This window comes from Burkholderia metallica (genome assembly GCF_001718555.1).
GTDB classification, from domain to species: domain Bacteria; phylum Pseudomonadota; class Gammaproteobacteria; order Burkholderiales; family Burkholderiaceae; genus Burkholderia; species Burkholderia metallica.
Genome location: NZ_CP013401.1, coordinates 1885336 through 1940251, shown reverse-complemented (window position 1 = coordinate 1940251; position 54916 = coordinate 1885336). Strand labels below are relative to the sequence as shown.

The 54916-nt window shown below is 69.2% G+C and carries 59 protein-coding genes (2 of these 59 running past the window's edge); 21 read left to right on the top strand and 38 right to left on the bottom strand.

What is annotated here, in order from left to right:
* The 5 genes from WJ16_RS08695 to WJ16_RS08675 all read left to right on the top strand — a co-directional run.
* Positions 1 to 704, top strand: the 3' portion of a protein-coding gene (locus WJ16_RS08695; RefSeq protein WP_069256718.1) for an HpcH/HpaI aldolase/citrate lyase family protein. Its footprint begins 199 nt before the window's first position; only the last 704 of its 903 coding nucleotides appear in the window; its start codon lies beyond the left edge, outside the window; its stop codon occupies positions 702 to 704.
* A gap of 8 nt (positions 705 to 712) precedes the next feature.
* Positions 713 to 1366: a pyridoxine/pyridoxamine 5'-phosphate oxidase gene (locus WJ16_RS08690; protein WP_167375368.1), complete on the top strand. Its 654-nt coding sequence runs from the start codon at positions 713 to 715 to the stop codon at positions 1364 to 1366.
* A gap of 71 nt (positions 1367 to 1437) precedes the next feature.
* On the top strand, positions 1438 to 2619 hold the full coding sequence (gene metC, locus WJ16_RS08685; RefSeq protein ID WP_069256716.1) for a cystathionine beta-lyase: 1182 nt from the start codon (positions 1438 to 1440) through the stop codon (positions 2617 to 2619).
* Positions 2613 to 3257 carry a glutathione S-transferase family protein gene (locus WJ16_RS08680; RefSeq protein ID WP_069256715.1) on the top strand — a complete coding sequence of 215 codons (645 nt, stop codon included), beginning with the start codon at positions 2613 to 2615 and terminating at the stop codon, positions 3255 to 3257. Before metC ends, WJ16_RS08680 begins: the two co-directional genes overlap by 7 nt.
* Before the next feature lie 55 nt (positions 3258 to 3312).
* Entirely contained in the window at positions 3313 to 4095 is a 783-nt protein-coding gene (locus tag WJ16_RS08675; RefSeq protein WP_069256714.1) for a glutamine amidotransferase, read from the top strand.
* Here WJ16_RS08675 and WJ16_RS08670 read toward each other — a convergent pair.
* The 5 genes from WJ16_RS08670 to WJ16_RS08650 all read right to left on the bottom strand — a co-directional run bounded on the left by WJ16_RS08670 (position 4018) and on the right by WJ16_RS08650 (position 9744).
* The gene (locus WJ16_RS08670; RefSeq protein WP_069256713.1) at positions 4018 to 4689 is read right to left on the bottom strand and encodes an autoinducer binding domain-containing protein; all 672 of its coding nucleotides are present in this window, start codon (positions 4687 to 4689) and stop codon (positions 4018 to 4020) included. The genes WJ16_RS08675 and WJ16_RS08670 overlap by 78 nt on opposite strands.
* Before the next feature lie 149 nt (positions 4690 to 4838).
* Positions 4839 to 5270: a hypothetical protein gene (locus tag WJ16_RS08665; RefSeq protein WP_084636036.1), complete on the bottom strand. Its 432-nt coding sequence runs from the start codon at positions 5268 to 5270 to the stop codon at positions 4839 to 4841.
* Positions 5271 to 5329: 59 nt separating this feature from the next.
* Positions 5330 to 6868 carry a DHA2 family efflux MFS transporter permease subunit gene (locus WJ16_RS08660; RefSeq protein ID WP_069256712.1) on the bottom strand — a complete coding sequence of 513 codons (1539 nt, stop codon included), beginning with the start codon at positions 6866 to 6868 and terminating at the stop codon, positions 5330 to 5332.
* On the bottom strand, positions 6865 to 8235 hold the full coding sequence (locus WJ16_RS08655) for an HlyD/EmrA/EmrK family protein (protein WP_084636017.1): 1371 nt from the start codon (positions 8233 to 8235) through the stop codon (positions 6865 to 6867). Before WJ16_RS08655 ends, WJ16_RS08660 begins: the two co-directional genes overlap by 4 nt.
* Positions 8236 to 8244: 9 nt before the next feature.
* Positions 8245 to 9744, bottom strand: coding sequence for an efflux transporter outer membrane subunit (locus WJ16_RS08650; RefSeq protein WP_069256711.1), 1500 nt, complete (start codon positions 9742 to 9744; stop codon positions 8245 to 8247).
* Positions 9745 to 9847: 103 nt separating this feature from the next.
* On the opposite strand from WJ16_RS08650, the gene WJ16_RS08645 reads away from it, so the two are divergent.
* On the top strand, positions 9848 to 10684 hold the full coding sequence (locus WJ16_RS08645; RefSeq protein ID WP_069256710.1) for an AraC family transcriptional regulator: 837 nt from the start codon (positions 9848 to 9850) through the stop codon (positions 10682 to 10684).
* A 119-nt stretch (positions 10685 to 10803) separates the two neighbouring features.
* Positions 10804 to 12171, top strand: a complete 1368-nt coding sequence (locus WJ16_RS08640) for a glutamate--cysteine ligase (RefSeq protein WP_069256709.1) — start codon at positions 10804 to 10806, stop codon at positions 12169 to 12171.
* A 19-nt stretch (positions 12172 to 12190) separates the two neighbouring features.
* Here WJ16_RS08640 and WJ16_RS08635 read toward each other — a convergent pair whose 3' ends face one another.
* A complete protein-coding gene (locus WJ16_RS08635) occupies positions 12191 to 13303 on the bottom strand; it encodes a 3-deoxy-7-phosphoheptulonate synthase (protein ID WP_069256708.1) in 1113 nt (370 codons plus the stop codon).
* A gap of 382 nt (positions 13304 to 13685) precedes the next feature.
* Between WJ16_RS08635 and WJ16_RS08630 the strand changes: the two genes are divergently transcribed.
* The 8 genes from WJ16_RS08630 to WJ16_RS08595 all read left to right on the top strand — a co-directional run bounded on the left by WJ16_RS08630 (position 13686) and on the right by WJ16_RS08595 (position 18584).
* On the top strand, positions 13686 to 14096 hold the full coding sequence (locus tag WJ16_RS08630; protein ID WP_060084907.1) for an acyl-CoA thioesterase: 411 nt from the start codon (positions 13686 to 13688) through the stop codon (positions 14094 to 14096).
* Positions 14097 to 14124: 28 nt separating this feature from the next.
* Entirely contained in the window at positions 14125 to 14772 is a 648-nt protein-coding gene (locus WJ16_RS08625) for a hypothetical protein (protein ID WP_069256707.1), read from the top strand.
* Positions 14769 to 15332: a shikimate kinase gene (locus WJ16_RS08620; protein WP_069256706.1), complete on the top strand. Its 564-nt coding sequence runs from the start codon at positions 14769 to 14771 to the stop codon at positions 15330 to 15332. Before WJ16_RS08625 ends, WJ16_RS08620 begins: the two co-directional genes overlap by 4 nt.
* 741 nt (positions 15333 to 16073) lie before the next feature.
* Positions 16074 to 16493: an organic hydroperoxide resistance protein gene (locus WJ16_RS08615; RefSeq protein WP_069258010.1), complete on the top strand. Its 420-nt coding sequence runs from the start codon at positions 16074 to 16076 to the stop codon at positions 16491 to 16493.
* A 70-nt stretch (positions 16494 to 16563) separates the two neighbouring features.
* Positions 16564 to 16899 (top strand): DUF4148 domain-containing protein, encoded by a 336-nt coding sequence (locus tag WJ16_RS08610; RefSeq protein ID WP_084636035.1) that lies wholly within the window; start codon positions 16564 to 16566, stop codon positions 16897 to 16899.
* 65 nt (positions 16900 to 16964) lie between these two features.
* Positions 16965 to 17291 (top strand): DUF4148 domain-containing protein, encoded by a 327-nt coding sequence (locus tag WJ16_RS08605; RefSeq protein ID WP_069258009.1) that lies wholly within the window; start codon positions 16965 to 16967, stop codon positions 17289 to 17291.
* Positions 17292 to 17533: 242 nt separating this feature from the next.
* Positions 17534 to 17707 carry a hypothetical protein gene (locus WJ16_RS34750; protein ID WP_157126745.1) on the top strand — a complete coding sequence of 58 codons (174 nt, stop codon included), beginning with the start codon at positions 17534 to 17536 and terminating at the stop codon, positions 17705 to 17707.
* Between the two features lie 160 nt (positions 17708 to 17867).
* The gene (locus WJ16_RS08595; RefSeq protein WP_069256703.1) at positions 17868 to 18584 is read left to right on the top strand and encodes a GNAT family N-acetyltransferase; all 717 of its coding nucleotides are present in this window, start codon (positions 17868 to 17870) and stop codon (positions 18582 to 18584) included.
* Positions 18585 to 18636: 52 nt separating this feature from the next.
* Here WJ16_RS08595 and WJ16_RS08590 read toward each other — a convergent pair whose 3' ends face one another.
* The 4 genes from WJ16_RS08590 to WJ16_RS08580 form a co-directional block, all read right to left on the bottom strand.
* Positions 18637 to 19092 carry a MarR family winged helix-turn-helix transcriptional regulator gene (locus tag WJ16_RS08590; RefSeq protein ID WP_069256702.1) on the bottom strand — a complete coding sequence of 152 codons (456 nt, stop codon included), beginning with the start codon at positions 19090 to 19092 and terminating at the stop codon, positions 18637 to 18639.
* A 124-nt stretch (positions 19093 to 19216) separates the two neighbouring features.
* A complete protein-coding gene (locus tag WJ16_RS35755) occupies positions 19217 to 19345 on the bottom strand; it encodes a hypothetical protein (protein ID WP_257785851.1) in 129 nt (42 codons plus the stop codon).
* On the bottom strand, positions 19342 to 19713 hold the full coding sequence (locus tag WJ16_RS08585; protein WP_069258008.1) for a GFA family protein: 372 nt from the start codon (positions 19711 to 19713) through the stop codon (positions 19342 to 19344). The genes WJ16_RS35755 and WJ16_RS08585 overlap by 4 nt, the downstream gene beginning before the upstream one ends.
* Before the next feature lie 194 nt (positions 19714 to 19907).
* Positions 19908 to 21008, bottom strand: coding sequence for an NAD(P)H-dependent flavin oxidoreductase (locus WJ16_RS08580; protein WP_069256701.1), 1101 nt, complete (start codon positions 21006 to 21008; stop codon positions 19908 to 19910).
* 732 nt (positions 21009 to 21740) lie between these two features.
* Here WJ16_RS08580 and WJ16_RS08575 point away from each other — a divergent pair.
* Positions 21741 to 23201 (top strand): MFS transporter, encoded by a 1461-nt coding sequence (locus WJ16_RS08575; RefSeq protein WP_069256700.1) that lies wholly within the window; start codon positions 21741 to 21743, stop codon positions 23199 to 23201.
* Between the two features lie 105 nt (positions 23202 to 23306).
* Here WJ16_RS08575 and WJ16_RS08570 read toward each other — a convergent pair whose 3' ends face one another.
* From WJ16_RS08570 to WJ16_RS08525, 10 genes are all read right to left on the bottom strand, one after another.
* Positions 23307 to 24068, bottom strand: coding sequence for an O-methyltransferase (locus WJ16_RS08570; protein WP_069256699.1), 762 nt, complete (start codon positions 24066 to 24068; stop codon positions 23307 to 23309).
* A gap of 105 nt (positions 24069 to 24173) precedes the next feature.
* Positions 24174 to 24470, bottom strand: a complete 297-nt coding sequence (locus WJ16_RS08565) for a 4Fe-4S dicluster domain-containing protein (protein WP_069258007.1) — start codon at positions 24468 to 24470, stop codon at positions 24174 to 24176.
* 2 nt (positions 24471 to 24472) lie between these two features.
* Positions 24473 to 24781: a hypothetical protein gene (locus tag WJ16_RS08560; RefSeq protein ID WP_069256698.1), complete on the bottom strand. Its 309-nt coding sequence runs from the start codon at positions 24779 to 24781 to the stop codon at positions 24473 to 24475.
* Positions 24782 to 24793: 12 nt separating this feature from the next.
* Entirely contained in the window at positions 24794 to 25378 is a 585-nt protein-coding gene (locus tag WJ16_RS08555) for an RNA polymerase sigma factor (RefSeq protein WP_076605900.1), read from the bottom strand.
* 471 nt (positions 25379 to 25849) lie between these two features.
* Positions 25850 to 26167, bottom strand: coding sequence for a hypothetical protein (locus WJ16_RS08550; RefSeq protein ID WP_069256696.1), 318 nt, complete (start codon positions 26165 to 26167; stop codon positions 25850 to 25852).
* Positions 26168 to 27061: a LysR family transcriptional regulator gene (locus tag WJ16_RS08545; protein ID WP_069256695.1), complete on the bottom strand. Its 894-nt coding sequence runs from the start codon at positions 27059 to 27061 to the stop codon at positions 26168 to 26170.
* Positions 27062 to 27160: 99 nt separating this feature from the next.
* Complete coding sequence (locus WJ16_RS08540) at positions 27161 to 27988, bottom strand: alpha/beta hydrolase (protein WP_069256694.1); 828 nt, start codon at positions 27986 to 27988, stop codon at positions 27161 to 27163.
* A 243-nt stretch (positions 27989 to 28231) separates the two neighbouring features.
* Entirely contained in the window at positions 28232 to 28615 is a 384-nt protein-coding gene (locus WJ16_RS08535) for a VOC family protein (RefSeq protein WP_069256693.1), read from the bottom strand.
* A gap of 22 nt (positions 28616 to 28637) precedes the next feature.
* A complete protein-coding gene (locus tag WJ16_RS08530; protein WP_069256692.1) occupies positions 28638 to 29600 on the bottom strand; it encodes a hydroxymethylglutaryl-CoA lyase in 963 nt (320 codons plus the stop codon).
* A gap of 22 nt (positions 29601 to 29622) precedes the next feature.
* Positions 29623 to 30813, bottom strand: coding sequence for a CaiB/BaiF CoA transferase family protein (locus WJ16_RS08525; protein ID WP_069258006.1), 1191 nt, complete (start codon positions 30811 to 30813; stop codon positions 29623 to 29625).
* Positions 30814 to 31064: 251 nt separating this feature from the next.
* Here WJ16_RS08525 and WJ16_RS08520 point away from each other — a divergent pair, with 251 nt between their 5' ends.
* Entirely contained in the window at positions 31065 to 32042 is a 978-nt protein-coding gene (locus WJ16_RS08520; RefSeq protein ID WP_069256691.1) for an NAD(P)-dependent oxidoreductase, read from the top strand.
* Positions 32043 to 32326: 284 nt separating this feature from the next.
* Here the strand turns inward: WJ16_RS08520 and WJ16_RS08515 are convergent, their stop codons facing one another.
* The 12 genes from WJ16_RS08515 to WJ16_RS08460 form a co-directional block, all read right to left on the bottom strand.
* On the bottom strand, positions 32327 to 32539 hold the full coding sequence (locus tag WJ16_RS08515; RefSeq protein WP_069256690.1) for a hypothetical protein: 213 nt from the start codon (positions 32537 to 32539) through the stop codon (positions 32327 to 32329).
* A 253-nt stretch (positions 32540 to 32792) separates the two neighbouring features.
* Positions 32793 to 33230: a hypothetical protein gene (locus tag WJ16_RS08510; RefSeq protein ID WP_069256689.1), complete on the bottom strand. Its 438-nt coding sequence runs from the start codon at positions 33228 to 33230 to the stop codon at positions 32793 to 32795.
* A 112-nt stretch (positions 33231 to 33342) separates the two neighbouring features.
* Positions 33343 to 34266, bottom strand: a complete 924-nt coding sequence (locus tag WJ16_RS08505; RefSeq protein WP_069256688.1) for an ABC transporter permease — start codon at positions 34264 to 34266, stop codon at positions 33343 to 33345.
* Entirely contained in the window at positions 34266 to 35135 is an 870-nt protein-coding gene (locus tag WJ16_RS08500; protein ID WP_069256687.1) for an ABC transporter permease, read from the bottom strand. The genes WJ16_RS08505 and WJ16_RS08500 overlap by 1 nt, the downstream gene beginning before the upstream one ends.
* A 37-nt stretch (positions 35136 to 35172) precedes the next feature.
* Complete coding sequence (locus WJ16_RS08495; protein WP_069256686.1) at positions 35173 to 36252, bottom strand: ABC transporter ATP-binding protein; 1080 nt, start codon at positions 36250 to 36252, stop codon at positions 35173 to 35175.
* 49 nt (positions 36253 to 36301) lie between these two features.
* Positions 36302 to 37468 carry an extracellular solute-binding protein gene (locus WJ16_RS08490; protein ID WP_069256685.1) on the bottom strand — a complete coding sequence of 389 codons (1167 nt, stop codon included), beginning with the start codon at positions 37466 to 37468 and terminating at the stop codon, positions 36302 to 36304.
* A 312-nt stretch (positions 37469 to 37780) separates the two neighbouring features.
* A complete protein-coding gene (locus WJ16_RS08485) occupies positions 37781 to 38356 on the bottom strand; it encodes an RBBP9/YdeN family alpha/beta hydrolase (protein WP_069256684.1) in 576 nt (191 codons plus the stop codon).
* A 16-nt stretch (positions 38357 to 38372) separates the two neighbouring features.
* Positions 38373 to 39701 carry an MFS transporter gene (locus WJ16_RS08480; protein ID WP_069256683.1) on the bottom strand — a complete coding sequence of 443 codons (1329 nt, stop codon included), beginning with the start codon at positions 39699 to 39701 and terminating at the stop codon, positions 38373 to 38375.
* A 161-nt stretch (positions 39702 to 39862) separates the two neighbouring features.
* Positions 39863 to 40918 (bottom strand): beta-keto acid cleavage family enzyme, encoded by a 1056-nt coding sequence (locus WJ16_RS08475; protein WP_069256682.1) that lies wholly within the window; start codon positions 40916 to 40918, stop codon positions 39863 to 39865.
* A gap of 117 nt (positions 40919 to 41035) precedes the next feature.
* The gene (locus tag WJ16_RS08470) at positions 41036 to 41884 is read right to left on the bottom strand and encodes a TauD/TfdA dioxygenase family protein (protein WP_069256681.1); all 849 of its coding nucleotides are present in this window, start codon (positions 41882 to 41884) and stop codon (positions 41036 to 41038) included.
* A gap of 10 nt (positions 41885 to 41894) precedes the next feature.
* A complete protein-coding gene (locus tag WJ16_RS08465) occupies positions 41895 to 42875 on the bottom strand; it encodes a quinone oxidoreductase family protein (RefSeq protein WP_069256680.1) in 981 nt (326 codons plus the stop codon).
* Between the two features lie 18 nt (positions 42876 to 42893).
* Entirely contained in the window at positions 42894 to 43862 is a 969-nt protein-coding gene (locus WJ16_RS08460) for a universal stress protein (protein WP_069256679.1), read from the bottom strand.
* Between the two features lie 240 nt (positions 43863 to 44102).
* Between WJ16_RS08460 and WJ16_RS08455 the strand changes: the two genes are divergently transcribed.
* The 3 genes from WJ16_RS08455 to WJ16_RS08445 all read left to right on the top strand — a co-directional run bounded on the left by WJ16_RS08455 (position 44103) and on the right by WJ16_RS08445 (position 49077).
* Positions 44103 to 46805: a winged helix-turn-helix domain-containing protein gene (locus WJ16_RS08455; RefSeq protein WP_069256678.1), complete on the top strand. Its 2703-nt coding sequence runs from the start codon at positions 44103 to 44105 to the stop codon at positions 46803 to 46805.
* A gap of 265 nt (positions 46806 to 47070) precedes the next feature.
* Complete coding sequence (locus WJ16_RS08450) at positions 47071 to 48195, top strand: porin (RefSeq protein WP_069256677.1); 1125 nt, start codon at positions 47071 to 47073, stop codon at positions 48193 to 48195.
* A gap of 177 nt (positions 48196 to 48372) precedes the next feature.
* Positions 48373 to 49077, top strand: coding sequence for a glutathione binding-like protein (locus WJ16_RS08445; RefSeq protein ID WP_069256676.1), 705 nt, complete (start codon positions 48373 to 48375; stop codon positions 49075 to 49077).
* Positions 49078 to 49311: 234 nt separating this feature from the next.
* Here the strand turns inward: WJ16_RS08445 and WJ16_RS08440 are convergent, their stop codons facing one another.
* Positions 49312 to 49854, bottom strand: a complete 543-nt coding sequence (locus WJ16_RS08440; protein ID WP_069256675.1) for a MarR family winged helix-turn-helix transcriptional regulator — start codon at positions 49852 to 49854, stop codon at positions 49312 to 49314.
* 129 nt (positions 49855 to 49983) lie between these two features.
* Here WJ16_RS08440 and WJ16_RS08435 point away from each other — a divergent pair, with 129 nt between their 5' ends.
* A complete protein-coding gene (locus WJ16_RS08435) occupies positions 49984 to 51162 on the top strand; it encodes an MFS transporter (protein WP_069256674.1) in 1179 nt (392 codons plus the stop codon).
* 22 nt (positions 51163 to 51184) lie between these two features.
* On the opposite strand, the gene WJ16_RS08430 is transcribed toward WJ16_RS08435, so the two are convergent.
* The 5 genes from WJ16_RS08430 to WJ16_RS08410 form a co-directional block, all read right to left on the bottom strand.
* Positions 51185 to 52054, bottom strand: a complete 870-nt coding sequence (locus WJ16_RS08430) for a hypothetical protein (protein WP_069256673.1) — start codon at positions 52052 to 52054, stop codon at positions 51185 to 51187.
* Positions 52055 to 52147: 93 nt separating this feature from the next.
* On the bottom strand, positions 52148 to 52876 hold the full coding sequence (cobM, locus tag WJ16_RS08425; protein WP_069256672.1) for a precorrin-4 C(11)-methyltransferase: 729 nt from the start codon (positions 52874 to 52876) through the stop codon (positions 52148 to 52150).
* Positions 52877 to 52919: 43 nt separating this feature from the next.
* Positions 52920 to 53651 (bottom strand): cobalt-precorrin-6A reductase, encoded by a 732-nt coding sequence (locus tag WJ16_RS08420; protein ID WP_069256671.1) that lies wholly within the window; start codon positions 53649 to 53651, stop codon positions 52920 to 52922.
* Positions 53648 to 54736 carry a cobalt-precorrin-5B (C(1))-methyltransferase gene (locus WJ16_RS08415; RefSeq protein ID WP_069256670.1) on the bottom strand — a complete coding sequence of 363 codons (1089 nt, stop codon included), beginning with the start codon at positions 54734 to 54736 and terminating at the stop codon, positions 53648 to 53650. The genes WJ16_RS08420 and WJ16_RS08415 overlap by 4 nt, the downstream gene beginning before the upstream one ends.
* Positions 54736 to 54916 carry the final stretch of a bifunctional cobalt-precorrin-7 (C(5))-methyltransferase/cobalt-precorrin-6B (C(15))-methyltransferase gene (locus WJ16_RS08410; protein WP_069256669.1) on the bottom strand. The gene runs 1082 nt beyond the window's last position, so only the last 181 of its 1263 coding nucleotides appear in the window; its start codon lies beyond the right edge, outside the window — the gene reads right to left on this strand; its stop codon occupies positions 54736 to 54738. The genes WJ16_RS08415 and WJ16_RS08410 overlap by 1 nt, the downstream gene beginning before the upstream one ends.

Here is a 54916-nt window from a genome sequence, read left to right as displayed (position 1 = left end):
CCGGCATCCTCGCGTCGGTGCGCGTGAATCCGCTCGATGCGGGCGGCATCGACGACCTGCGCGCCGCGATGCGCGGCCGGCCGGACATCGTGATGATGTCGTACGTGGCGACGCCCGAGCAGGTCGTCGCGCTCGACGAAGCCGTCACGCGTTTCGAGCGTGAATACGATATCGCCCCCGGCTCGACGGAACTGGTGCCGAACATCGAGACGACGCTCGGGCTCGTGAACACGATGGCGATCGCGCGTTCGAGCCCGCGCGTGTCGGCGGTACTCGTCGCGACCGAGGACATGGTGGCCGACATGTGCGCGGAGCGCACCCGTGCGGGCCGCGAGCTCGATTATGTGCGCTCGCGCTTTCGTGTCGAATGCGCGGCGGTCGGCGTCACCGCGATCGATTGCCCGTACAGCTATGCCGACAACGAAGGCGCGGAACTCGACATGCGCGTGTCGCGTGGCCTCGGATATCAGGCCAAGGCGATCGTCAACGGACAGTTCGTGCCGGTCGTCAATCGCGTGCTCACGCCGACGGCCGACGAAGTCGCCCTCGCCCGCCGCGTGATCGACGCGTTCGACACCGCACGGCGCGAGTCCGGCGGCCGCCGTGTCGCCGCGGCCGTGGTCGACGGTTTCCTCGCGGAAGTCCCCGATTATCTTGCCGCGCATCGGCTGATCGCCCGCGCGACGCAATTCGGCATTGCATGAGGCCCGCCATGGATACGATCGCCACGCGCCTGAAGGCGCTGAAAACCCTCGCGCATGCGGCGCCGCACGTTCAGGCCGGTAACTGGCCCGACACGCCGCAAGCGCAGTTCGAACAATGGTTCGACGAGGCCGTTGCCGCGGGCGCCGTCGAACCGCAGGTGATGACGCTGTCGACGGTCCGCCCGGACGGACGGCCCGATGCGCGCTCCGTCGTACTGCTGAACGTCGACGCGCGCGGCTGGCATTTTGCGGCGAGCACGCGCAGCCCCAAGGGACGTCAGATCGACAACCGGCCGTTCGCCGCGCTGACGTTCTATTGGCCGGCGATCGCGAGTCAGGTGCGCTTGAGCGGCCCGGTCGAACGGCTGCCGGCCGCCGAAGGCCGCGCCGATTTTGCGGGTCGTCCCGAGCGTTCGCGCGCGAGCATCCTGGCCGGACGGCAAAGCGAACGGCTCGACGATCCCGACGACCTGACGCGTGCGATCGACACACAGCTCGAGCGGCTGGCGGCCGATCCCGCGCTTGTGTCGGACGACTGGCACCTGTACGCGCTCGCGCCGGACGAAGTCGAATTCTGGCGCGCCGACAGCGCGCGCCGCTTCGCGCGGCAGGCGTACCGCCGTGCCGGTCAGCACTGGGAGAGGTGCGCGCTATGGCCTTGAAGTTCGACGCACCCCCGTCGCAACCGGGCGGCACGCCGCATGACCGAATCCACGACCGAATCCACGACCGGATGCACGAAGACACGCTGCTCATGCACGCGGGCCGCGACAGCGCGTCCTGGTACGGTTTCGTCAATCCGCCCGTCTACCACGCGTCGACCGTGCTCAGTCCGACCGTATACGATCTGCTGAACCGCACGCAGCCGTATATCTACGGCCGCCGCGGCACGCCGACGAGCGAGGCGCTCGAGCGCGCGGTGACGAGCCTCGAAGGCGGCGCCGGTACGGTGCTGTGTCCATCGGGTCTGTCCGCGTGCACGCTCGCGCTGCTGTCGTGCCTGAAGCCGGGAGATCACCTGCTGATGACCGCATCGGTGTACGGCCCGGCGCGCCATGCGTGCGAAGGCGTGCTCGCGCGGCTCGGCGTCGAGACGACCTGGTACGACGACATCACGTCGGTCGCGACCGCGTTCCGTCCGAACACGCGCGCGCTGTACATCGAAGTGCCGGGTTCCTATACGTTCGAGATGCACGATATCCCGGCGCTCGTCCAGCTCGCCCACGCGCACGGTGCGCTCGTCATTGCCGACAACAGCTGGGCTTCGCCGCTTTTCTTTCAGCCGCATGCGTTCGGCATCGACCTGTCGATCCAGTCCGGCACCAAGTATCTGGTCGGGCATGCCGACGCGATGCTCGGCACCGTGTCGGGCAACGAACGCGCATGGCCTGCGTTGAAGCAGCTTCACGGCGATCTCGGACTGTGCGCCGGCCCCGACGACGTCTATCTCGCGCTGCGCGGGTTGCGCACGCTCGGCGTGCGGCTGCGTCAGCACCAGCGCAATGCGCTAGCGGTCGCGACCTGGCTCGCGACGCGCGCCGAAGTGCAGCGCGTGCTGTACCCGGCCCTGCCCGGCGACGACGGACACGCGTTGTGGCGCCGCGATTATCGTGGCGCGTCGGGGCTGTTCTCGATCGTGCTGCAGCCGGCGCCGTCGCATGCGATCGAAGCGTTTCTCGACCACCTCGCGCTGTTCGGGCTCGGCTATTCATGGGGCGGCTACGAGAGCCTCGCACTGCCGTTCGAGCTGGATGAGCATGGCCTTGCAGCGCGCTGGCCGGCCGGCAGCCGTGGCGTGCGCCTGCACATCGGCCTCGAGGACCCGGACGACCTGATCGCCGATCTCGCGGCCGGTCTCGATCGCTACGCGACGTGCGCACGGCAGGCCGCCTGCGAGGATGCCGCTCGATGCTGACCGTCTGGGGCCGTCGCACGTCGTTCAACGTGCAGAAGGTGCTATGGCTGATCGGCGAACTGGGCGTGCCTTACCGGCACATCGCGGCAGGCGGTGAACACGGCTCGCTGCAGACGCCCGCGTTCGCGGCGCTGAATCCGACCTGCCGGATTCCGGTGATCGACTGGGATGGCGACGTCGTGTGGGAGTCGCACACGATCCTGCGCTATCTGGCCGCACGCGTACCGAACAATCCGTTCTGGTGCCGCGACGCATTCGCCCGTTCGCGCGCGGAGCGCTGGATGGACTGGTCGCAGACCGCGCTCGAACCCGACGTGATGACCGGGCTGTTCTGGGCGCTCGTGCGAACGCCGCCCGAGCGGCGCGACGATGCGCTCGTGCGCGACAAGGCCGCGCGCAGCGCGACGCATTTCAAGCTGCTCGACCGCTTGCTGTCGACCCAGCCGTTCCTTGGCGGTGCGACGCCGGGCCTGGCGGACATTCCGGCCGGCGCGACGCTGTTCCGCTATTTCTCGCTCGACGTCGAGCGGCCGCCGTTGCCGCACGTCCAGGCCTGGTACGCCCGCCTGTGCCGACGGCCCGCCTATCGCGAACAGGTGATGGTGTCGTTCGACGCGTTGCGCGGCCAGCCGGGCTGACTGCCCGCGTGACGGCTTTCCCGACCTCACGCACTCACGACCCTCTCGACACGTCATGACGCACACTGCCCTTCGTCCGATCCTGATCGTCCTGCATCGCGAACAATCGAGCCCCGGCCGGATCGGCCGGCTGCTTGCCGCCCGCGGCCATCCGCTCGACATTCGCCGCCCGCCGCTCGGCGATCCGCTGCCGGCGACACTGGCCGACCATGCGGGCGCCGTGGTGTTCGGCGGCCCGATGAGCGCGAACGACGGCGATCGCTGGATTCAGGATGAAATCGACTGGATCGGCGTGCCGCTGCGCGAGGCCGTGCCTTTTCTCGGCGTGTGTCTCGGTGCGCAGATGATGATCCGCCACCTGGGCGGCCGCGTGAACACGCATCGGGACGGGCGCGCGGAAATCGGCTATTGGCCGATCGCCGCGACGCCCGCCGGCCGGCGGCTCGGATCGTGGCCGTCGCACGTGTACCAGTGGCATCGCGAGGGCTTCGAGCGCGTTGCCGGGCTCGAGATTCTCGCGACCGGCGAGCACTTCGAGAACCAGGCCGTGCGCTACGGGCCGCACGCGTACGGCGTGCAATTCCATCCGGAAGTGAGCTATCCGATGATGCGGCGCTGGAGCACGGCGGCCGCGCACAAGCTGTCGGCTCCCGGTGCGCAGGATCTCGCGACGCAGGCAAGCGAAGGCCGGCGGCACGACCGCGCGACGGCCGCGTGGCTCAGCGCGTTTCTCGACCGCTGGCTCGCCGATGCGCCGGCGTCAGTTGAGCACGGTCACGTCGGAGATGCTGATCAGCCCCCACTCGACCGCCCGCAGCACGGCCTCATGCCGACGTGACACGTTGAACTTGCGGCGGATGTTCATGAAGTGGAAATTGATGCACGACTCGGTCACGTTCAGGATGTGGCCGATTTCCCACGACGTCTTGCCGGCCGCATGCCAGCGCAGGCATTCGACTTCCCGCCGGCTGAGCCGCGGCACGCTGTCGGGCGGTGCATGGCAGCGCGTGCCGGCGATCGCTTCGCACGCGACGTCGCGCAGCAGCGTCAGCGCCGCGAGATGGCGGTCGCAGTGCTCGCGCGTGGCGGCGAGCTCGTCCGTACACGCGCACAACAGCATGCCGACCTCGCCCTTCGCACCGCGCACCGGCAGCACGACGCCGCTGCGCATGCCGTACGCGGCCGCCGCTTCGTAACACGGCCGCTGCTCCGGCCGCGCGAACAGCGCATCGTCCCAGACGAGCGGCAGTGCCGAGCGGAAGCAATGCCGCAGCATCGGGTCGACACGGTCGAACTGACGCTGCCGGTACAGCGCCGTCCAGCCGGGCACGCCGCTGCTCCACTTGCGCGCGAGATCGAACGACGCACCGGCAAACGGCAACACGATCAGCACGATCTTGTCGAATCCCATTCCGGCGGCGGCGTCGGTCATTCTCTGCCATGACGCGTCCGTGTCGCCGGGTACCAACCATTTCAGACAATCCAGTCCATTCATACAAGCCACCCCGTTCGTTTAGTTGGAATCTGCACTCAGGCGGACTTGCGCAATCGGTTCGAGACGTTGCGCGCGAACGGGCCGCGCTAGACCGCCTCGGTCAGACGTCGCCGGCCCGCCTGCTTCGCGTCGTCGAACGAAGCCGTCACGTCGAACGGAATGCCGAACGCCTTTTCGATGCCGGACGCGTTCGCGAGGGCCGCTTCGCGCTCGGCCGGGTCCGGTTCGATCGTGATGAGCGCGCGGCAGACCGCGGCGAGCGCGGCGCGGTTCTGCTTGAGCCACATGCCGCGCTCCTTGCGGTCGTCGTGCGCTTCGTCCGGGCGGGCCGGCGGAAAGATCATGACAAACGGCTCGCCGTGCCGCATCAGCGCGTGCATGTCGTCGAGCCAGCGCTGCGCGTAGCCGGCGGATGCGATCGCGTCGTTGCGCACGACGACGAGCGGAAATTCCGTGACGTCGAATACGGCGAGCATGGTCAGGTCGGGCGGCATGGCGCCGGCGTGGTGGATAGGCATCGGGTCAGTCTCCATCGAATTGAACAGCATGGGTCGGAACGGGCCGCGCAGCGCCCGCTTCATCGTTTCGCGGCGGCGCCGGGGCCGAACGGCGGACGGGCGAGCCAGACCACCGCGATCACGGCGAGATACACGCAGCCGAGCGCGAACGAAACGTCGTTGAACGAGATCTGGTACGCCTGCGCGTCGACCAGGTTGCCGAGCAGCGTCGCCGCGCGTTGCGGATCGCCGCCGCCGAGGCGGGCGACTTCGGCCCGCACGGCCGGGTCGAACGCGCTCACGTGCTCGCTCAGCTGTGCGTGGTGCAGGATCGCGCGGCGGTCCCACAGGAACGACGTGATCGACACCGCGAAGCTCGCGCCGAGCGTGCGCAGGAACGTCGACAGGCCGGAGCCGGCGGCGATCTCGTCCGGCTTCAGGTCGGACAGCAGGATGCTGTTGATCGGCATGATGAACAGCGCGAGACCGAGGCCCTGCAACAGCTGGATCAGCGCGATGTGCGTGAAGTCGATGTCGGGCACGAAGCCCGCACGCAGGAACGACGACGTGCCGAGAATCGCGAACGCGCAGCACACGAGCACGCGCATGTTGAAGCGCGGCGCGTACTTGCCCATGAACGGCGTCATCAGCACCGGGATCACGCCCATCGGCGCGACGGCGAGGCCGGCCCAGAACGCCGTGTAGCCGAGGGTGCGCTGCAGCCACTGCGGCACGATCACGTTGACCGCGAAGAACGCCGAATACGCGAGTACGAGCGTCAGCGTGCCCGCTGCGAAGTTGCGATGCGCGAAGAGCCGCAGGTTCACGATCGGATTGGGCTCGTTGAGCTCCCAGATCAGGAACAGCGCGATACCGAACGCGGCGACCACCGACATCACGACGATGAACGTCGAGTTGAACCAGTCGGCCTCGTTGCCCTTGTCGAGCACGATCTGCAGCGCGCCGACGCCGACGATCAGCGCGGCGAGGCCGACATAGTCGACGCGCGCGGCCACCGTCGTCTCGACGCGCGCACGCATCTGCGCGAACACGCACATCGCCGCGAACACGCCGATCGGCAGGTTGATCAGGAACGCCCAGCGCCACGAGTAATGCTCGGTGACCCAGCCGCCGAACAGGGGCCCCGCGATCGGTGCGACGACGGTGACCATCGCGATCATCGACAACGCAAAGCCGCGCCGCTGCGGCGGGTAGATCGACAGCATCAGCGCCTGCGTGGTCGGGATCATCGGCCCGGCCACCAGGCCCTGCAGCGCGCGGAACGCGACGAGCTGCGGCAGGTTCTGCGCGAGGCCGCACAACAGCGACGCGAACGTGAACGCGAGCGTCGCCCAGACGAACAGCCGCACCTGCCCGACGCGCTTGACGAGAAACCCGGTCAGCGGCAACGCGATCGCATTGCTGACCGAGAACGTCGTGACGACCCATGCGCTTTGCGTCGTGCTCACGCCGAAGTTGCCGGCGATCGTCGGCAGCGATACGTTCGCGACGGTGCCGTCGAGTACCTGCATGAAGACCGCGAGCGCGAGGCCGAAGGTGGTCAGCCCGACGCTCGACGGACGAAAGCCGCTGTCGGCGGCCGCCATCGGGCCGCTCATCGCACCGCCTCCGTACGCACCGTCGCCGGCAGGTTCGCATGGATTACATCGGCGATCAGGCTGTCGGCTCGCGCGAGCTCGTCGCGGTACACGTCGGTGCGAAATACCGGCGCGCGCTGTTCGCGACGCGACAGCATCGCGCCGCTGCGGTCGTGCTGGTCGACCCGCGCGTGCATCGACAGGCCGATGCGCAGCGGATGCGCATCGAGCTGCGCCGGCTCCGTCAGTTCGATGCGGACCGGCAGCCGCTGCACGATCTTGATCCAGTTGCCCGTTGCGTTCTGCGCGGGCAGCAGCGAGAACGCGCTGCCGGTGCCGACGCCGAGACTCTGCACGCGGCCCGTATAGCGCACGCCGTCGCCGTACACGTCGGCGGTCAGTACGACCGGCTGCCCGATACGCATGTGTTCGAGCTGTTTCTCGGTGAAGTTCGCATCGACCCACAGCTCGCGCAGCGGCACGACCGCGAGCAGCGGCACGCCGGGCGACACACGTTGCCCGACCTGCACCGTCCGCTTCGCGACATGGCCGGTGACGGGCGTGACGACGTCGGTGCGTGCATGCGCGAGGTAGGCGGCCCGCAGTCGCTCGGCCGCGGCCTGCACGTCCGGGTGCGACGCGACCGCGGTGTCGTCGATCAGCGCCTTGCTCGTCTGGTGCTGTTCGCTGAGGGTCGCGAGCGCGCTCTGCGCGGCGGCGTACGCACTTTGCGCGGATGTCAGCGTGTCGCGCGCATGCGCGAGTTCTTCACGTGAAATCGCGCCGGAGCGGCCGAGATCCTCGCGTCGGGCGTAGTCGGCTTTCGCCTTGTCGAGTGCGGTGCGGCGTGCGTCGAGTTCCGCGCGTGCGCCATCGATGCTGTTCGCCAGCCCGCGTTCGTTGCTGTACAGGCCGCGCACCTTGCGCACCGTTGCCGCGAGATCGGCCTGGGCGGTCGCGAGCGCGATCTGCGCGTCGCTCGGATCGAGACGGACGAGCGGCGTGCCGGCGCGTACGAGGTCTCCGTCGTCCGCATCGATCGACACGACGGTGCCCGTCACCTGCGGCGTCAGCTCGACGACGTTGCCTTGTGCGTATGCGTTGTCGGTGGATTCGTACCAGCGTCCGACGAGCACGTACCAGATGCCCCAGCCGACGATGCCGAACACGAACGCGGCGATGAGCGCGCGCACCAGGTGCTTGCGCCGCGCGGGCGGCGGTGGCGGCGCCGAGGGTGCGGCACCGCCCGGCGCTGGTTGCGTGCGGGCGTCCGCCCCGCTCGGCGCGCGCGGCGCGGCGGTGTGGTCGGCCGCCGGCTGCTGGCGGGCGCTGGCGGGATCGGCGGCGGCCGGCCGCGCGGGAGTCTGCAAGGAGTTGTCGCTGCTCATGGTTCGATGTCAAGGATGTTGGGAAGGAGTGGCGGCGAGCGCGACGTCATCCGGCTCGGCGTGAAAGCCGCCGCCGAGCGCGGCGACGAGCTGCAGCGACTGGTCCGCGCGTTGCGCGCGCAACGCGGCGACCTCGCGGCTCGCGACCAGCAGTTGCTGGCGCACGACGAGCGCGTCGAGGTAGCTGCCGACGCCGGCCCGGTAGCGCGCATCCGCGAGCCGCCATGCATCGGTGGCGGAGTCGAACGCGCGCTGCTGCGCGTCCGTCTGCACGGCGAGCGAATGCAGCCGCTGCAGATCGTCGGCCACTTCGCCGATCGCGCCGATCAGCGTCTTGTTGTAGCCGGCGACCGCGAGGTCGTATTGCGCATCGCGCCTGCGCAGCACGCCGCGCCGCTCGCCGCCGTCGAAGATCGGCAGGCTCACGGCCGGGCTGACGTTGTAGGTGCGCGACGCGGCCTGGAACAGCGACGCGCCGCCGCGTGTCGCGAGCCCGATCAGCGCGGTGAGACTGACGTTGGGCAGGAAATCCGCACGGGCGGCCGCGACGTTGCGGCCGGCCGCCTCGACCCGCCAGCGCGCGGCGACGAGATCGGCGCGCCGGCCGAGCAGCGCGGCCGGCAGGTCGGCCGGCACCGCGAGCGCGGCGGCCGGCAGCGGCGCGGGCCGCACGAGCGCGAGGCCGCGATCGGGGCCTGCGCCGAGCAGGATCGCGAGCGCGATGCGTGCGCTGTCGATCGCCTGCGCGGCGTGCGCCTGCTCGCGCGTCGCGGCCGCGACCTCGCTTTCCGCCTGGCGCTGCTGCGCGACGTTGTCGATGCCTTTCGTGACGCGCTGGCGCGTGAGCGTGAGCGCTTCGTCGGCGCGCGCGTACTCGGCCCGCGCGACGTCCTGCTGATCGAATGCGTACGCGAGATTCACGTAGGCGCGCGCAACGTTGACCGACAGCAGCACGCGGGCGGCCTGCGCATCGATCCGTGCGGCGCGCGCTTCGCCGAGCGCGGCTTCCCACGCGGCACGGCGGCCGCCCCACAGATCGAGGTCCCAGCTCAGGCCAAGATTGATCTCGCGCGTGTGACTGAAGAAGCCGCCGCCCTCGCCCGACGAAAACTGGGTGCCGGACAGGCGTTCGGCCTTCGCGCTCCCACGGCCGACGAGATGCGGCAGCCGTGCGGCCTGGGCTTCGATCACCAGCGCCTGCGCTTCGCGGGCGCGTGCATCGGCGGTCGCGAGATCGGGGTTGCCGGCGAGTGCCTCGTCGATCAGCGCACTCAGTTGCGCATCGTTCAGCGCACGCCACCAGTCGGCGGCCGGCCAGTCGCCGGTCGGCGCATGCGCGAGGCTGCGCGACGCGGCGAGCGTATCGGCGCCGCGCAGCGTGCCGGCCGGCGCGAGTCCGTCGCGGCTCGCGCACGCGCCGAGCACGACGAGCGCCGCGGCGACGGCGATTCGCGACACGGCGCGCAGCGCGCCGGTACCGCGTATCCAGGGAGCAAGTGCTGCATGCATCGCATTCCTCTGCTTCGTATCGGTTTGAACACGACATGCATTGTTGGACGCCCCCGGACAAAGCTGATAATGTTGTTTAGACAAAAAATAATGAATTCCGGCCATGCCCATCCGAGACGTTTCTCCCCCGCGCACCGTGCAGCACGCCGACTCCGATCCGAGCGAACGTGAGGACGGCCCGTCGCTGATCGCCGTCTGGGGCGAGGACGACGGCAGCAACACGTACCGGCTCGGCACTCGCGAGGTCGACTGGCACAGCCATCTGCGCGGCCAGGTGTTCTGCGTGGAAAGCGGTTTCGCGCACGTGCGCACGCCGCACGGTTCGTGGCTGCTGCCGCCGCATCGCGCGGGATGGATTCCGCCGGGCGAGCAGCACAAGGTCAGCATCAGCGGTGCGTTGAGCGGCTGGAGCGTCGTGATCGCGCCGGCCGCGAGCCGGCGCATGCCGGGCCGGCCGTGCGTGATCGCGATCACCGAGCTGATGCGCGCGCTCGTGCGGCGCGCGGTGTCGTGGGCCGACCAGGACCGGCTCGACGTCGAGCAGGCGCGCATGGGCCTCGTGCTGCTCGACGAGATGCGCCGCGCGCCGCACGAGCCGCTGCATCTGCCGATGCCGCGCGACCGGCGGCTGCTTCGGATCGCAAACGCGATCCTCGGGCAGCCGCACGACGGCCGCACGCTCGAAGCGTGGGCCGAATGGGCAGGACTGTCCGCCCGCACGCTGAGCCGGCTGTTCGTCGCGGAAACGGGCACGAGCTTCGCGCAATGGCGTCAGCAGGCGCGTCTCACGCATGCGCTCGAACGTCTCGCGAGCGGCGACAGCGTCGCCAACATCGCCGACGCGCTGGGCTATGCGACGCCGAGCAACTTCATCGCGATGTTCCGCCGCGCGTTCGGCGACTCGCCCGCGCATTACTTCGCAAAGCGCAGGCAGCCGTAGCGCCGCGCGGCTTAACCCTGCCCCTATCACCCCTGCCAGTACAGCACCGGCATCGACGTCGCTATAGTCGCCGTGCGACCGGCCGGTCGGTCGCGCAACGTGACTTGTGGAGGGTGTCGATGTCGAATGCCGTTGGGTCGGACCACACGCCGATCGTCTCCGAGCAGCAGCTCGCCGATCATCTGGCCGCCGGCTGCAAGCCGGCCGCGCAGTTCCGGATCGGTACCGAGCACGAGAAGTTCGTCGTCGTGCGTGCGACGCATGCGGCCGCGCCTTACGATGGTCCGTCCGGGATCGCCGCGGTGCTCGCGCGGCTGCAACGCGACGGCACGCCGATCGTCGATGCCGGACGGATCGTCGGCGTGATCCAGCGGGACGGCGCGGCGATTTCGCTCGAGCCGGCCGGTCAGCTCGAACTGTCGGGCGCGCCGCTCGATACGCTGCACGACACGCATGCGGAACTGCATGCGCATCTCGCCGCGGCCAGTGACGCGTGCAATGCGCTCGGCCTGCGCTGCGCGCCGCTGGGTTTTCATCCTCACCTGGCGCGCGCGGCGCTGCCGTGGATGCCGAAGCAGCGCTACGGGATCATGCAGCGCTACATGCCGCGCGTCGGCACGCGCGGGCTCGACATGATGCAGCGCACCTGCACCGTGCAGGTCAACCTCGATTTCGCGTCGGAAAGCGACATGGCGCGCAAGATGCGCGTGTCGCTCGCGCTGCAGCCGGTCGCCACCGCGCTGTTCGCGAATTCACCGTTTTCCGACGGCCGGCCGAGCGGCCTGCTGTCGACGCGCGCACACACGTGGCTCGACACCGACGAGGATCGCTGCGGAGCGCCCGCGCTGTTCCTGTCGCGCAGCTTCGGATTCGAGCGCTACGTGAGCTGGCTGCTCGACAACGTGCCGATGTATTTCGTGCGGCGCGGCGACCGCTATGTGGATGCGACCGGCTGGACGTTCCGCGATTTCATGCGACGCCGCATTCCGCATCTCGAAGGCGACACGCCGACGCTCGGCGATTTCGCCGACCATCTGACGACGGTCTTCACCGACGTGCGGCTGAAGCGCTATCTCGAGATGCGCGGCGCCGATGCGGGCTCGCCCGCGATGATGGTCGCGCTGTCCGCGTTCTGGACCGGCCTGCTGTACGATCCGGCCGCGCTGTCGGAGGCCGAGACGCTGGCCGCCGCGATCGATCGTGGCGCGTTGCTGACGTTGCGGCGCGACGTGCCGCGTTTCGGGCTCGGCACATCGGTCGACGGCCGTCCGTTGCGCGCGTTGGCGGCCGATGCGCTGGCGATCGCGCATCGAGGCCTGCGCGCGCGGGCGCGCACGGATGCGGCCGGCCGCGATGAATCCGTGTATCTCGCGCCGCTCGACGAGATCGTCGCCGGCGCGCCGACCCAGGCCGAGCACTGGCTCGCCCGCTATCGCGACGCGTGGGCCGGCGACGCGACGCGGATCTATGACGAAGCCGAGATCTGAGCGGGTCGCGCGGGGCCGCTCATGCGCAGCATGCGAGTAGCGGCTCGTGCGCGAACTCGGTGCCCGGCACCGGCGCATGGCCCCGCCGCCGCGCCCGCACCGCGTGCGCGAGCGTCTCCAGGAGCTGCGCGGTATCGGCGAACGACACGCACGCGTCGGTGATGCTCTGCCCGTAGCGCAGCGGCATGCCGGGCACGAGATCCTGGCGCCCTTCGATCAGGTTCGACTCGATCAGCACGCCGACGATGCGCGTGTCGCCGGCCGCGACCTGGGCGGCGACGGCCGCGCCGACGCCCAGCTGATTGCGGAACTGGCGGCGGCTGTTGCCGTGGCTGACGTCGATCATCACGCGCGGTGCCCACTGCGCGGCCGCCATGCGCTCGCATGCGGCATTCACGGCGGCCGCGTCAAAATTCGGTTCGCGCCCGCCGCGCAGCACGACGTGCGTGTGCGGATTGCCGGGAGACGCCGTCGCGCATAGCCGGCCGCACGCATCGACCGACAGGAAGCGGTGTGCGCGCGCGGCCGCGCACATCGCATCGACGGCCACCTGAACGTTGCCGTCGGTGCCGTTCTTGAAGCCGATCGGGATCGGCAGCCACGACGCCAGCTCGCGATGCACCTGCGATTCCACCGTGCGTGCGCCGATCGCGCCCCATGCGACCAGATCGGCCAGGTAGCACGGCGACAGCGGATCGAGAAACTCGGTTGCCGCCGGCATCTCCGCTCCGTTGAGGTCGCACAGCAGCGCGCGCGCCGTATGCAGCCCGGTGTCGATCCGTTCGCTGCCGTCCAGCAGCGGATCGTTGATGAGCCCTTTCCAGCCGACCGTCGTGCGCGGCTTCTCGAAGTACACGCGCATCACGATTTCCAGCTCGTCCGCGAATCGTGCGCGTTGCAGCGCGAGCCGTGCCGCATAGTCGCGCGCCGCGGCCGGATCGTGCACCGAGCACGGGCCGGCGATGACCACGAGACGATCGTCCGTGCCGTTCAGCACGTCGACGATCGCCTGGCGAGCCGCATGAACCGTGCGCGATGCGCGCAGCGTCGGCTGCAGCGCGCCGGTCAGTTCCGCGGGGGACGGCAAGTGCAGCACGGCGTCACGGTTCGCCATCCAGGCGTTTGCATGCATGGGGACTGCCCTCCTGTCGATGATTAGGTGGATTTTTCACTACAGCGCGACTTTATTGAGTGGTGCTTTCCACACGCAACTAACATAGTTGCCAGTTTTAATTCATAACCTTATGAATGACAGGAATAAGCGAAATTTCACGAAATTGAAGTATTGGGTTTTCGTGTCGTCGAAGTGCGCCGCGGGCCGGGAATTCGATTTTTCAATCGCTGACGCGGAAGCGGCCTTCCAAAGCGCGGGCAACGCTTGATGGATCAGCCGCAGTGGCGCGCTATTCGTTCTGATAGTGGCGTCCCGATAGGTGTTCGATTAATTTTCAAATTCCTGACAGGCCGATCAGGTTCGAATATATAAATCAACCCAGTCATTGCGGAGAATCACCATGTCGAAGCGTCATTATGAAACGCCCATTCACGTCAAGTATCGCGATACGGATTCGATGGGGCATGTGAGCAGTCCCGTCTATTACGACTATCTGCAGCATTCGTACCTCTGCTACATGTTCGACCTCCTCGGCTTGCCGCGCAGCGAGAAGCTGCCGCACATCATGGTGAAGACGCAGTGCGAATACCTCGCGCCGGCGCAATTCGGCGACAACCTGACGATCCGCTCGAGCATCGTGCGCTTCGGCAGCAAGAGCTTCGATCTCGAACACCTGATGGAGCGCGACGATCAGACCATCGTTGCGCGCGGCATGTCGACGCACGTGATGTTCGACTACGCGAACAACACGACGCAGACCGTCCCCGACGAGTTCAAGGCACGCGTGCTCGAATTCCAGGGTTCGCTGTGATGCGCGCGTGCCATTCGGGGAGCGACACGTGAGCGCCGTGGTGGCGCGCGCCCGACGCAGGATCGGTGCGATCGTCGAACGGCGCGACGATCGCGCGATCGTGATCGTCCGGCATGCCGCGCACGCGTTGCTCGAGCCGGCCGCGCTCGAGCGGCACCGCGCGCTCGTCAGCCGCCACGAGGACGAACTCGAGGTGATGCTGCAGCCGTGCGGGGGCGCGTACGACGGTGTGCGGCCGCTGCTCGGGCGATTGCGGGATGCCGGCGTGACCGTCGCGCTCGATACGGCGACGCTCGCTCACGACGCGTCGCTGCTCGAGTTCGCGAGCTGGGTCACGCAGTGCGCGACGCCCGGCGAGACGCAGCCGCCAGGCGAAGACGCAACCGTGCCGCGCGGCGGGCTGTTCTGCGGCCTGGTCGTGCGCTGGCGCGATTGGCGCAACGGCTGGCGGCGGCCCGGACAGGACGACGCGCCGGAGCGTACGCCGCACGCCATCGCGGCGGAGGCGGCCGAACACATCGCGGCCGGCGACCCTGACGCGCAGGTGCTCGGCGCGCTGCTCGACGCCGATGACGCGGCCACCGACGCGGCGCTCGATACGCTGTCGGACGCGGTGCGCGCGCGGCGGATCTGTGCGGCGACGCGAGCCGGCTGGCCGCTCGCACGGCGGTTATGAGCGTCGTGCGAGCGGCGGCCGACGCGCGCGCCCTGCCCGCGCGTGCGTTTCTGGTCGGCCTGATGGGCGCGGGCAAATCGACGCTCGGCCGTGCGCTCGCGACATCGCTCGGCTGGGCGTTTGCCGATAGCGACGACGAGATCGAGCGGCGCACCGGCCGTTCGGTCGCCGCGCTGTTCGACAGCGTCGGCGAACGCGGCTTTCGGCTGCTCGAAACGCAAATCGTCGACGAACTGACACAGCGGCCGAACGTCGTCGTGGCGACCGGCGGAGGCGCGGTATTGAATCCGCGCACTCGCTCGCGCCTGAGCGAACGCGGCTGCGTGATCTACCTGCATGCGGACGCGGATGCGCTGTGGCGCCGTACGCGCGACGGCACGCACCGGCCGCTGCTGCAGGTGTCCGACCCACGGCACACGCTCGCCGCGTTGTACCGGCTGCGCGACCCGCTGTATCGCGAATGTGCGCATGCGCTCGTCGATACGACCGCGCAGGGTGTCGCGCGCACGACGGCCGACGTGTTGGCGGTGCTGCTGGCGCGGGTCAGCGCGCCGGATTGACGGCGCGCGCAATGTGCGGCCGCTGCCCTGCTCTTGAATCGCATGGGCGCAATCCGGATTTTGAGCACCAGACGCGATTTTGAAATGGCGAGTTTGGTCCGGTAACAATGATGTTGTGATAAGAAAAGTTATCCTGATAACGTTGTTGCTTGATCCAACTCTTGTGTTCCGCAACCGAATAATCGGCTCGTCGGGCCACGAAAAAAGCGATCCCTTCGCGGTGTAGTCGTGGCTGCCGTGCTCTTCCGTACGCGCGCATCACGTCTCCGTATCGATCACGTCCGCCGGGAACGACCGATCGCCGGCAGCGAAACTCGCGGACGTCGCCAGAACGACGCGCGCCGTACCACTGCCGCGGCGCGCGTGTGAATCGAGGCAAGGCAAACGCGGGATTCCGCGAAGCACTCCGAGTCCGAGTGCATGTCGATACTTCAACGGTGACGGTGAAGGTATGGGGTTACTTGCGTCACGCCGCCAGCCCGAGGCTGCCGCGCTCGGCGGCCACCCATCCCCGCACGCGTTTTCGCCCACCCTCCCGGTTTCATTGCGCGTCGAATATGAGGGATCGATCGCCGCAGAGCCTTGTCCGGCAACGCCGTACACGATCCAGATACATTGAAATACAAAATATCGGATGCGATTTAATCGAATACGCTTGACGTGAGAGGCCGGCTCGACGAAACTCCATCGCATCCGATCTAATCGCATCGGAAACAAACCACCCAACCAACGGAGCAAATGATGAGCAAGATCGAAAAAGTGCTGTACACGGGCAAGACGCATACGACTTCGGGCGGCCGCGACGGCGCGGCGCGCAGTTCCGACGGCCGCCTCGACATCCAGTTGTCGTCGCCGGGCAGCGCCGGCAACGGCACCAACCCGGAACAACTGTTCGCGGCCGGCTGGTCGGCCTGCTTCATCGGCGCGATGCAGCTTGCGGCGCGTGCCGCGAAGGTGACGCTGCCGGCCGATCTCGCGGTCGACGCCGAAGTGGATCTCGGCACCGCTGGCAACGCGTACTTCCTGCAGGCCCGGCTGAACGTGAGCGTGCCGGGGCTCGACCGTGACGTCGCGCGGCGCATCGTCGATGCCGCGCACGAGACCTGCCCGTATTCGAAGGCGACGCGCGGCAACGTCGACGTCGACATCCGTCTCGCTTGAACGATGTATCGGGCGGCCACGGGCCGCCTGCCGACTCCCCGCTTTCCTTTCTTTCTATTTGAGGTGAATGATGAAAACCCGACTGATCGCCGCCCTTCTCGTCGCTGTTTCGGCCACGGTGGCCGCCCCGGCATTCTCCAGCGAAGCCGCCGTGACGCGTGCGCAGGTGCGCGCCGAACTCGCGCAATTGCAACAGGCCGGCTACCCGCTGAATCGCGCAACCGACGCAACCTATCCGGACGATCTGCAGGCCGCGCTCACGCGGATTCATGCGGCCGCGGCGGTCGCTGCGGTCGCCGACAACGAGCACACGTCCGGCTATGGCAGCAACGGCGACGCGGCAACGCAATCGGGCCGCCGGCATGCGCTCAGCGTGGCCGATCGCTCGGTGTATTTCGGTCACTGAGCGCGGCGCGTCGTCGAGTCGCGACCCCTGAATTCCCTTCCATCCCTGTTCTGTCGAGGTAAATGATGAAAACCCAATTGATCGCCGCCGTTCTCGTCGCCGTCTCCGCTTGCGCCGCCGCACCGGCGTTCGCCACCGAAAGCACCGTGACCCGTGCGCAGGTGCGCGCCGAACTCGTGCAACTCGAAAAGGCCGGCTATCAGCCGGGCCGCGCGAACAATCCGCACTACCCGAACGACCTGCAGGCCGCGCTGACGCGGATTCACGCGAACGACCCCGCGATGGCCGATGCCGCAACGTCCGGTTACGGCAGCGATGCCGTCGCAGCGACGCAGTCGGGCAGCCGGCCCGCGACGCGGATCGCCGAACGCTCGATCTACTTCGGCCATTGAATGAGACCGCGAACGACGCCGGTTGCCGTCGCGAATGCAGGTTGCGCGGCGACGACCGGCGCTGCGGTGTGGCCCGGCGCGCCCGGCGGGCGCGTCATCGTCGACGTTTGCGCACAACACACCTCGAAGGGACATGCCGCACCCATATACGCGCCCATCGCAAGCATGGGCGCAATCCGTTGCTGCGGCGCTCTCAACACGGCGTAAGCGGGCGTGACGATCGGCAGGTCGTGCGCGAGTGCGTGCAGCCCGTCGAAATCAGGCTGATCGCGCAAACCGGCGTCGGCGACATCATGCGGCGACGCGACGATCCCGCCGGCATACGAGTCCGGCAACGAAATCCCCACCGGTGCGCGCCCGAGCGCGAGCAGCGTTTCGGTCAGTGCCCGACCGAGCACGACGACGCGTTGCGGTGATCGCGATGACCCGGACGCACGAGGCGCCGGCGTGACGAAACACGACATCGAATCCAGCGCGCGTGAACCGGACGGCGCGACGAACCGGCCGACGCGGCATCGCGCCCCCGCCCATCCGGTCTATGCTGTGCCACCGATACCTTCAATCGAGGAGCACCCGATGTCCGATGCAACGATCGGCAACGCGCGAGGCGGTGCGCACCCGCTAGACCGTGTGGTATGGAACGCGCTGACGGGCCGGCAGCGCCGCTTTGCGCTCGGCAACGACCGCGCATGGCGGTTTCCGGTCGCGATCGCGCCGTTTGCCGCGATCGACGACACGAGCGACGCATCGTTCGACGCGTTGCGCGCGCTGATCGCCGCCTACGGGCCGGCAGCGCTGGTCACGCCGGACGAGATCGAGCCGCCGCCGGGATTGCACGCGATCCGGCGTGCGAACCTGTTGCAGATGGTGCGGCAGCGGACGCTCGATCCGGCGCCGGCGTCCTCGCATGTCACGCTCGGCGAAGCCGACGTGCCCGAGATGCTCGCGCTGACCGCGGCCGCGCAGCCGGGCCCGTTCGGCCCGCGCACGTTCGAGCTCGGCCGCTACATCGGCATTCGCAACGAAGGCCGGCTCGCCGCGATGGCCGGCGAGCGGATGCAGGTCGACGGGTATACCGAGATCAGCGCCGTGTGCGTGGATGCCGCGTTCCGGCGGCAAGGGCTTGCCGCGCGTCTGATGCGGTCGTTGATCGCGCAGATCGATGCGCGCGCGGAAACGCCGTTCCTGCACGTCCTCACGTCGAACCAGGTGGCGATCGAGCGCTATCTCGCACTCGGTTTCGCGGTCCGCCGCGAGATGCACCTGCTGGTGCTCGGCGACGCGCACGCCTGACGACGCGGCCGGCGCACTGCACGCGCCGAGCCGCCGCCGGTGATCCGCGCGCTTATTCGTCGGTCGAGCGGATCAGGTTGCCGCGCAGCGTGACGATCGCCTTCTGCATCTTCGCGAACTCGTCCGACTTCAGCCCGGTGGCTTCGACGAGGTTCATGTCGAGCCCCTTCTCGCGCACGCGGCGGCCGCTTTTCGTCAGGCTGACGAGCACCTGACGTTCGTCCGACGGATCGCGGTGCCGCTCCAGGTAACCCATCGCCTCGAGCTTCTTCAGGATCGGCGTCAGCGTATTGGATTCGAGGAACAGCTTCTCGCCGAGCTGGCCGACCGTCTGGTTGTCCTGCTCCCACAGCGCGATGATCGTGATGTACTGCGTGTACGTGAGCCCGAGTTCTTCGAGGATCGGCTTGTACGCCTTGCCGAACGCGAGGTTCGTCGAGTAGATCGCAAAGCACAGGAACTCGGACAGCTTCGGGGCGGCAGCGGATGGGGTTTCGGTCGGTTTCATGAACGTCCTCCAGCGACGCGAACGGCCGCAGATGGACGCATTATATATCGCATACGATCTTATCGGTAGCATGAAAATCGCTCTCGATGAACCGTCGTGGTGGCGCGATGCGGCCGGCGCATCGTCAGTCCGCCCTGCGGCGTTTGCCGGCCTGCACGCGGCTCGCCGACAGCAGCGTGCATTGCACCGGATGCGCGATTTCGGTCGCGAGCCCGCCTGCTGCGAACAGCAGGATCATCAGCCAGCGCTTCATGCGTCCTCCACGACCGAGAGGCTCGCGCCGTCGGCGACCGTCGCGTCGAGCGCGTACGGATCGACGCCGTCGAGGCAGCCGAGATTGACGCGCCAGCATGCGGGGTCCTTGCGCGTCCGATGAAACGGATAGATGCCGCAATGGCGGCAGAAATAGTGACGGGCCGTGTGCGTGTTGAAGTGGTAGCAGGTCAGCGCGTCTTCGCCTTCGACGATCTTCAGGTCGGCGGCGGCGAACATCGGGCTCATCAGCGCACCGCGCCGGCGGCACAGACTGCAGTTGCAGCGCATCGCCGGCGTAATCGCCGCCCGGACTTCGAACTGGACGGCCCCGCAATGGCAGGACCCTTTGAACCAGGTTGCAGACATGATGGACTCCGACGAGGTCATGCCTGCTTTATAGCGGACGCCCGAATCCGCGATGTATCGCGATGTATCCGCGGCGCGCGCGGATACAGAACGTTGCAAATCGGCGGCGGACGGTGACGTATCGGTGCGGCGATCGCGGCGTGTTCACCGGTCGCCGGCCGGTGCGTGCGATCCGCCGCCCGCGCTTCGGATGATCAAGCCAGCACGTGCCGCACCCGCTCGATCGCCGCCTGCGTTTCGCGTTCGAGCGTGGCGAACAGCTCGGCCGCCGGCAAGGATCGCGCGAGCGACGCCGCCTGCCCGGCCCACTGCGCGCCGTAGCCGAATTCGCCCTTCGCCTTCGCGGCCGCATGCAGTGCCTTGCCGGCGTCGTATGCGATTGGGTACGCAGGCGTGGCCGGCGCGCGCGGATCGTCGCCGAGCGCGGTCAGGCGGTTCGCGATGCCGCGCGCGAGCCGGCCGGAGATCGCAGCCGTGAAGGTCGTGCGGCGGGCTGCGTCGCCGAGCAGCGCGCGGCGATAACCGTCGTCGATCGACGTTTCCGGGCACGCGACGAACGCGGTGCCGAGCTGCGCGGCCTGCGCGCCGAGCGCGAGTGCGGCGGCGATGCCGTCGCCGTCCATGATGCCGCCGGCGGCGATCACCGGCACCGCGCATTCGCGCACGATCAGGCGCGTCAGCGCGAACGTGCCGAGGCGGTCGTCGTCGGTGGTCGAATCGAATACGCCGCGATGTCCGCCGGCCTCGATGCCCTGCGCGACGATCGCGTCGATGCCGGCGGCGGCGATGCAGTGTGCCTCGTCGAGATTCGTCGCGGTCGCGAACAGCGTGATGCCCGCACGCTTCAATGTCGCGATCGCCTCGTCGGACGGCAACCCGAAATGGAAGCTGACGACGGCGGGTTTCTCGTCGAGCAGCATTGCGAGCATCGCGTCGTCGGCGACGAAGCTCGTGTAGATCTCCGACAGCGATGCGGGCGGCGTCGCGCCGTATTCGCGGAACGCCGGCGCGAGCCAGTCGAGCCACGCGCGTTCGACGGCGGCGTCGGCTTGCGCCGGGCTGTGGCAGAACACGTTGATGTTGAACGGCTGGCCGGTGAGCGCGCGCGTGTCGCGGATCATCTTGCGCGCGCCGTCGGCATTCGTCGCGCCGACGCCGAGCGAGCCGAGCCCGCCCGCGTTCGACACGGCGGCAGCCAGCGCCGGCGTGCTGACGCCGGCCATCGGCGCCTGGACGATCGGTGCGCGGATGCCGAGCGTGCGCAACAGCGTCCGGTTGTCGGTCGATGGATTCATGTTGCTTGCCTCCTGTTGGCAGCCGAAGCGCGAATGCGCCGCGCTGCGCTGTGTTGGCCTTGCGTATCGGATTGCCGGCTTCACCCGTAGGATAGCGGACGGAGAAACCGCATCCAAGGCTGTCGGCGTGCAGCGTTCGCCGAGCACTGCGGCCGACATTCGAGCGGCTCCGCTGTCGAACCAGCGACACCGTCACAGCACGCGTGACGGATTCATCGGCGTCACACGCGGTGCCGATGCGCGACCGCTGCCGGACTGCGGTGTGCGGTTCGACGCGACGCGCACGCGCGGGCCGGGTGTCCAGCACGTGAAAAAGACGCGCGCCGCGATGCGTGCGACCCACGTCACGACCGGCCTGTCGGTGCGCCTGTTGTGCCCACGCCGGCGCTCACGCCACGGATCTCATGGTTTTCCCGGGATGCCGGTTGCATGGACGCGCAATTGGCTCCGGTGCGCTGCCGTGCGCCGCGCAGGCTGCACGGCCCTGCCGCGCACCGGCTGGCCGCCGTCTGCTCCGCACCCTTTCTGCGCAGGAAAGGATCCTTGAAGCATCCGCAATTATCACGTGCGGCGGAATTGCCCACCATGTGTCGGACGATCGGTACGGCCCGCGTGATCGGCCCTTTCACGGGCCTTGCGGCGCCTGCCGCCGCGTCGTGCGTCCGGATGCATCGCGCCGGTCGCGAAAGGCCGGGTTCCGCGCCGCCGCATATCGATAAATCAGGAGACACGATGAACAGCCATTCCCTCGATCTCGGCGGCAACGCGGGCGGCCCCGCGTCCGCGCGACCGCCGACTGCCGCCGCCGGCAGAGCCGATGCGTCGGCCCTGCCCGCCCGCCGCGTCACGCTCGGCGATTTCATGGACGACCTGCCGGTGAGCGCGTTGCACCGGTTCGTCGTCTGGGTGATCGGCATCGCGCTGTTTTTCGACATGTACGAGATCTTTCTCGTCAGCACGATCGGCTCCGCGCTGCAGAACGAGTACGGGCTGAGCCGGCAGAGCACCGATTTCAAGCTGCTGCTGGCCTCGGCGTTCATCGGCATGTTCGTCGGCGCGATGTGCCTCGGCAGCCTCGCGGACCGCATCGGCCGGCGCAAGGCGTTCCTGCTGACGCTCACGTGGTACAGCGCGTTCTCGCTGGTCGGCGCGTTTTCGGCGAATGCCGACATGCTCGTCGCGTGCCGGTTCCTGACCGGCATCGGCGTCGGCGCGATCTATCCGGTCGCCGACAGCTTCCTGTCCGAGATCCTGCCGAAAGACAAGCGCGGACGGCTCGCCGCATGGGCCTATACGACCTCGTATGTCGCGGTGCCGCTCGTCGGCTTCCTCGCGCTGTGGCTCAATCCGCTGCATGTGGGCGGCGTGGCCGGCTGGCGCGTCATCCTCGCGATCGGCAGCCTCGGCGCCGTCTACGTGCTGCTCGTCCAGCACCGGCTGCCGGAGAGCCCGCGCTGGCTGCTCGCGCAGGGGCGCACCGCCGACGCGCACGCGGCCGTGCGGCGCTTTGCGCAAGGTACCGGCGTGCGCGTGCCCGATCGGTTCGCGGAACCGGTCGAGCCGCAACGGCCGCTCGGGCTCGGCGAGCGCATCGCGCTGCTGCGGCGTGAGCCGTACGGCGCGCGCTACCTGATGCTCGCGATCTTTCACCTGTTCCAGGGCTTCGGCTATTACGGCTTCGGTACGCTGGCCGGTACGGTCGTGAAGAGCCGCGGCTTCGACGTGACGGACAGCACGCTGTTCATCGCGCTGTCGTTCATCGGCTATCCGGTCGGCTCGCTGCTGTCGATTCCGCTGCTCAACTGGATCGAACGCCGTACGCTCGTGATCGCGTCGATCCTGTCGATCGCCGCGTTCGGGCTGTGCTTCGCGTATTCGGGCAATACGGTACTGATCGTCGGGTTCGGATTCCTGACGACCTGCGCGTCGAACGTATTCAGCAACGCGTATCACGTGTACCAGGCGGAGATTTTCCCGGCGCGCGTGCGCTCGACGGCGATCGGCAGTACCTATGCGCTGTCGCGGATCGTCAGCGGCGGGTTGCCCTTTGTGTTGCTGCCGGTGCTCGCGAGTTATGGCGCCGGTGCGATGTTCGGCGTGATTTCGTTCGCGCTGGGTATCGTCGCCGTCACGCTGCGCATGCTCGGGCCGCTGACGACGCGGCGCAGCCAGGATGAAATCAACCCGGTTTGAACGCCGGTCGATGCGGGGGCGCGGGAACGCGCTCACGCATGCGTGCGCCAGACGACGGAGGGTGAAATCCGCAGCGGGAGGCCCGTCGATCGACGGCTGCGCCGTTCAGTCCGGGGCGCTGTGGCAGGAACGCTGCGACGCCATGCCCGCCTCGGAAACGACGACCGTGAATTCGATCCCCGATTCGAAATCCAGCGTCGTGGTCGAGAACCGCGGATCGTCATCGAGGTAGCGCTTGTACGGTCGAACGGCATCCTCGGCCGTGTACATGTTGTCGGCCAGGACGACCGATCCCGGGCGCAGCAGGTGCTCGACGGCCTTGAACACTGTCAGGTAAGTGTCGGCCCAGACGTCGATGAACACCATGTCGAACGCACCGTCCAGTGCGGCCACGGTCTCGAATACATCGCCTTCCCGCACGTCGACATACGCGTCCAGGCCAGCCGTTCGGACGTGCTCGCGCAAACGTGCGCACTTGAGCGCATCGCGTTCGGTCGCGACGACCGTGCCGCGGCCCAGCGTGCGCAGCGCGTCGGCGAAATAGAGCGTGGACACGCCGCACGAACTGCCGAGTTCGAGGATGCGCGCCGGCCGTTGCGACAGCACCATGTTGCGCAAGAATCCGCCCGTTTCCGGCGACACGGCCAACGACAGCGGGCTGCCTGCCGGCGACTCGAAATCGTCGGTGAACAATCCGAGCGTTTCGAGAAACCGCCCGCGCAGACGGGGGGCGATCGCTTCGTATTCGTCGGCCAGCGACAGGAAATCCTCGTTCGATCCCTGGAACTGTGCGCGGGCACGGGCGACGATTTCGGTGCGGCTCTCGTCGTGGAGCCGTTGCAGAAGCGCGAGCGTGGGTGAAGCCATGTGCAGTCCTTGATGAAATGAATCCTGTCGACGAGGGTTGGAGCGACCGCCGCTTTCGTCGGCGGCTCCGCGCCGTCGTTCGATATCGACGAACGATGAACGCCGCTAGGCGAGCCGCGCGAGCGTGATCGCACGTTCGGGACACGCGGTCACACACAGTCCGCATGACCGGCAGGCCTGCGCGTTCGGCGTGTACGCGACTTTCATCCCATGTACGCGCAGTTTCACGCGATGCATCAGGCCGAGGCAGGCATAATCGGCGTGGTCGATGCGCCGGATCTCGAACACGTTCTCGGGACACACCGCGACGCAATCGCCCTTGCCTTCGCAACGTTTCAGATCGACGACCGGCGCTATCACGCCCGGCGGCTGTTTGCAGTTGCCCGCTGATGGTTCGCGCACGTTCACTCTCCCGCGGGCCGGTTGCCGCCGGAGCGCCACGCGCTGCGAAACTGCTCGCGCTCCTCGGGCGTCATCGCTTCCCACTTGCGCCAGTGCCGCCGGCCGCGCCAGCCGTGGTGCCCGCGAAATCCGCCGAACAGGATGCGGCTCAACACGAGCAGGCCCAGCGCATGGGCGAAGTCGATCGTGCGGGCGCCGACGAACAGCGCCGGAATCACCCAGTTCCACAACATCATGACGACCCATCCGAGCACGCCGATGGCGATCACCGCGAGCAGCGCCTTGCCTGCACATCTGATTCGAAACTTCATCTGTCGACTCCTCTAGGTATTGTCCAGTTCGTCATAAACGGGCTGCAGCCGCGCACGCAGATGCAAGACCGCATAGCGTTTGCGAGCGAGCAGCGTATTGAGCGCGACACCGCTTTGCGCGGCCATCTCCTTGAAGGAGCGGCCCTCCAGTTCGTGCGCGATGAATACGTCGCGCTGATTCGCCGGCAACTCGTCGAGCGCATCCTGCAACGCGCCGAGCAACACCGTGCGGGCATAGCGCGCGTCGGGGCCGGTGTCATGCGCCGGCAGCACGAGGTCCAGGCGATATTCGCTGTCCGCATCGTCGTCGGTGTCGAACAGTTCGGCGAGCGGCTGCTCCTTCTTCTTGCGAAAGCGATCGACGATGCGGTTGCGCGCGGCCCGGAACAGCCACGCGCTCGCCTGTTCGATCGGCGCCGGCAGCCGGTACGCCTGGACGAATTCGTGAAACACGTCCTGAAGGATGTCCTCGGCATCGTCCGGGTCGCGAATCCGACGCCGGATGAAGCTCACGAGCCTCGTTCGTTCACGCATCACTATCGCGGTGATGTCGCGGTCTGGGTCGGTCATCGTGCGTGAAGTGAGTGGCGATTGCATGCGCCTGAAGACGTTTCAGGCGCGCGAATATTGTGTCGAGGGTGAAAATTTACTGCGTGAACGGAGCGGCTGTCTGAGTAGCGTCGTGTGCGCGGCCGAGCCAGCGGGAATACGCGTTTCGTTCGGCCCGCAAGTCAGCGTCGATATAAGGGGGCGCGATGTAAAGATGATGAAAGGTGCGTGTCGGCGGCGGCGGTCGAACCCACGCGCCTGTCGTGTTCCGATACGCGGTATCCGGCCGGACTGTGGGCAGGTCGGTTTCATGCCCCGGCCCCACCCCTTTGCCGACATGGCGAGTCAAGAATTCAACGCCGCAAAGCTGACATGCGAGCACGACGCGCTTCGCCGACTGCCATTCAGGCCGACTCCCCCCACCCTCGCGCGCCTCCGACGCCAAGGCGATCGCTTCGAAATGGCCGAGACCGAGTGAAAACGTTCAGCGAACTGCTCGTGCGAGCGAGGCTCCGCGTTTCACGAAGCCTCGATCCAGATCGGCTCCGCAGGATGGTGCTCTCGAATTGCGTCGACGGCTTGCGCCATTTCCCGGGCGTCCGCCGCACGCACGTGGCCGGTGAAATCCGTGACAAGCATGCCCATGGAGCGAAGCACAGCCAACGCTTCGTCAGACAGCACGCTGGCGTCCACCCACAGCCGGTGCGCAGGGTCATCGCGCCAGAGTCGTTCGAATGCCGCGACTCCGGCCTTGGAGCAGGCAAAAAACACCATCTGCATCTCCATCGTTGCGTGCGGCCGGCGTGCCGGGTCGATCCTGTCGCTGACCGACCGCATTCACCGCGCCGACATGAAATCGAACAGCTTCGCGACATCCGTCGTCAACACGCTGCCGGCCTTCACGCCGACCCACAGCGTTCTCGTCGCCCACGCATCGTCGAGCGTGATGACCCCGAGCCGCGCTGCGCGCTCGCCGGTCACCGCATCGCGCGGCAGGATGCCGATCCCGAGCCCCGCCTCGATCATCCGGCTCACGCCGTCGAAGTTCGATACCTGGATCCGCAGCTTCAGCGAACGCTCGGCCGCGAATGCCGCGTCGGTCATCCGTGCGAGCAGCGAGCTGCCGTCGCTGAGCCCAACGTAATCCTCGTCGAGCGTCTCCGCGAAACGGATGCTGTCGCGCGCGGCGAACCGGTGCGTGCGCGGCACGAGCAGCACGAGTTCGTCGCGCCGGTACAGGCGCCGTTCGATGCCGGGCGCCGGCACGTTGTCGGCGAACACACCGAGGTCGGCCTTGCCGGATGCGAGCGCGTCGACGATCTCGTGGCTCAGCCGTTCCTCGAGGCTCACCTTGATGCCCGGATGGCCGGTGAGGAACGCGGCGAGATCGGCGGGCAGGAACTGAACGATCGCGGACGTGTTGGTCCACACGTGGATGTGGCCGCGCACGCCGGCGACGTAGTCGCTCATCTCGTGCGCCATCCGGTTGACCTGCTCGATCACCTTCGCCGCATGGTCGAGCAGCGCACGGCCCGCGGGTGTCAGCTCGACACCGCGCGCGTGCCGGACGAACAGCGCACTGCCCGTCACGCTTTCGAGTTCGGCGATCCGCTTGCTGACCGCGGACAGCGTGAGCTGGCCGTGCTCGGCCGCTTTCGTCAGGCTGCCGTGCTCGGCGACGAGCGCGAACACGCGCAGCGACTGCAGATCGAAATGAAGCGGGTTCACCATGTCGTGGGTCCTGGGTGGGCCATGCCGGCGAGTGCATGCGTCTTGGCTCGGCCTGACGCCCGGTCATACGCCCGGCCGCGTGAGCGCGGCACGGCGAGGCTAGCGCGGCGCGATCGCCTGCAATGCCGTGAGCATCGCACCGTCCGGCTTCGCGAGATCGTCGAGCACGTCGAAGTGCTGCATGCCGGGCAATCCGACACAGGCGATCCGTTCGCCGGCCGCTTCGCATGCCGCCGCATAGTCGCGTGCCTGCCGGACGAGTTCCGGCAACTCGGCATTGCCGACCGCGACGACTGTCGGCGCGCCGGGCCCGACGTCGTGCAACGGGCTGTATGCATCGATTTCGCGTGCGGTGAGCTGCAGCTTGTCGTTCAGGCAACACAGCGAGATCGGTTCGAGATCGACGAGCGGGCTGATCGCGAGCGCCGCTACGACGGCCGGATGCGCGCGGTATACGGCCGTCAGGTGACCGCCGGCCGAATGGCCGCTCAGGTGGATCGGCCGCTTCGCGGTGCCGATGCCGTCGGGATCGTTCGCGAGGTAATCGAGCAGCGCGCCGATCTCGGCGACGATGTCGGTCATCGTCGCGACCGGCGCGAGCGTGTATTCGGCGAGTATCACGTCGAAACCGCGTGCGAGCGGCCCGCTCGCCGCATACGCGAAATCCTCTTTCGCGCAGTGCTGCCAGTAGCCGCCGTGGATGAACACGAACAGCGGCGCATCGGGTGCGCCGCACGACAGCCAGTCGAAACGCTGCGCGGGTCGTGCGCCGTAACGCAGATTGCGCCGGCCGGGCGCGGCTTCGTAAAGCGCCGCGCTGCGCGCCTGCATCGACGCCAGCAGCGCCGGGAAATCGGGCACCGCTTTCGTGTTCAGATAGGCGGCGTCGAGCGCCGCGCGGTCCATGCCGCGATAGAGGATCGTCATCGGGAATCTCCTGTGTCGGGTTGCGAAAGCGCGCACGCAAGCATCGCGCGCCGTGCGCAGCGGGTCTCGCGTTCGCCGGTGCACGCATTATCCGCGGCGCGGCACGCGCCGGCTATCCGGAATCGGCGAGCGCTGGAACCGGCTGTCCGTTTTCGGCGGGAGAGCGGCGCGGCATGCGGTCTGGCCTGCGCGACCCGGGCCGCATGCACGGCTGCACGACTGGCGCCGGCGATGCGCCGCCGGTCAGATCGGTTCGGCAATCTCGATCAGGTTCAGGTCGGGATCGCGCACATAGACCGAGCGGATCTTCTGCGTCGCGCCCGTGCGCTCGACGGGCCCTTCGACGATCGGCCATGCGACGCGCTTCAGGTGCGCGATCACGTCGTCGAGCGGTACCGACGCGATGAAACACAGGTCGAGCGCGCCGGGCACCGGCACATGGGCCTTCGGTTCGAATTCCGCGCCGCGCACGTGCAGGTTGATCTTCTGGTTGCCGAAGCGGAACGCGATCCGGCCGGCGCCGAAGGTTTCGAGCCGCATCTGCAGCACTTCGGTGTAGAAATGCGTGGTCCGGTCGGGATCGACGCAGGTCAGCACGAGATGGTCGAGGTGGTCGATCAGCGCCATGAGGTTCGCTCCAGTGGGTCGTTCACGAGAAAGCGCGTTGCGCGGGCATGTCGCCGGCGTCCGCGCGCGGCGACGGATGAAGGTCCGAGCGGCGCCCGGCCTTCAGGATCTGGCTCGGCACGTCGTGACCGATCAGCGAAGGCAGCCGGGCCGACGCGGCCAGCACGGCCGCGAGATCGACGCCCGTGTCGTAGCCGTCGAGTTCGAGCATGTGCACGAGTTCCTCGGTGCACGCGTTGCCGGTCGCGCCCGGCGCGTACGGGCAGCCGCCGAGCCCGCCGAGCGACGCGTCGAAGCGGTCGATGCCGGCGTCGAGCGCCGCGAGCGTGTTCGCGAGCGCCATCCCGCGCGTGTTGTGGAAGTGCAGCGTGAGCTGCCGTGCGCCGAAGCGCTCGCGGGCACGTGCGCACAGGTCCCGCACCTGCGACGGAAACGCCATGCCCGTCGTGTCGCACAGCGTGAAGCCGTGCACGCCGAGATCCGCGAAGCGCTGCATCCACGCGAGCACGCCTTCGGCCGGTACGTCGCCTTCCATCGGGCAGCCCATCGCGGTCGACAGCGACACGTTGATCGCGACACCTGAACCGCGTACCGCGTCGATCACGTCGCGCAACTGCGCGAACGACTGCTCGCGCGTCATCCTCAGGTTCGCGCGGTTGTGGCTTTCGCTCATCGACATCACGAGGTTTACTTCGTCGACGCCGCACGACAGCGCGCGCTCGGCGCCGCGCACGTTCGGCACGAGCACCGTATAGACGACACCCGGTGCGCGCGCGATGCCGTGCATCACAGCCTCCGCGTCGCGCAGCGCGGGGATCGCCTTCGGCGACGTGAACGACGTGACCTCGATCTTCGCGTAGCCGCAGGCGCTCAGCGCATCGACGAGCGCGATCTTGTCGTCGGTGTCGACGAACGCCGCTTCGTTCTGGAAGCCGTCGCGCGTCGCGACCTCGTGGAGGTAGAGCCGTTTGCGTGGTCCGTTCATGTCGTCGTCTCCGGGTTCGGGTTCAGATCACGCCGCGCGTGCGCCAGTCGCCGCGCGTCGCCGCATCGATGCCGAGCGATTCGAGTACCGCGTCGGTCTCCGCGCCGAGGGCGGGCGCCGCGCGTTCGATACGCCCGGGCGTCGCGCCGAGCTTCGGCACGATGCCGGGCACCAGCACCGGCGTGCCGTCGGGCAGCGCGGCGTCGACGAGCATGTCGCGTGCGCGGTAATGCGGATCGGCCGCGATGTCGGCCACGTCGTAGATGCGCCCGGACGGGATGCGCGCGTCGTTCAGCGCGGCCAGCACGGCGTCGAGATCGTGCTGTGCGCTCCACGCGCCGATCGCCGCGTCGATGCGCTCGACCTGCGCGACCCGTCCGTCGTTGTGCGCGAGCGCCGGATCGCTGCCGAGATCGGGCCGGCCGATCAGCTCCATCAGGCGCCGGAAGATGCTGTCGCCGTTGCCGGCGATCAGCGCGTACTTGCCGTCGCGGCAGCGGTACGCGTTGGTCGGCGCGATGCCGGGCAGGCTGCTGCCGGCCGCCTCGCGCACGGCGCCGAACGCCGAGTATTCGGGCAGCAGGCTTTCCATCATGTTGAACACCGATTCGTACAGCGCGACGTCGATGACCTGCCCGTTGCCGCCCTGCTGCTCGCGATGCCGCAGCGCGAGCAGGATGCCGATCACGCCGTGCAGCGCCGACAGCGAATCGCCGAGCGAGATGCCGACACGCACCGGCGTGCGGCCGGGCTCGCCGGTCAGGTGCCGCAGGCCGCCCATCGCCTCGGCGATCACGCCGAAGCCGGGGCGGTCGCGGTACGGACCCGTCTGACCGAAACCCGACACGCGCAGCATCACGAGCCCCGGATTGATCGCGGACAGCGCGTCCCAGCCGAGCCCCCAGCCTTCGAGCGTGCCGGGCCGGAAGTTCTCGATCAGCACGTCGGTTTGCGCGACGAGGCGGCGCACGACGTCCTGCCCTTCGGGCGTGCGCAGGTCGAGCGTGAGCGAGGTCTTGTTGCGCGACTGCGCGGCCCACCAGACCGACGTGCCGTCGTGCAGCAGCCGCCATTTGCGCAGCGGGTCGCCGAGCCCGGGCGGCTCGACCTTGAGGACGTCCGCGCCGAATTCGGCGAGCATCCGGCCCGCGAACGGTCCGGCGATCAGTTGGCCGAGTTCCAGCACCCGAATGCCGTCGAGGGGGCGTGTCATGGCGGTCTCCGATGCAATCGTGTTGTCGATGACGGCGATCATGACGGCGTTCGCGCCCGGCGAAAATCGATCGATGCTCAACCAGCCTTTCCGAAACGGAAAGGCGTGCACTGCGTCTCTTCGCATGCGCGGGGTGTCGGCCTTTCCATCCGGGAAAGCGAGCTCGCGCAACGATCGAACGACGGCCCGCGCGCCGCCGGCAGAATCGAGCCCGTTGCGCGCCCGCCGGGCGCCCGTCAGAGAGGCCCGCCATGTTTTCCGTTTCCGCTCCCGCGAAGATCGTGTTTCTCGACCGCGCGACGCTGTCGCCGCGCACGGTGCTGAAGCCGTTCCCGTTCCCGCACCAACTGCACGCGTTCGACCGGACGGCCGCGCACGAAGTCGCCGCGCGCGTCGTCGACGCGGACGTCGTCGTGACCAACAAGGTGCGGCTCGATGCGGCGGCGCTCGCCGCCGCGCGGCGCCTGCGCATGATCGCGATCGCCGCGACGGGCGCCGACATCGTCGATCTCGACGCCTGCGCGGCACGCGGGATCGTCGTGAGCAACGTTCGCGGCTATGCGGTTCGCACGGTGCCGGAGCACACGTTCGCGCTGATCTTCGCGCTGCGCCGCAGCCTCGTCGCGTATCGCGACGCGGTGCGCGCCGGGAGATGGCTCGACAGCGGGCAGTTCTGCTTTTTCGATCATCCGATTCGCGACCTGGGCGGCTCGACGCTCGGGATCGTCGGCCACGGCGTGCTCGGACGCGCGGTGGCCGCGATCGGGCAGGCGCTCGGCATGCGGGTGACGTTTGCCGAGCATGGCGACGGCACCGGGCGTGCCGGCGGCGTCGACACCGTGCCGCTCGACAGGCTGCTGCGCGACAGCGACGTGATCACGCTGCACTGCCCGCTCACGCCCGCGACGCGCCACCTGATCGACGCGGCCGCATTCGCGCGGATGGCGCGCCGGCCGCTGCTGATCAACACCGCGCGCGGCGGGCTCGTGGACGAACGCGCGCTCGTCGACGCATTGCGGTCGGGGCAGATCGCGGGCGCCGGGTTCGACGTGGTCACGCAGGAGCCGCTGCCGGCCGCGCATCCGTTCCACGCGATCCTGTCGCATCCGGCGTTCATCCTGACGCCGCACGTCGCATGGGCGAGCGACGAAGCGATGCAGGCGCTCGCCGATCAGCTCGTCGACAACGTCGCCGCGTTCGTGGGCGGCATGCCGCGGCACGTGGTGTGACGTGCGTGGCGCAGCGCGTTCGAATGCACCGCGCAAACGAGACGGCCCCGTTCGATTGCTCGAAGCGGGGCCGGCTGAATTCGGGGGCTGCTTGCGCCAGCGATTCGGCACGTGATGCGCGCGTGCATCCGCGCTGTGCTGCGACCGGTTCCGGGATGCGTAACGGGCGTTACTTCAGGCAATCCGGACCACCGGCGCTGTCGGGCGAGCCCGACACCGAACGCGACGAATCCGAAAAACGTCCGTGCTGGATCAACGGCGGCACGCCGCCATCGACGCGAACGTCAGTAAGCAGACATCTCGACGCAAGGATCGACCTTGGACGGCGAGCAGATGGCCGAATACTTGGCGCTCTCGCGCATCAGCGCTTCGCCTTCGTGCAGCGCGATCTTGATCTCGGGGTGACGCTCGTACGCGAGGAATGCCGAGCAAACGACCGCGGACATCACGACGAGGGAAAACACAAATTTTTCAAGGGTTTGGAAACGTTCAGGCATGGTTCGACCTATCTTTCAGGCCGTGATTATAGCGCGAGATAAGGGTTTTCCCTATACGGAGACCTGCATACCGAGGATGTATTCGGTCCCGGGTCGACCGGATGGTCGCGCCCCTTTTCGATTCATTGGTGTCGGAGCGGCGGTCGCGCCGGCACGGGCGACCGTCATCGAGGGCTTGAAGAAGCGGGACGATCGCGGCCCGCAGGATTGAACCGTTCGCCCGCGAAAGCTGAACGCGCGTCTGCGCAGCGCGTCACTGCGGCGCCGACGCCCCGCTCGCCGCGTTGCCGGGCCATGCCTTGCCGATCTCGTCGACCAGCGATTTCGCGGTGCCCGTCACGATCGCCGCGTCGACGCCGGACGTCTGCCACGAACCGTCGGCGGCCTTCACGAAGGTCAGGTTCGCGCGCGAAGGCTTGTAGTCGGCATTGCGCCACGTGACCACGACGTCGCACGCGTAGGTGCGGTCTCCTAGCTTCCTGCAGTCGCCGTCGGGCTTCGCCGAGACGACGTCGGCCGACACGGGCAGCGGCTGGCCGAACAGCGCGTTCAGGCCGCCGTGGTTTTCCGCTTCGAGCGCGCGCCGCACGGCGGCGTCGACGTCGCTCGATCCGGGGCCGTCGTGGAGCAGGTTGCAGGCGGCCAGCAGTGTCGATGCACCGGCGAGTGTCAGCAGCGTTTGAAACTTCATGGATTTCCGTCGATCGGGGGAACGCCGCGTAGTCTGCAACGTCCGCGTGTCGTGCGCGGTATCCATTTGTAACCGATTGCACGGCGGCCGTCGGGCGGCTCCTTCCGCGCGGCTACTGGCGCTCCTGCTTCACGCGGCTGACGAGCTGCGTCGGGCTCACGAACTGCAGCGCGATCACCACCCACACGAGCGTGATGGCCATGTAGATCATCGCCATCGCGTCGATCGACTGCGGCGCGCGCACGCCGGTCGAGAACACCGCGTAATACAGCGCGACGACGAGCGTCTGCGTGCTCGGCCCCGCGGTGAAGAACGTCAGCTCGAACATCCCGATCGTGCGCACCAGCACGAGCAGCCCCGCCGCGAGCATGCCGGGCACGAGCAGCGGCAGCAGCACGTACCGGAAATAGCGCCACGTGTTCGCGCCGAAGATGCGCGCGGCGGCTTCGAGATTCGGATCGATCTGCTCGATGAACGGCGTCATCACGAGAATCACGAACGGCAGCGCCGGCACGAGGTTCGCGAGGATCACGCCGGGCAGCGTGCCCGCGAGCCCGACCTTGTACATCACGGTGGCCATCGGAATCCCGTAGGTGACGGGCGGCACCATCAGCGGCAGCAGGAACACCAGCAGCGCGAAGCGCTTGCCGCGAAACTGCACGCGCGCGAGCGCATACGCGGCCGGCACGCCGAGCGCGATCGACAGCAGCACGACCGAGCCGACGACCTCGACGGTCACCCACAGCACGCTCGCGAGCTGGAAGTCCGCCCACGCCTTCGCGTACCAGTGCAGCGTGAAGCCTTGCGGCAGCGGCGTGCCGAACCAGCGTGTCGCGATCGAGTTCACCGCGACGGTCGCGATCAGCAGCATCACGTTCAGCAGGAAGAACGCCATCAGCCCCCAGACGAACGCCTTCCACGCGCGGCCGGCGAGATTGCCTGTCATTTTCTGCGGTTGCCTCGCGTCGACGGGCCGCGCATCGGGCGCGTCGGGGCTGGGCGGCCACGATCGCGCGGGATGATTGTCGGTCGCCATCAGCCCTTGCCTCCCGTCACCGCGCCCGTATAGAAGAAGCGGCGCGCGCCGAGCATCGACGCGACCACCAGCAGTTGCACGAAACCCATCACGATCGCGATCGCCGACGCGAGCGAATAGTCGTAACTTTCGAACGCGGCTTCCGCCGCCGCGATCGAGATCACGCGCGTGGGCCCGGCCGGCGCGCCGAGCAGCACGGCCGACGGGAACACCGAGAACGCCTGCACGAACGACAGGCACGCGGCCATCGTGAGCCCCGGCACGAGCAGCGGCAGGTAGATCTGCCGGAACTGCTGCCACGGGTTCGCGCCGAGCGTCGCCGCCGCCCGCGCGAGCGTCGGGTCGATGCCGCTGATGTACGACAGCATCAGCAGGAATGCGAACGGAAAGCCCGACACGATCAGCGACAGCAGCACGCCCCAGTAGTTGTGCGTGAGGCGCACTTCGTCGGTGTACAGGTGCAGCCCGTGCAGCGCCTGCGGAAACCAGCCGTTCGGCCCGAAATACGTGAGCATCCCGTCGGCGACGAGCACCGTGCCGAGCGTGACCGGAATCACGAGCAGCGTCGTGACGAACTTCTGGTACGGCGAATGGCGGCGCAGTGCGAACGCGACGGGCACCGCGATGCCGACGTTGAGCAGCGTCGCCGGCACCGCGAGCTTCAGCGTGACGAGCACGGTCGGCCACATCGCGGTGTCCGTGAAGAACTGCACGTAGTTCGCGAGTGCGCCGCCGCCGTTCGTCGGCTGGAACGACAGCACGAGGCCGTATGCGAACGGGTAGATGAACAGCGCGGCGATGAACGCGAGCGCGGGCGTGACGAGCCACGCTTTCGCGTCGCGCGGCGCGCCGGCCGGCAGCGTGCTCATGCGGCCTCCCGGTATCGCCGCGCGGCAGCCGCGCCGCTCATGTCGGCGCTCCGGGGTAGACGAGCGTGCGTGACGGCGCCACGCGCAGCCGCAACTGCTCGCCTTGCGCGAATTCGCCGGCCGCGCGCGCCCAGATCGGGCCGAACGGCGTAAGCGCGCGGATCAGCGAATCGCGGCCGCCGTACTCGACCGTTTCGACGGTCGCATCGAACGTGTTGTCGCCGCCTTCGTCCGCGCGTTCGATGTCGTCGGGGCGCAGCGCGACCGCGACGTTCTTCGCGTCGAAGCCGGCCATCGGCACGCCGGTGACGCGAATGCCGCCGGCCACGACGTTCACGTACTCGCCGGCCGTCCCTTCGAGCGTGAACGGCAGCACGTTGCGATAGCCCATGAAGCGCGCGACGTGCAGGTTGTGCGGGCGCGTGTAGACGTCCTTCGGCGACGCGACCTGCTGCACGACACCCTCCTTCATCACGACGATGCGGTCGGCCATCGACAACGCTTCGTCCTGGTCGTGCGTCACGTAGATCGTCGCGCGTTCGAGCTGCGTGTGGATGCGGCGAATCTCCGCGCGCATCTCGATGCGCAGCTTCGTGTCGAGGTTCGACAGCGGCTCGTCCATCAGCACGAGCGGCGGCTCGATGACGATCGCGCGCGCAATCGCGACGCGCTGCTGCTGCCCGCCCGACAGTTGCCCGGGCAGCTTGGCTTCGTGACCGACGAGCTGCACGAGTTCGAGCGCCTGCTGCGCGCGCCGCCGGGTTTCCTGCTTCGGCACGCCGCGCATCTTGAGGCCGAAGCCGACGTTGTCGAGCACCGACATGTGCGGAAACAGCGCATAGTTCTGGAACACCATCCCGAAGCCGCGGCGCTCGGGCGGCAGCACGTCGATGCGCGTGTCGTCGAGCCAGATGCCGCCGCGCGTGAGCGGCTGCAGCCCCGCGATGCAGTTGAGCGCGGTCGACTTGCCGCAGCCCGACGGGCCGAGCAGCGCGATGAACTCGCCGCGCCGGATCTCGAGATCGAGCCCGTTCAGCGCGGCGACCTGCGCGCCTTGCGCATTGGTGAAGCTGCGGCATACGCCGTCGAGCCGCAGCCGTTCGAAACTGTGCGTCATTGCGCGAACTCCGTCGGCGCGGGCGCCGCGGCGCCCGCGGGTTCATGCGTCACTTCGACTTCTGCGAACCGATCTCGCGATCCCACTTCTGGAACGCGGCGACCATCGCCTGCGCGTTGAGCGGCTGCACGTGCGGACGATCGGCCAGCAGCTTCGCGTACTCGGGGCGGCCGAACTTGCGGATCACCTCCTGGCTGTGCGCGGGCGCCATCTCGAGCGTCACGCCCTTCACCGCGGGGCCCGGATAGAAGTAGCCGTCGTCGTAGGTCATCGCCTGTTGCGCCGGTTCGAGCAGGAAGTTCATCAGCTTGAACAGCACGTCGAGCTTCTCTTTCGGCACGCCCTTCGGGATCACCATGTAGTGCGCGTCGTTGACCCACGTCATGTCGTCGAACGCCTGGACCCGGAATTCGGCCGGCACGATGCCGAGCGCGCGCGGGTTGAGGTCCCAGCCGGTGACGGTCACGGTCATGTCGCGCGTGCCCTCGCCGAGTTCCTTCATCACGGCCGACGTGCCGCCCGGGTAGTACGGGATGCAGTCGTTGAGCTGTTTCAGGAACGCCCAGGTCTTGTCCCAGCCGTTGATCGGATCTTGCGGATTCTTGTCGCCGAGCACGTACGGCAGCCCCATCAGGAACGTGCGGCCGGGGCCCGAATTCGCGGGGCGCGCATAGATCAGCTTGTTCGGGTGCGCCTTGCACCATGCGAGCAGCTGATCGGGCGTCTTCGGCGGGTTGCTTACCTTGGCCGGGTTGTATTCGAGCAGCGGGCCGGCCGGCATGTACGTGACTTCGAGGCCGAAGCCTTGCGCGAGATCCTGCATCTTGCGCGGGCCCGGCGCGTACTTGTCGAGCACGCCGGGGAGCGCGGCCGCGTTCTCGGGCAGCAGCTTCATCCACAGGTTCTGTTCGATGCCGGCGGCCAGCGCATCGGTGCCCGTCAGCACGAGGTCGATGTCGGCGCGCCCCGCCGCCTGCATCGCCTTGATCTTGCCCGGCAACTGCGGCGCCGGCGCATTCGTGAACGTGACGTTCGACACGAGGTTCGGGTTCTTGTCCCTGAAGGCTTCGATGGCCTTCTGCGTGAGCTGCAGGTTGCCCGCGACATCGACGATGTTCAGCGACACGGGGGCGGCCACGGCGGTCGCCGCCGACAGCGCGAAACCCAGGGCGAGTGCGATCCGGCGGACACGGCGAGCGATTCGGGTGGCGTTCATGTCTCCTCACTTCGGTCGGTGGATGGGACCTTTCTTTTCAGGAAATCATGACGGCGTTATACGATGTCGGTCAACAAAAAACCACGGCGCGCGGGGCGGGACTTTCCCTGACAAATGCCTTCCGTTGGTTGACGATTTCTGTACCGTTCATGGCTGCGGAGGCGTGCGGCGCTGATCGCGACGCGTGTTAAGACGTCATATCTCGACGAACGACACGCTGGAACGGGTTCGGGGCCGCATCGCGGCCGGACCGTGACGGGACGCGCGCGGGGTACCCGAACGGGCCGGCGCGGTGAAGTCCTGTTCGGTCAGTCAGGCCGCGCCGAGTGCGGCCACTTCGCGGATCAACCGTTCGGCATCCTGCCACTCGCCATACCCGGACGCGGGGTTCAGGTGCCCGACCTCCCCCAGATCGACGAGCCGGCTCCCCCACCCGGCCGCCAGCGCCTCGACGCGTTCGAAGCGCGCGAGCGGATCGTTGCGGCTCGCGGCGACGATGCTCGGAAACGGCAGCCGCCCGGTCGGAATCGGCGTCCAGCCGTTTGCGTCGATCGCATCGGGCGCCGGATAACCGGGCGGCATCGGCGACTCGAGATCGGCCGGCGCCGCGAGCAGCGCGCCGTGAATCTTGCGCGTGGCCTGCCGCGCCCAGTGCACGGTCATCATCACGCCGGCGCTGTGCGCGACGAGGATCACCGGGCCGTCGATCCGGGCCAGCGCCGCATCGAGCGCCGCGACGCGCGCGGCCCGGCTCAGCTTGTCCGCCTCGAGCGGCGCGACCGAGCGCGCGTTCGGCAGGCGCCGTTCGAGGTGCGTCTGCCAGTGGTTGTCGACGTGATCCCGCAAGCCGGGCACGATCAGGAGGGTCGGGATGGTCGTCAGGGTCATGCGGTCTCCGAAACGTTCAGGAAAGTGGGGACGCGCGCCGTTCGCGTTCGACGCGCGCGAGGTCGGCCACATAGCTCGCGCGTCCGATCGCGAACAGCACGGCTGCCATGAGCGGCACGACCGGAATCCATTGCAGCGCGCCGACGAGCCCGGCGCGATCGGCGACCCACCCCGTCAGCAGCGGGCCCGGCGCCATGCCGAGCAGGTTGTTGGCGAGCGTGAGCGTGGCGAATGCCGATGCGTGAATCGCGGCCGGCGTCAGGTTCGCGACCATCGCGCCCGACGCACCGGACGCGCCCGCGCCGACCAGCATGCCCACGCAGATCAGCGCGAGCTGCAACGGCCCGGGCGGCAGCCGGAACGCGATCGCGAGGCACACACCGGTGAGCACGCAATACGCGATCGCGGTCAGCCACTTGCGCCTGCCGTCGGTCTTGCCGACGCGGTCGGTGACGATCCCGCAGCCGACCATCCCGACGCCCGCGAGCAGCACGAAGCCGGCCGCGAGCACGGCCGCACGGTCGGGCGCCATCGCGTAGTAGCGGTTCAGGTAGCTCGGCAGCCACGCGAACAGCGCGCCGGGCACGAACAGGTGCAGCCCGCTGCCGAGATACGCGCAGATCACCGAACGCGATGCGAACAGGCCCGACATCAGCGCGCGCACGCTGCCGCGCAGGTCGCGCGGCGCGCCGGCGTCGCGCCGGCACGGTTCGACGCGATACGCGGCGAGCCGCCGCTCGGTCACGACGCAGCGATACGCGACGAGCAGCACGATGCCGAGCGCGGCCATCACGCCGAACGACCAACGCCAGCCGAGATGCGCGCCGACCAGCCCGCCGAGCGCCATCCCGAACACGGAACCGAATGCGCCGCCGGCCATGAACGCGCCGGTCAGCGTCGCGCGCAGCCGGGCCGGAAAGATGCTGAGGATCAGCGCGACGCCGACGCTGCCGTACGCGGCTTCGCCGAGCCCGACGAGGCCGCGCGCGACGAGCATCTCCGTGTAGTTGGCCGACAGCGCGCAGCCGAGCGTCGCGACGCTCCACAGCGCGGCCATCAGCACGATGCTGCGCACGCGCCCGAAGCGGTCGGCGAGCACCGACAGCGGAAACGTGAGCAGCCCGACCAGCAGCGCGACCACGCCGGACAGCGAACCGAGCTGCGTGTCCGACAGCGCCCACGCGTGCTTGAGCAGCGGAAACACGGCGTTGAGCACCTGCCGCGACATGTAGTCCGACAGCAGCAGGCCGACGGTCAGCCCGAACACGAGCCACGCATAGGCAGGCGCGCGCCGGCCGGCGGCGGCGACGTCCTGCATCGACGGCTCGACATGATGGATCAGCATGCGTGTCTCCTCCCGCACCGGAGCGGTTGCGCTCCGGCGCGGCTTGCGCGGCCCCGCTCCGTTGACCGGAGTCGGCCCCGCGCGGTGCGCGGGACGGGTGCCGCGCCACAACGATCGGCGGACGGCGGCCGCGACGGCCGCCTGCGGGGATGCGCGGCGCGTCAGGCGGCCCGCAGCGGCACGTTCGGCTGCCCCGGCCGGCGGTTCGGCGCCATCCCGAGGTGCGCGAGCGTCTCGTCGATGCCGTCGTACTGCACGCCGATCCGGTAGATCGCCTTCGCCTCCTTGCCGGTGGCGATGTCGCGCCCGAGCTCGCGCGCGATCCGCACGCACTGCTCGACCTGCTGCACCGACGTCATCCGGTTGCCCTTCTGGTCGATGATCGTGTCCTCGATCCCGCAGCGCGGATGCAGGCCCAGCGCCATCGCGACCGTGTTGATCGGCAGCACGTTCTTCATCAGCGATTCGAGCGTGATGCACGCGCCGTCCGGGCAGCGCCGCACGAATTCCATGAAGTTGTACGGGTTCGGGCCGTCGAAGCCGCCGCCGATGCCGACCCACGTGACGTTCAGCGGGCCGCGATAGACGCCGCGCCGGATGATCCGTTCGAGCGTTTCCAGCGCGTGCATGCCGGTGAGCTGGAAATGCGGCTGGATGCCGGCCGCCTGCAGGCGGCGCAGGTGTTCGTCGACCCAGCCGGGGCCGGCCGGCACCGTCATCTCACGGTACGCGTTCCACAGCGCGGCTTCGTTCAGCGACGTGCCGGCGATATCCTCGCGGTTCATCAGCTCGGTGATGTTCATCTGGACGGTGTTGATCGCCACCGTCACCTGGTCGGGCTTCGGCGTCAGCTCGGCGAGCATGTGGCGCGTGTCGTCGGACAGCCACTTCGCGTCCGCGCCCTCGCCTTCCGGCGCGAACGAAATCGAGCCCCCTACCTGCAGGATCATGTCGGGTACCGCTTCGCGCAGGCGGCCGAGCAGTTCGTTGAACTTCGACAGCCGCTTGCTGCCGTGGCCGTCGAGTTCGCGCACGTGCAGGTGCAGTACCGTCGCCCCCGCGTTGTAGCAGTCGACGGCCTTCTGCACGTGCTCGTCCATCGTCACCGGAATGTCTTCCGGAAAATCGGCGGGCATCCATTCGGGGCCGTACGGCGCGACCGTGATGACCACCTTGTCCTGGTTTTCCGGGTGCAGCGAATCGTCGAGAAATTGCATGTCGTCCTCCAGTGGAAAGCGTTGTATTGCGGGCGTACGGGCGTGCGTATCCCGCCGCGCCGGGCGGCTGGCCCGGCGCGTTGCATGGGGTGCGGATCGGTTACGGCGCGGCGGCGCTCAGAACGGCACGTCGCCGACGATGCCCGCGCGCTCCATCCGGCGCACGCACGGCGGGTAGTCCATCACCGCGTAGTGCTGCGTGCTGCGGTTGTCCCAGAGCGCGACGCTGTTCTTCTTCCAGCGCCAGCGCACCTGGTATTCGGGGATGGCCGCCTGGCTAATCAGGTACTGCAGCAACTGGCCGGCGCCGGGGTTCGCGTCCTGCCCGACACGCACGCGCGCGGGCGTGTGGAAGTTCGTGAAATGCGTGGTGAACGCGTTCACGTACAGCACCTTCTCGCCGGTTTCGGGGTGCGTGCGCACGACCGGATGCTCGGCGTCCGGGTACTGCGCCTTCAGCGCGAGGCGCTTGTCGATGGGCATCGCCGCGCCGAAGCTCGCCTCGATGCTGTGACGCGCGCGCAGGTCGTCGATCTGCTGCTTCACGTACGCGGGCAGGCGCTCGTATGCGAGCACCATGTTCGCCCACATCGTGTCGCCGCCGACCGGCGGACCGTCGACGCAACGCAGCACGCAGCCGAACGGCGGCGCCACGCGCCAGCTCGCATCGCTGTGCCACGCATTCTCGTAGCGGTCGTTCGGCTGGTCGGGCGACTTGTAGATCCGCACGAGCCCCGGGTGCTCGGGATCGCTGCCGGCCACCGGATGATCCTCGAGCTCGCCGAAGCGCCGCGCGAACGCGACGTGCTCGGCGCGCGTGATGTCCTGGTCGCGCAGGAACAGCACGCGATGCCGCAGCAGTTGCGCGCGGATCTCGGCGAACAGGCCGTCGTCGTGCACGGCATCGGCGAGGCTCACGTCCAGCAGTTCCGCGCCGATCGCGCAGGTCAGGGGTTCGACTCGCATGGGCGTCTCCTCAGACGATGAACACCGACGAACCGGTCGTCTTGCGCGATTCGAGATCGCGGTGGGCGTGCGCGGCGTCCTGCAGCGCATAGCGCTGGTTGATCCCGATCCGGATCCGGCCGGCGGCGACGTGCGCGAACAGTTCGCCGGCCAGGTCGCTCTTCTCGGCCGGATCGGCGATGTAGTCGGCCAGCGCCGGGCGCGTCAGGTACAGCGAGCCCTTCATCGCGAGACGCTGCGGATCGAACGGCGGGATCGGGCCCGACGCGGTGCCGACGCACACCATCAGCCCGCGCCGCTTCAGCGAATCGAGCGAGCCTTCGAAGGTATCCTTGCCGACGCTGTCGAACACGACGTCGACGCCCGCGCCGTCCGTCAGTTCGCGCACGCGTTTCGCGACGTCCTCGCGGCCGTAGTCGATCGTATGGTCGCAGCCGTGGGCGCGGGCGATCGCGGCCTTGTGCTCGCTCGATACGGTGCCGATCACCGTGAGCCCGAGCAGCTTCGCCCATTGCGACACGATCAGCCCGACGCCGCCGGCGGCCGCGTGCAGCAGGATCGTGTCGCCCGGCGCGAACGCATGGATGCGGCGCAGCAGGTAGGCCGACGTCAGGCCGCGCATCGTCATCGCGGCGGCCGTCTCGCACGAAATGCCGGCCGGCAGCCGCACGAGCGGCGCGGCGGGAATCAGCCGTTCGGTGCTGTACGCGCCGAGCGTGTTCAGAAAGCCCGTGTAGGTCACGCGGTCGCCGACGGCGACGTTCGTCACGCCGGGGCCGATCGCGTCGACCACGCCGGCCGCCTCGACGCCGATACCGGCCGGCAGCGGCACCGGATACAGGCCGCTGCGGAAATACGTGTCGGCGAAGTTCAGGCCGACCGCTTCGTGCCGCAGGCGCACCTGGCCCGGGGCCGGGTCGCCGACGTCGACCTCCTCCCAGCGCAGGACCTCGGGGCCGCCGGTTTCGTGGAATCGCACTGCATGGGCCATCTTGTTCTCCGTAGGGTGTCAGTCGGATGCGCGGCGCGCATCGTCGGGTTCGTTCGGTTCGTTTGCTTCGATTGCACGCGGCGGCGGCGCGGGAGGGCCGTCCGCCAGCGATTGATCCAGTCCGGCCCAGTCCGCGTCGGCGAGGTAGCGCCGCGCGGCCGGGAAAATCACGCCTTCCATCCGTCCCATCTGCTCGAACGCGCCGTGCGCATAGCGGGCGAGCGCCGCGTCGAACGCGGCCGACGGCAGCCCATCCGCGGCGATGCGGGCGAGCGCATCGAGTGCTTGCGCGTCGCGCTGCCGCTGGCGGTCGAGCTCGTCCAGTTCGGCCGCGACGCATTCGGCGCGCACGCGCAATGCCGCGAACAGGCGTGCTTCGGCGGCCGTAGCGACGCGGGCGCGCTGCAGTGCGGCGAGCGATGCCAGCGCATGCTGCGCGTCGGCCGCCTGCCGCTGCCGCGCGGCCGGGCCGGCGTCCGTCGTTCGCTGCGCGCCGCACGCCGTCAGCACATGCAGCAACGCGCCGACCGCGCGATGTGCATCGAGACAACGCGCCATCACGCGCGCCTCGGCAGGCGATCGCCGACACGTGCACACGAGCACCGGCACGCCGCTCGTCGCGAGCAGGTCTTGCCGTTGCGCGCGGGCCGCCGCGTCGGCGTCGGGCGGCAATGCCGCGACGCCGATCAGGTCGCAGCCGAGTTCGGCGGCCAGCGCGCCGGGCGCGGCGTCGCCGGCCCCCGGATGGCCGGCCCCCGGATGGCCGGCCCCCGCGATCACATGGGACAGCCCCTGCGCCCGTGCGGCGGCTTCCACTTTCGCACCGTGCTCGGGCCGCCGCGCTCCGGATAAACGCGAGTCCGGCGCGGCGCCGCACAGCATGAACGTGACCCGGGCGCCGACCGCACGCGCCAGTTCGAGCGCATGACCGATCGCGTCGATGCCGCCGGGCGAGCCGTCGACCGTCACGAGCAGATGGCGGTACATCGTGCCGCTCCGCTTAGCCGGCGAGCGGCGTGCCGCGCCGCGTGCCGGTGGATACGATGTTCATGGCCCCTCCTCGTTGCGTTCGTCATGGATCGGAACCCATGCTATCGACGCGGTGCCGGCGCGGCCCCACTCGTCGCGGGGGGGATTGACGCGCGAACGCGGTTCGACCGATCCTTCCCCCCACACCCACCCCGAAGCCGGCTCGCATGGCACCGCCGGATTCCGACTGCTGCCCCGATGGCCCACCCACCCGATCGCGCCGACGCGCCGCCCACCGAACTGGTCCTGAAGACGACCGCACCGCGCGTGCCGGCGCAGTTGCTGGCCCGCGCGCGGCTGAGCCTCGCCGCGCCCGCGTTCGACGGACGGCCGGTCACGCTCGTGCAGGCGCCTGCCGGTTACGGCAAGACGTCGCTGCTCGCGCAGTGGCGGCGCGAGACGCTCGCGCTCGGCCGGGCGGTCGTGTGGCTGTCGGCCGACGAACGCGACGATGCGGCGCGGCTGCTGCAGGGGCTCGTGCAGGCGGTGCGGACCGGCTGCGCACGGCCCGGCTTCGGGCGGCTGATTCCGCTCGGCGCGGCCGACGCGGCGCGCGCGCTGGAGGGCGTGACCGCATGGCTCGCCGAAGTTGCGCAACTGTCGATCGATGCGCTGCTGATCGTCGACGATGCGGAGCGGCTGCCGCCGGCCGGCGTCGATGCGCTGACCTACGTGCTGCACAACGCACCGCAGAACCTGCATGTCGTCGTGGCTGCGCGGCGCGGGCTCGACGTCGTGGCCGGCGACCTGCTCGCCGGCGGCCAATGCACGCTCGCGGGCCCCGACCAGCTGCGCTTCACGCTCGACGAGACGATCGCGCTGGTCGGCGCGCGCTTCGCGCAGCGGGTCGATGCCGACGCGTGCGCGCGGCTGTTCGAACGCGTCGACGGCTGGCCGCTCGGCCTGCAGCTCGCGATGGCCGCGATGGCGCGCTCGGCCGATCCGCGCCAGGCGGTCGACGCGCTCGCCGCCCGCGTGGACGGTACGCGCGACCGGCTCGTGGAGTTGCTGCTCGCGAACCTGTCGGCCGACGACACCGCATTCCTGACCCGCACGAGCGTCGCCGATCGCCTGCATCCGTCGCTGTGCGCCGCGCTCGTCGACGACGCCAGCGCGCCCGCTCGTCTCGCACGGCTCGCACGCGACACGCCGCTGTTCATTGCGTCGGACGATTCGGACTGGTGCCGGCTGCATCCGCTCGTGCGCGACACGCTGCGCGACCGTCTGGCCGCTGACCCCACCGCCCCGCGCAGCGTGCTGCATGCACGTGCGGCCGCATGGCTCGACGCGCACGGGATGACAGAGGAAGCCGCGCGCCACGCGTACGCGGCCGGCCAGTTCGACGTGGCGTACGCGCTCGCGCAGCGGTGTCTCGAGGATGCGATCAAACAGGGCCGCATCAACGACGTGCTCGACTGGCTCGCGCTGCTGCCCGATGCGGAACTCGACAAGCGTCCGACGCTGCGCGTTGCGGTCGCATGGGCGCTGGCGCTCGGCGAGCGCCACGTCGAGGCGCGGCGCCAGATCGCGGGCATCCTCGCGGATAGCGGCACGCCTGCGGCGATGCGCTACGAATGCGCGCTGATTCTCAGCGCGGCCGCGTACTACGCCGACGAAATCGACCGCTTCGTCGAGCTGTTCGAGCCGTGGGCCGACTTCACGCCGCCGGCGGCGACGTGGCTCGCGCAAATGCACGCGAACCGGCTGTCGGCGCGCGCGATCATCGTCGGCGAACCGGCGCGGGCACGCCGCTTCCAGCACGCGGCGCCGCGCGGCGAGACGGCGGCCGGGTACGGCTATGTCGCGCGCTGGGGCGAGCTGATCACGGGCCTGAGCTACCTGTGCGAAGGCCAGGTCCGGCTGGCCGACGACACGCTGTCGCCGGCGCTCGCACGCGCGGAAGCCGACCTCGGGCGCCGCCATCCGCTGACCTGCATGCTCGCGGCGATGTGCGCGGCGCTCGCGTACGAGGCCGACCGCGTCGACCAGGCCGCCGCGCTGCTCGCGAACCGGCTCGACGTGCTCGAGCATGCGGGCACGCCCGATACGGTGCTGCTCGGCTACCGCACGGCCGCGCGCATCGCGCTGCTGCGCGGCGTCGAGCATCGCGCGATCGACCTGCTCGAAGCGCTCGATGCGATGGGCGTCGCGCGCCGTCTGCCGCGCCTGTCGGTCGCGAGTCTCGCCGAGCAAGTGCGCATTCATGCGGCGCGCTATCGCGAGGCGACCTGCCATGCGCTCGTCGAGCGGATCGATGCGATCGCCGCGGCCGAGTTTCCGTCGCACGGGCCGCTGTGGCGGCGCCCGGTCGTGCTGCTGCAGGCGAGCGCGCACGCGGGCGCGGCGCTCGCCGCGCGCCGCTGGGACGACGCCGGCGCCGCGCTCGACGAAGCCGCCGTGCTGGCCCGCGAAATGAGCCTGGGGCAGGCGCGCATCGAGATCATGGCGCTCAGCGCGTTTGCGCGCGAACAGTCGGGGGGCGGCGGTCGCGCGCTGCTCGACGAGGCGATGAACCTCGCGGACCTGTACGGGCTCACGCGCACGCTCGTCGACGCGCATCCGGCCGTCGCCGACTGGGCGCGCCGCGCCGGCGACGAAGCCGCGGCGAACGCCGGCCCCGCGCGGCACGTGCTGCCGCAGCCGCGCATCGTGCCGCCCGCGCCGCGCGCCGCGGCCAGCCCGCGCGCGGTGCCGAGCGTCGTGCTGACGCCGAAGGAGCGCGCGATTCTCGAACTGCTCGCGCGCAACCTGTCGAACAAGGAGATCGCGGTGGCGCTCGCCGTCGGCGAGGAAACCGTGAAGTGGCACCTGAAGAACCTGTTCGGCAAGCTCGACGCCAGCTCGCGCAAGCATGCGGTGCGCCGCGCGCTGGTGCTCGGCCTGCTCGAAAGCGCGCCGTAGCGCCCGTTCCGCGGCTTCGTCCGGTCGGGCGTGCTGCCGCGCCCGCCTCCCTCGCCGGTCTGCCGATTTCCCCTCCGGCCTCCCGCCGATTCTCCGCAACCCTGCCCCCCGCGCGTGGGGGGGAGCGGCCGTTCGCCGTTGCGTAGTCTTTCCGCACGGCTCGCACGGGCGAGGCAGGTCTTGTCCTTGCGTCAGCCTCGAGGCTTCCCCGCTTTACCCGGCCGGGCTCGATCCCGTCCGGTTCAATACGACCCCTGGAGACTCCATGAAGACGAAACTGGCCGCGCTCGCGGCGCTTGCCGGCTGTTCGGCGTTCGCGCACGCGCAATCCTCCGTCACGCTCTACGGCGTGATCGACTCGGGCCTGATGTACCAGAGCACGTCGGCAGCGTCGTTCAGCCCGAGCGCGCCGAATACCGGCAAGGTATTCCGCATGAAGGACGGCGGCATCTACTCGAGCTTCTGGGGCATCAAGGGCAGCGAGGACATCGGCGGCGGCTACAAGATCAACTTCAAGCTGCAGGGTTCGTTCGACAGCGGCACGGGCAAGCTGCAGCTGAGCGATACGCCGGGCGCCGTCGCGATCTTCAACCAGGTCGCGTCGGTCGGCATGTCGGGCCCGTTCGGCTCCTTCACGGCCGGCCGCCAGATCGTGCCGATGATCTATGCGATGGCCGACACCGACGTGCGCAACGCGCAGTTCTTCGGCAGCGTGCTGACCGCGTGGCTCGGCCTGAATACGGCGGCCGGCTGGCCGGGCACGAGCACCAACGGCGCGATCGGCGCGCTGTACGACAGCAATGCGCTCGTCTATCAGTCGCCGGTTTTCGCGGGTGCGTCGATCGCGCTCGAATATGCGCCGGGCGGCGTGGCCGGGCAGATCCAGGGCGGCACGCGCGAATCGGTCGTGCTCAGGTATGCGAACGGCGGGCTCAACGCATCGGCCGTCTACTACAACGGGCACGACACGAACCCGGCGCCGGGCGTCGCGCCGACCGGCGTCGACAACAACCGCTTCGTCTACGTCGGCGCGAAATACACGATCCGCGATTTTTCGGTATCGGCGTCGTACGGCAACGGCAGGAATCCGTCGCACGCGGACAGGGTGAACCTCGACATGCTGTCGGCCGGCATCGGCTATCGCTTCACGCCCGCGCTGCAGCTGACGTCCGCGGTGTACTACCTGAAGGATCGCAACCGGTCCGAAAACCGGTCGACGGCGGTCGTGCTCGCGGCCGACTACAGCCTGTCGAAGCGCACGATGGTCTACGCGCAGGTCGGCCACGTGAACAACCGCGGCACGATGGACCAGATGCTCGTGTACGGGCAGCCGGTCGCGCCGGGCGTCGGCACGACGGCCGCGATGATCGGGCTGCGGCACAACTTCTGACGGCTGACGGCTGGCGGCAGCGTGGCGGGGCGCGCACGCGGCCGTCTCCGGCACCGATCGCCGGGATCGGCTACAGTGGGCGTTTTCGGCGCGCTCCGCCCCGCTGCCGTGCCCCCGACCATGGCGCGCGGCAGCCCCGACGGAGCGCGGATCATCCACTTCGACGAGCGAACCCCCATGTCCGACCTGTCCGCCTTCCCGATCACGCAAAAGTGGCCGGCCCAGCATCCCGACCGCCTCCAGCTCTACTCGCTGCCGACGCCGAACGGCGTCAAGGTGTCGATCATGCTCGAGGAAACCGGCCTGCCGTACGAACCGCACCTCGTGCGCTTCGACACGAACGACCAGTTCTCGCCGGCGTTCCTGTCGCTGAACCCGAACAACAAGATCCCGGCGATCCTCGATCCGAACGGCCCGGACGGCAAGCCGCTGCCGCTGTTCGAATCCGGCGCGATCCTGATCTATCTCGCGGACAAGACGGGCCAGTTGATCCCGCAGGATCCCGCCGGCCGCTACGAGACGATCCAGTGGGTGATGTTCCAGATGGGCGGCATCGGGCCGATGTTCGGCCAGCTCGGCTTCTTCCACAAGTTCGCGGGCCGCGACTTCGAGGACAAGCGCCCGCGCGACCGCTACGTCGACGAATCGAAGCGCCTGCTCGGCGTGCTCGATGCGCATCTCGCGAACCGCCAGTGGGTGATGGGCGATACCTACACGATCGCCGACATCGCGATCTTCCCGTGGGTGCGCAACCTCGTCGGCTTCTACGAAGCGGGCGACCTGGTCGGCTTCAGCGAATTCCGCAACGTCAAGCGAGTGCTCGACGCGTTCGTTGCGCGCCCGGCCGTCGCGCGCGGGCTCAACATCCCGGCACGAGGCTGACGCGCTACGCGGGCGCACGCGGTGCGGCCCGCGACCTGCGCTTTGCCCCGCCCGCCGCATCGCGCGGCGGGCTTGCCCGGTTCATCGCGAACTTCCGGGGCGCGCCGCGGAAAGCGGTCGGCGTTCGACGCCGGCCGGATGCGGTCGTTCGACGAGCCGCGCGCCATCGGCGAAAACCGGTCGCCCAGCTTTCTCGTCGTTATCCGCAACTGACGCCCGCCGCGTGCGTTCGCGTCATGCCTTCGACGGCGTGACCTTCCCTGCGCTCCTTTCCGCCTCTTTCGGCGCGCCGTCTCCCAGCCCCGCCAGCAGTTTCTCCAGCAACTGCGACAACGTCGCCTGCTCCGCATCCGACAGCACGGCCAGCACCGCGCGCTGATTGTCGATGTGCGCGACGACCGCCTCGTCGATCAGCGCGCAGCCGGCCTCCGTCAGCGCGACGAGCGTGCCGCGCCCGTCGGCCGGATTCGGCCGGCGCTCCACCCAGCCCGCTTTCTGCAGCCGGTCGATGCGCGCGGTCATCCCGCCCGACGACATCATCAGCGCGTCGTACAGCGCCGTCGGCGTCAGCGCGAAAGGCGCGCCGCCGCGGCGCAGCGTCGCGAGCACGTCGAATTCGCCCGGCTGCATCCCGTAACGCGCGAACAGCGGATTGAGACGGTCGCGCGCGATCACGAGCGCGGCTTCCTGCAGCCGCCCCATCACCACCATCGACGACGCGTCGAGATCCGGACGCTCGGCGCGCCATTGCGCGAGCGCATACGCGGCTCGATCCATTAACCCTCCTCGGCTCACCAGTTATCTTGACGTCGAGATAAATCGGCGTTTATCTTGATGTCGAGATACTTTACCTGAAAAACGCGCGGCGTCTCACGGGAGCCGCGCACCGATTTCGAGGGCCTTGCGATGAATCGCTTCACTTCCCCCGGATGGCGGCTCGCCGCCGTCGTGCTCGTCGGGCTGAACCTGCGGCCGGCGCTCGCGGCGGTCGGGCCGCTGCTCGACATGATTCAGCGCGCGACCGGCATCGGCGACGGCGCGGCCAGCCTGCTGACGACGATCCCGATCCTGCTGATGGGGCTCGGCGCGCTGAGTGCGCGGCGGCTGCAGCGCGTGACCGGCATCGCGGGCGGCGTCTGGCTCGGCGTCGCGCTGATCGGGCTCGCCTGCGTGTCGCGCGTCGGCGCACAGCACGCGTGGCTGCTGCTCGCCAGCGCGTGCTGCGCGGGCGTCGGGATCGCGATGGTGCAGGCGCTGCTGCCCGGTTTCGTGAAGGCGCATTTCGCGACGCGGATCGGCGGTGCGATGGGCGTCTATTCGACGTCGATCATGGGCGGCGCCGTGCTCGCGAGCGTCGTTGCACCATTCGCCGCGGCGCGCTGGGGCTGGCTCGTCGCGCTCGCGGGCTGGGCGCTGCCGGCCGCGGTGGCCGCGCTCGCGTGGCCGCTGGCGAGCCGCGGCGGCCCCGCGTTCGCCGCCGGGCCGGCGTCGGCTTCGAATGCGCAGCCGTCGCGCTCGCCGCGCGCGTGGCGGCTCGCGCTGTTCTTCGGCATCGCGACGGGCGCGTACACGCTCGTGCTCGCGTGGCTGCCGCCGTACTACATGCGGCTCGGCTGGTCGCCGACCGCGGCCGGCAGCCTGCTCGGCGGCGTGACGCTCGCGGAAGTCGTCGCAGGGCTCGCGATCTCGGCGACGATCGACCGCCTGCCCGATCGCCGGCCCGCGCTGCATGCGGCGATCGCGGCGCTGTTCGTCGGCTTGCTGGCGATGCTGGCCGCTCCGGAAGCGCTCGCGTTGCCGGCCGCGCTGCTGATGGGCGCCGGGATCGGCGCGCTGTTTCCGCTGTCGCTGATCGTCACGGTCGACCATGCGGCGACGCCCGCGGATGCCGCGTCGCTGACGGGCTTCGTGCAGGGCATCGGCTACCTGATCGCCGGGCTGTTTCCGTTCGCGGCAGGCATCGTGCGCCAGCATCTGGCGGACCTGACGCCCGCGTGGGGGGCGATGGCCTGCCTGTGTGTCGCGCTGTTCGCGCTGGCGGCCGGGTTTGCGCCGAAGCGGGCGCTGCATGCCGCGCGTGCGTAGCGTCGGCGGCCGCCCGGGCCGCTCAGTTGACCGGCTCGCAAAACGGGATCTTGTCGCGCAGCGCGTTGCCCGCCGCGGCCGGGTCTCGTCCGGCCGGCAGCGCGACGGTAACCGACGTATGCCCGGTCTTGCTTTGCGGTTCCTGGCCCGGCCAATGGCTCTCCTTCCAGGTGGCGATCCAGTCGAGATTGCCCTCGCTCGCGCCGGGCACGAAGCGCAGCCGCAGCGAGCCGTCGAAGTCTTCGCTGCAATGAGGCGAGTGCTGATAGTCGTGCTCGGTGAAGCAGGCGCGAATCTGCTTGCTGCAGCTGAACGGGAGCGTCGATACGCGCGGCGTGCCGGCATGCCCGCCGTCCGGCCGCAGTTCGACGAAGTCGGCGTTTTGCCAGCTTCCGCCACCGCCGGAGTAACTTTCGGACCAACCGGCCAGCACCGCGACCGCGAAGCGTTCGCCGCCCAGCGGATACAGCGCGGGGTAGATTCGAAGCGGCGGCGGCTGGCCGTCACCGTCGACCCGGTCGACGGGCCGGTAGTCGGAGAAGTCCCACTGCTGCACGATCTTCCAGCCGGCGGCGGACGCGAAACGCGCTTTCAGCAGCCGCGGGCCCGGCAGGGTCGCGTAGTAGATGCCCGACGTATCGTTCCTGGCCCGGTACAGCAAAGGCGCGTCGTCCGCGTCGCCGGACTGGCCGGTAGCGCCGCACGATGCCGACGCCAACGCGCAAAGCCGGTGCTGCCAGTCGCGATCGGGCGCGGCGGATTTCGCGACCTCGACAAAGGGCACCGCTCGGGCTTCATTCGCTTCGCCGGCGGCGCAGGCCGCGGATGCCGCCAGCAGCGCGACCGTCCATCCCGCCAGGGCGGACATGCGTGCTCGAATACGGGTACCCATTCAAAAGTGTCCTTGCAAGGGGGCTTGCGCGCCGCGCGGTGATCGCGCGACGTGGCCCAGTCTGCCTGAAAGTACCGGCGGCGCCGTGCGCAATCAGCCGGCGCTCGCGTACAGCGTCGAATCCGCGAATCCTTCGGCGTCGAGCACGCGCCCGATCAGGATCAGCGCGGTGCGCTCGATCTGCGTGCCCTGCACCTTGCCGACGATATCGGCGAGTGTGCCGGTCACGCGTTCCTCGTCGGGCCAGCTCGCGCGATAGATCACCGCGGCCGGGCAATCGGCGCCGTAGTGCGGCAGCACTTCGTCGACGATGCGGGCGAGATGGCGCACCCCGAGATGGATCGCGAGCGTCGCGCGATGCGCGGCGAGCGCGCCGAGCGCCTCGCCTTCCGGCATCGTCGTCTTGCCCGCGAAGCGCGTGAGGATCACCGTCTGCGCGACGCCGGGCAGCGTCAGCTCGACCCCGAGCGTCGCCGCGCATGCGGCCGTGGCCGTCACGCCGGGCACGATTTCGTATGGAATCCCGAGTGTCTTGAGACGGCGGATCTGCTCGCCGATCGCGCCGTACAGCGACGGATCGCCCGAATGCACGCGCGCGACGTCCTGCCCTTTCGCGTGCGCGCCGGCGAGCAGCGCGACGATCGCGTCGAGGTCGAGTTCGGCCGTATTGACGACCTGCTCCGCGCGATGGCCGTCGAGCACGGCCGCCGGCACGAGCGAGCCCGCATACAGGATCACCGGGCACGTACGCACGAGGCGCTGGCCTTTCACCGTGATCAGCTCCGGGTCGCCGGGGCCCGCGCCGATGAAATACACCGTCATCGAAAAATCTCCGTCAATTCATGGGATGACCGGCCGCGCGGCGTCATGCGCGCGCGGCCGGGTCGAGCGCGTCGACGAGCGCCGCGACCGAATCGAACGTGCGGTCGGCGTCGGGCAGCCGCGGGCGGCGCAGCATCACGACCGGCAGCCGGCGTTCGCGCGCGACGTCGAGCTTCGCTTCGGTGGCCGCGCCGCCGCTGTTCTTGCTGACGACGACGTCGATGCCCGTCAGCGCGAACAGCGCGCGCTCGCCGTCGAGCGTGAACGGCCCTCGCGCGGCGACGATTTGCGCCCGCGCGTGGCCGGGATGCGCGTCGAGGCAGCGCACGAGCCAGAACTGGTGCGGCGGGATCGCGTCGAGATGCGCGAGCGGTTCGCGGCCGAGTGTGAACAGCGGCCGCCGGAACGGCGCGAGCGCGGCCTCGATGCCCGCCCAGTCGTCGACCATGCGCCAGTCGTCGCCGGGTTGCGGCACCCACGGCGCGCGGCGCAGCGCCCACAGCGGCACGCCGGCTTCGTGCGCGGCGGCAGCGGCATTCGCGCTGATCCGCGCGGCATACGGATGCGTCGCGTCGATCACGAGTCCGATGCCGGCGCGGCGCAGATACGCGGCCAGCCCGGCGGCACCGCCGAAGCCGCCGACGCGCACGTCGCAGCGCAGGTCGTCGGGTACCTTGCCTAGACCGGCGAGGCTATACACGTGACCGGGCCCGAGCGCGCGCGCGATCTTCAGTGCGTCGCCGGTGCCGCCGAGCAGCAGGATGCGCGCGCTCATCGCGCCTCCCCGACGAAGCGGCCCTGCCGGTCGATCGCGAACATCTCGACGGCGACCGACGGCGGCACGATGTCGCGCGCGACGCGCAGCGCGTGGGCGCAGACCCGATCGCCGAGCGGCACGCCGTCGGCGTGCGCGAGCGCCAACGCTTCCTGGCTCGTGTTCGCGGCGCGCATCGCGGCCTGCAGCGCATCGCTTGCGCCGGCCTCGGCCGCCCATTGCGCGAGCAGCGGCAGGTCGATGCTCGAATGGCGGCTGTGCAGGTCGAGATGGCCGGCCGCGAGCTTGCTGAGCTTGCCGAAGCCGCCGCACATCGACAGCCGCCCGACCGGCGCGCGCCGCAGGTGCTTGAGCACCGCGCCCGCGAAATCGCCCATCTCGATCAGCGCCATGTCCGGCAGGCGGTAGTGCGCGCGCATCGCGTCCTCGCTTGCGTTGCCCGTGCACGCGGCGATGTGCGCGATGCCGTTCGCCCGCGCGACGTCGATGCCCTGATGGATCGACGCGATATAGGCCGAGCACGAGAACGGCCGCACGATGCCGGTCGTGCCGAGAATCGACAGCCCACCGACGATGCCGAGGCGCGGGTTCATCGTCTTCAGCGCGAGCGCTTCGCCGCCTTCGACGCCGATCGTCACGTCGAAGCCGCCCGCATAGCCGTGCTCGGCCGCCAGCGCCTGCAGGTGCGTCGTCATCATCTGGCGCGGCACCGGGTTGATCGCCGGTTCGCCGACCGGCAGCGTCAGCCCCGCGCGCGTGACCGTGCCGACACCCGGCCCCGCGTGAAACCGCACGCCGGGCGCCGCCGCGAGTGCGACGCGCGCGAAGATCAGCGCGCCGTGCGTGACGTCCGGATCGTCGCCGGCGTCCTTGAGCGTGCCGGCTTCCGCGCCGTCGGGCGTGGTGCGGCAGAATTCGAGCCGCATCATCACGTGCTGCCCCTTCGGCAGCACGATCTCGACCGCGTCGTCCGCGCGGCCCGCCAGCAGCAGCCGTGCGGCGGCGAGCGACGTCGCGGTCGCGCAACTGCCGGTCGTGTAGCCGAAGCGTAGCGGCGCAGGCTGTTCGGGGGTTTCGTCGCGCATCATGCGTCCGTCGGGTTCGTCGTGGCCGACGAGGCGGTGGTGGCGGCCGGGTCGGCGGCTTCGGGCTTGCGCACGTCGTACAGCGTCACCGGCAACGGTTGCCGCCACGTATCGAAGCGGCCGAGCGGCTCGGCGTGCGCGAGCGACACGCGCGTGAGCGTGCCGCCGTGCGCATCGCGC

Excerpts from the sequence above, each read along its gene's own strand:
- WJ16_RS08690 (WP_167375368.1), top strand. The coding sequence starts at position 713 with ATGGATACGATCGCCACGCGCCTGAAGGCGCTGAAAACCCTCGCGCAT.
- metC (WP_069256716.1), top strand. The coding sequence starts at position 1,438 with ATGCACGAAGACACGCTGCTCATGCACGCGGGCCGCGACAGCGCGTCC.
- WJ16_RS08680 (WP_069256715.1), top strand. The coding sequence starts at position 2,613 with ATGCTGACCGTCTGGGGCCGTCGCACGTCGTTCAACGTGCAGAAGGTG.
- WJ16_RS08675 (WP_069256714.1), top strand. The coding sequence starts at position 3,313 with ATGACGCACACTGCCCTTCGTCCGATCCTGATCGTCCTGCATCGCGAA.
- WJ16_RS08670 (WP_069256713.1), bottom strand. The coding sequence starts at position 4,689 with ATGACCGACGCCGCCGCCGGAATGGGATTCGACAAGATCGTGCTGATC.
- WJ16_RS08665 (WP_084636036.1), bottom strand. The coding sequence starts at position 5,270 with ATGCCTATCCACCACGCCGGCGCCATGCCGCCCGACCTGACCATGCTC.
- WJ16_RS08660 (WP_069256712.1), bottom strand. The coding sequence starts at position 6,868 with ATGAGCGGCCCGATGGCGGCCGCCGACAGCGGCTTTCGTCCGTCGAGC.
- WJ16_RS08655 (WP_084636017.1), bottom strand. The coding sequence starts at position 8,235 with ATGAGCAGCGACAACTCCTTGCAGACTCCCGCGCGGCCGGCCGCCGCC.
- WJ16_RS08650 (WP_069256711.1), bottom strand. The coding sequence starts at position 9,744 with ATGCATGCAGCACTTGCTCCCTGGATACGCGGTACCGGCGCGCTGCGC.
- WJ16_RS08645 (WP_069256710.1), top strand. The coding sequence starts at position 9,848 with ATGCCCATCCGAGACGTTTCTCCCCCGCGCACCGTGCAGCACGCCGAC.
- WJ16_RS08640 (WP_069256709.1), top strand. The coding sequence starts at position 10,804 with ATGTCGAATGCCGTTGGGTCGGACCACACGCCGATCGTCTCCGAGCAG.
- WJ16_RS08635 (WP_069256708.1), bottom strand. The coding sequence starts at position 13,303 with ATGCATGCAAACGCCTGGATGGCGAACCGTGACGCCGTGCTGCACTTG.
- WJ16_RS08630 (WP_060084907.1), top strand. The coding sequence starts at position 13,686 with ATGTCGAAGCGTCATTATGAAACGCCCATTCACGTCAAGTATCGCGAT.
- WJ16_RS08620 (WP_069256706.1), top strand. The coding sequence starts at position 14,769 with ATGAGCGTCGTGCGAGCGGCGGCCGACGCGCGCGCCCTGCCCGCGCGT.
- WJ16_RS08615 (WP_069258010.1), top strand. The coding sequence starts at position 16,074 with ATGAGCAAGATCGAAAAAGTGCTGTACACGGGCAAGACGCATACGACT.
- WJ16_RS08610 (WP_084636035.1), top strand. The coding sequence starts at position 16,564 with ATGAAAACCCGACTGATCGCCGCCCTTCTCGTCGCTGTTTCGGCCACG.
- WJ16_RS08605 (WP_069258009.1), top strand. The coding sequence starts at position 16,965 with ATGAAAACCCAATTGATCGCCGCCGTTCTCGTCGCCGTCTCCGCTTGC.
- WJ16_RS08595 (WP_069256703.1), top strand. The coding sequence starts at position 17,868 with ATGTCCGATGCAACGATCGGCAACGCGCGAGGCGGTGCGCACCCGCTA.
- WJ16_RS08590 (WP_069256702.1), bottom strand. The coding sequence starts at position 19,092 with ATGAAACCGACCGAAACCCCATCCGCTGCCGCCCCGAAGCTGTCCGAG.
- WJ16_RS35755 (WP_257785851.1), bottom strand. The coding sequence starts at position 19,345 with ATGAAGCGCTGGCTGATGATCCTGCTGTTCGCAGCAGGCGGGCTCGCG.
- WJ16_RS08585 (WP_069258008.1), bottom strand. The coding sequence starts at position 19,713 with ATGTCTGCAACCTGGTTCAAAGGGTCCTGCCATTGCGGGGCCGTCCAG.
- WJ16_RS08580 (WP_069256701.1), bottom strand. The coding sequence starts at position 21,008 with ATGAATCCATCGACCGACAACCGGACGCTGTTGCGCACGCTCGGCATC.
- WJ16_RS08575 (WP_069256700.1), top strand. The coding sequence starts at position 21,741 with ATGAACAGCCATTCCCTCGATCTCGGCGGCAACGCGGGCGGCCCCGCG.
- WJ16_RS08570 (WP_069256699.1), bottom strand. The coding sequence starts at position 24,068 with ATGGCTTCACCCACGCTCGCGCTTCTGCAACGGCTCCACGACGAGAGC.
- WJ16_RS08560 (WP_069256698.1), bottom strand. The coding sequence starts at position 24,781 with ATGAAGTTTCGAATCAGATGTGCAGGCAAGGCGCTGCTCGCGGTGATC.
- WJ16_RS08555 (WP_076605900.1), bottom strand. The coding sequence starts at position 25,378 with ATGCAATCGCCACTCACTTCACGCACGATGACCGACCCAGACCGCGAC.
- WJ16_RS08550 (WP_069256696.1), bottom strand. The coding sequence starts at position 26,167 with ATGCGGTCGGTCAGCGACAGGATCGACCCGGCACGCCGGCCGCACGCA.
- WJ16_RS08545 (WP_069256695.1), bottom strand. The coding sequence starts at position 27,061 with ATGGTGAACCCGCTTCATTTCGATCTGCAGTCGCTGCGCGTGTTCGCG.
- WJ16_RS08540 (WP_069256694.1), bottom strand. The coding sequence starts at position 27,988 with ATGACGATCCTCTATCGCGGCATGGACCGCGCGGCGCTCGACGCCGCC.
- WJ16_RS08535 (WP_069256693.1), bottom strand. The coding sequence starts at position 28,615 with ATGGCGCTGATCGACCACCTCGACCATCTCGTGCTGACCTGCGTCGAT.
- WJ16_RS08530 (WP_069256692.1), bottom strand. The coding sequence starts at position 29,600 with ATGAACGGACCACGCAAACGGCTCTACCTCCACGAGGTCGCGACGCGC.
- WJ16_RS08525 (WP_069258006.1), bottom strand. The coding sequence starts at position 30,813 with ATGACACGCCCCCTCGACGGCATTCGGGTGCTGGAACTCGGCCAACTG.
- WJ16_RS08520 (WP_069256691.1), top strand. The coding sequence starts at position 31,065 with ATGTTTTCCGTTTCCGCTCCCGCGAAGATCGTGTTTCTCGACCGCGCG.
- WJ16_RS08515 (WP_069256690.1), bottom strand. The coding sequence starts at position 32,539 with ATGCCTGAACGTTTCCAAACCCTTGAAAAATTTGTGTTTTCCCTCGTC.
- WJ16_RS08510 (WP_069256689.1), bottom strand. The coding sequence starts at position 33,230 with ATGAAGTTTCAAACGCTGCTGACACTCGCCGGTGCATCGACACTGCTG.
- WJ16_RS08505 (WP_069256688.1), bottom strand. The coding sequence starts at position 34,266 with ATGGCGACCGACAATCATCCCGCGCGATCGTGGCCGCCCAGCCCCGAC.
- WJ16_RS08500 (WP_069256687.1), bottom strand. The coding sequence starts at position 35,135 with ATGAGCACGCTGCCGGCCGGCGCGCCGCGCGACGCGAAAGCGTGGCTC.
- WJ16_RS08495 (WP_069256686.1), bottom strand. The coding sequence starts at position 36,252 with ATGACGCACAGTTTCGAACGGCTGCGGCTCGACGGCGTATGCCGCAGC.
- WJ16_RS08490 (WP_069256685.1), bottom strand. The coding sequence starts at position 37,468 with ATGAACGCCACCCGAATCGCTCGCCGTGTCCGCCGGATCGCACTCGCC.
- WJ16_RS08485 (WP_069256684.1), bottom strand. The coding sequence starts at position 38,356 with ATGACCCTGACGACCATCCCGACCCTCCTGATCGTGCCCGGCTTGCGG.
- WJ16_RS08480 (WP_069256683.1), bottom strand. The coding sequence starts at position 39,701 with ATGCTGATCCATCATGTCGAGCCGTCGATGCAGGACGTCGCCGCCGCC.
- WJ16_RS08475 (WP_069256682.1), bottom strand. The coding sequence starts at position 40,918 with ATGCAATTTCTCGACGATTCGCTGCACCCGGAAAACCAGGACAAGGTG.
- WJ16_RS08470 (WP_069256681.1), bottom strand. The coding sequence starts at position 41,884 with ATGCGAGTCGAACCCCTGACCTGCGCGATCGGCGCGGAACTGCTGGAC.
- WJ16_RS08465 (WP_069256680.1), bottom strand. The coding sequence starts at position 42,875 with ATGGCCCATGCAGTGCGATTCCACGAAACCGGCGGCCCCGAGGTCCTG.
- WJ16_RS08460 (WP_069256679.1), bottom strand. The coding sequence starts at position 43,862 with ATGTACCGCCATCTGCTCGTGACGGTCGACGGCTCGCCCGGCGGCATC.
- WJ16_RS08455 (WP_069256678.1), top strand. The coding sequence starts at position 44,103 with ATGGCCCACCCACCCGATCGCGCCGACGCGCCGCCCACCGAACTGGTC.
- WJ16_RS08450 (WP_069256677.1), top strand. The coding sequence starts at position 47,071 with ATGAAGACGAAACTGGCCGCGCTCGCGGCGCTTGCCGGCTGTTCGGCG.
- WJ16_RS08445 (WP_069256676.1), top strand. The coding sequence starts at position 48,373 with ATGTCCGACCTGTCCGCCTTCCCGATCACGCAAAAGTGGCCGGCCCAG.
- WJ16_RS08440 (WP_069256675.1), bottom strand. The coding sequence starts at position 49,854 with ATGGATCGAGCCGCGTATGCGCTCGCGCAATGGCGCGCCGAGCGTCCG.
- WJ16_RS08435 (WP_069256674.1), top strand. The coding sequence starts at position 49,984 with ATGAATCGCTTCACTTCCCCCGGATGGCGGCTCGCCGCCGTCGTGCTC.
- WJ16_RS08430 (WP_069256673.1), bottom strand. The coding sequence starts at position 52,054 with ATGGGTACCCGTATTCGAGCACGCATGTCCGCCCTGGCGGGATGGACG.
- cobM (WP_069256672.1), bottom strand. The coding sequence starts at position 52,876 with ATGACGGTGTATTTCATCGGCGCGGGCCCCGGCGACCCGGAGCTGATC.
- WJ16_RS08420 (WP_069256671.1), bottom strand. The coding sequence starts at position 53,651 with ATGAGCGCGCGCATCCTGCTGCTCGGCGGCACCGGCGACGCACTGAAG.
- WJ16_RS08415 (WP_069256670.1), bottom strand. The coding sequence starts at position 54,736 with ATGCGCGACGAAACCCCCGAACAGCCTGCGCCGCTACGCTTCGGCTAC.